The sequence below is a fragment of the Roseibium aggregatum genome, assembly GCF_014692675.1.
Lineage (GTDB): Bacteria > Pseudomonadota > Alphaproteobacteria > Rhizobiales > Stappiaceae > Roseibium > Roseibium aggregatum_C.
This window is the reverse complement of sequence record NZ_JABFCZ010000023.1, coordinates 1-57,671: the sequence shown is the minus strand read 5'-3', so window position 1 is coordinate 57,671 and position 57,671 is coordinate 1. Positions and strand designations below refer to the sequence as shown.

49 protein-coding genes and 4 pseudogenes (1 of these 53 running past the window's edge) are annotated in these 57,671 nt (G+C 61.4%); 21 read left to right on the top strand and 32 right to left on the bottom strand.

Translation table 11 applies throughout. The annotated features are described in order from the left end of the window. On the bottom strand, positions 1-402 hold the 5' end (the start) of the coding sequence (locus HK439_RS19640; protein WP_190293178.1) for an ABC transporter permease. 510 nt of this gene lie to the left of the window's left edge; only the first 402 of its 912 coding nucleotides appear in the window; its start codon is at positions 400-402; its stop codon lies off the left edge, out of view. After that, positions 402-1,508 (bottom strand): ABC transporter ATP-binding protein, encoded by a 1,107-nt coding sequence (locus tag HK439_RS19635; RefSeq protein WP_235988031.1) that lies wholly within the window; start codon positions 1,506-1,508, stop codon positions 402-404. The genes HK439_RS19640 and HK439_RS19635 overlap by 1 nt, the downstream gene beginning before the upstream one ends. A 223-nt stretch (positions 1,509-1,731) precedes the next feature. Here HK439_RS19635 and HK439_RS19630 point away from each other — a divergent pair, with 223 nt between their 5' ends. Beyond that, a complete protein-coding gene (locus HK439_RS19630; protein WP_190293176.1) occupies positions 1,732-2,754 on the top strand; it encodes a GntR family transcriptional regulator in 1,023 nt (340 codons plus the stop codon). A gap of 36 nt (positions 2,755-2,790) precedes the next feature. Here the strand turns inward: HK439_RS19630 and HK439_RS19625 are convergent, their stop codons facing one another. Genes HK439_RS19625 through HK439_RS19600 form a run of 6 tightly spaced genes read right to left on the bottom strand, consistent with a single transcriptional unit; the run spans position 2,791 to position 8,304 of the window. Continuing rightward, on the bottom strand, positions 2,791-4,011 hold the full coding sequence (locus HK439_RS19625; protein ID WP_190293175.1) for an ABC transporter substrate-binding protein: 1,221 nt from the start codon (positions 4,009-4,011) through the stop codon (positions 2,791-2,793). Then, a complete protein-coding gene (locus HK439_RS19620) occupies positions 4,008-4,988 on the bottom strand; it encodes a biotin-dependent carboxyltransferase family protein (RefSeq protein WP_190293174.1) in 981 nt (326 codons plus the stop codon). The genes HK439_RS19625 and HK439_RS19620 overlap by 4 nt, the downstream gene beginning before the upstream one ends. After that, positions 4,978-5,853, bottom strand: coding sequence for a 5-oxoprolinase subunit B family protein (locus HK439_RS19615; RefSeq protein WP_190293173.1), 876 nt, complete (start codon positions 5,851-5,853; stop codon positions 4,978-4,980). The genes HK439_RS19620 and HK439_RS19615 overlap by 11 nt, the downstream gene beginning before the upstream one ends. A 46-nt stretch (positions 5,854-5,899) precedes the next feature. Further along, entirely contained in the window at positions 5,900-7,264 is a 1,365-nt protein-coding gene (locus HK439_RS19610; protein ID WP_190293172.1) for an acetyl-CoA carboxylase biotin carboxylase subunit, read from the bottom strand. A 3-nt stretch (positions 7,265-7,267) separates the two neighbouring features. Further along, the gene (locus HK439_RS19605) at positions 7,268-7,504 is read right to left on the bottom strand and encodes an acetyl-CoA carboxylase (protein ID WP_190293171.1); all 237 of its coding nucleotides are present in this window, start codon (positions 7,502-7,504) and stop codon (positions 7,268-7,270) included. Between the two features lie 32 nt (positions 7,505-7,536). Then, a complete protein-coding gene (locus tag HK439_RS19600; protein ID WP_190293170.1) occupies positions 7,537-8,304 on the bottom strand; it encodes a 5-oxoprolinase subunit PxpA in 768 nt (255 codons plus the stop codon). A gap of 324 nt (positions 8,305-8,628) precedes the next feature. Here HK439_RS19600 and HK439_RS19595 point away from each other — a divergent pair, with 324 nt between their 5' ends. Continuing rightward, on the top strand, positions 8,629-9,546 hold the full coding sequence (locus HK439_RS19595) for a LysR family transcriptional regulator (RefSeq protein WP_190293169.1): 918 nt from the start codon (positions 8,629-8,631) through the stop codon (positions 9,544-9,546). Positions 9,547-9,759: 213 nt separating this feature from the next. On the opposite strand, the gene HK439_RS19590 is transcribed toward HK439_RS19595, so the two are convergent. Continuing rightward, entirely contained in the window at positions 9,760-10,071 is a 312-nt protein-coding gene (locus HK439_RS19590) for an NIPSNAP family protein (protein WP_190293168.1), read from the bottom strand. A 185-nt stretch (positions 10,072-10,256) separates the two neighbouring features. Between HK439_RS19590 and HK439_RS19585 the strand changes: the two genes are divergently transcribed. The 11 genes from HK439_RS19585 to HK439_RS19535 all read left to right on the top strand — a co-directional run bounded on the left by HK439_RS19585 (position 10,257) and on the right by HK439_RS19535 (position 22,129). Continuing rightward, positions 10,257-10,943: a TetR/AcrR family transcriptional regulator gene (locus tag HK439_RS19585; RefSeq protein ID WP_190293167.1), complete on the top strand. Its 687-nt coding sequence runs from the start codon at positions 10,257-10,259 to the stop codon at positions 10,941-10,943. Positions 10,944-11,105: 162 nt separating this feature from the next. Continuing rightward, positions 11,106-12,434, top strand: a complete 1,329-nt coding sequence (locus HK439_RS19580) for an extracellular solute-binding protein (protein ID WP_190293166.1) — start codon at positions 11,106-11,108, stop codon at positions 12,432-12,434. A 244-nt stretch (positions 12,435-12,678) separates the two neighbouring features. Further along, on the top strand, positions 12,679-13,572 hold the full coding sequence (locus tag HK439_RS19575; protein ID WP_209011948.1) for a carbohydrate ABC transporter permease: 894 nt from the start codon (positions 12,679-12,681) through the stop codon (positions 13,570-13,572). A gap of 1 nt (position 13,573) precedes the next feature. After that, a complete protein-coding gene (locus tag HK439_RS19570) occupies positions 13,574-14,554 on the top strand; it encodes a carbohydrate ABC transporter permease (protein WP_190293164.1) in 981 nt (326 codons plus the stop codon). Positions 14,555-14,569: 15 nt separating this feature from the next. Continuing rightward, the gene (locus tag HK439_RS19565) at positions 14,570-15,667 is read left to right on the top strand and encodes an ABC transporter ATP-binding protein (protein ID WP_190293163.1); all 1,098 of its coding nucleotides are present in this window, start codon (positions 14,570-14,572) and stop codon (positions 15,665-15,667) included. A 4-nt stretch (positions 15,668-15,671) separates the two neighbouring features. Continuing rightward, a complete protein-coding gene (locus HK439_RS19560; protein WP_190293162.1) occupies positions 15,672-16,550 on the top strand; it encodes an FAD binding domain-containing protein in 879 nt (292 codons plus the stop codon). Then, on the top strand, positions 16,547-17,032 hold the full coding sequence (locus HK439_RS19555) for a (2Fe-2S)-binding protein (protein WP_190293161.1): 486 nt from the start codon (positions 16,547-16,549) through the stop codon (positions 17,030-17,032). The genes HK439_RS19560 and HK439_RS19555 overlap by 4 nt, the downstream gene beginning before the upstream one ends. Continuing rightward, positions 17,025-19,409: a xanthine dehydrogenase family protein molybdopterin-binding subunit gene (locus HK439_RS19550; protein ID WP_190293160.1), complete on the top strand. Its 2,385-nt coding sequence runs from the start codon at positions 17,025-17,027 to the stop codon at positions 19,407-19,409. The genes HK439_RS19555 and HK439_RS19550 overlap by 8 nt, the downstream gene beginning before the upstream one ends. Before the next feature lies 1 nt (position 19,410). Beyond that, on the top strand, positions 19,411-20,292 hold the full coding sequence (locus HK439_RS19545; RefSeq protein ID WP_190293159.1) for an NAD(P)-dependent oxidoreductase: 882 nt from the start codon (positions 19,411-19,413) through the stop codon (positions 20,290-20,292). Positions 20,293-20,315: 23 nt separating this feature from the next. Further along, on the top strand, positions 20,316-20,924 hold the full coding sequence (locus tag HK439_RS19540; protein WP_190293158.1) for a CoxG family protein: 609 nt from the start codon (positions 20,316-20,318) through the stop codon (positions 20,922-20,924). After that, complete coding sequence (locus tag HK439_RS19535; RefSeq protein WP_190293157.1) at positions 20,924-22,129, top strand: M20 aminoacylase family protein; 1,206 nt, start codon at positions 20,924-20,926, stop codon at positions 22,127-22,129. Before HK439_RS19540 ends, HK439_RS19535 begins: the two co-directional genes overlap by 1 nt. On the opposite strand, the gene tnpC is transcribed toward HK439_RS19535, so the two are convergent. The 7 genes and pseudogenes from tnpC to HK439_RS19500 form a co-directional block, all read right to left on the bottom strand. Next, complete coding sequence (tnpC, locus tag HK439_RS19530) at positions 22,113-23,663, bottom strand: IS66 family transposase (protein WP_190293156.1); 1,551 nt, start codon at positions 23,661-23,663, stop codon at positions 22,113-22,115. The two genes, HK439_RS19535 and tnpC, sit on opposite strands and share 17 nt — an antisense overlap. 54 nt (positions 23,664-23,717) lie before the next feature. Further along, complete coding sequence (gene tnpB / locus HK439_RS19525; protein WP_190293155.1) at positions 23,718-24,071, bottom strand: IS66 family insertion sequence element accessory protein TnpB; 354 nt, start codon at positions 24,069-24,071, stop codon at positions 23,718-23,720. After that, a pseudogene (locus HK439_RS19520) lies at positions 24,068-24,358 on the bottom strand (transposase); the annotation flags it as partial. The pseudogene HK439_RS19520 and the gene tnpB, both read right to left, overlap by 4 nt. 659 nt (positions 24,359-25,017) lie before the next feature. Continuing rightward, positions 25,018-26,469 (bottom strand): NAD-dependent succinate-semialdehyde dehydrogenase, encoded by a 1,452-nt coding sequence (locus HK439_RS19515; protein WP_190293153.1) that lies wholly within the window; start codon positions 26,467-26,469, stop codon positions 25,018-25,020. Positions 26,470-26,493: 24 nt separating this feature from the next. Further along, positions 26,494-27,651, bottom strand: a complete 1,158-nt coding sequence (locus HK439_RS19510) for an iron-containing alcohol dehydrogenase (RefSeq protein ID WP_190293152.1) — start codon at positions 27,649-27,651, stop codon at positions 26,494-26,496. Positions 27,652-27,677: 26 nt separating this feature from the next. After that, complete coding sequence (locus HK439_RS19505; protein WP_190293151.1) at positions 27,678-29,615, bottom strand: hypothetical protein; 1,938 nt, start codon at positions 29,613-29,615, stop codon at positions 27,678-27,680. An 82-nt stretch (positions 29,616-29,697) separates the two neighbouring features. Further along, positions 29,698-30,930, bottom strand: coding sequence for an urea ABC transporter substrate-binding protein (locus HK439_RS19500; RefSeq protein WP_190293150.1), 1,233 nt, complete (start codon positions 30,928-30,930; stop codon positions 29,698-29,700). Between the two features lie 314 nt (positions 30,931-31,244). On the opposite strand from HK439_RS19500, the gene HK439_RS19495 reads away from it, so the two are divergent. Then, a complete protein-coding gene (locus HK439_RS19495; protein ID WP_190293149.1) occupies positions 31,245-32,408 on the top strand; it encodes an ROK family transcriptional regulator in 1,164 nt (387 codons plus the stop codon). A 134-nt stretch (positions 32,409-32,542) separates the two neighbouring features. On the opposite strand, the pseudogene HK439_RS19490 reads toward HK439_RS19495, so the two are convergent. The 14 genes and pseudogenes from HK439_RS19490 to HK439_RS27265 form a co-directional block, all read right to left on the bottom strand. Further along, positions 32,543-32,806, bottom strand: a pseudogene (locus tag HK439_RS19490) (integrase core domain-containing protein); the annotation flags it as partial. Between the two features lie 257 nt (positions 32,807-33,063). Further along, positions 33,064-34,497, bottom strand: coding sequence for an NAD(P)(+) transhydrogenase (Re/Si-specific) subunit beta (locus tag HK439_RS19485; protein ID WP_190293148.1), 1,434 nt, complete (start codon positions 34,495-34,497; stop codon positions 33,064-33,066). A gap of 12 nt (positions 34,498-34,509) precedes the next feature. Continuing rightward, a complete protein-coding gene (locus tag HK439_RS19480) occupies positions 34,510-36,084 on the bottom strand; it encodes a Re/Si-specific NAD(P)(+) transhydrogenase subunit alpha (protein ID WP_190293147.1) in 1,575 nt (524 codons plus the stop codon). Further along, entirely contained in the window at positions 36,081-37,808 is a 1,728-nt protein-coding gene (locus HK439_RS19475; protein ID WP_190293146.1) for a dihydroxy-acid dehydratase, read from the bottom strand. Before HK439_RS19475 ends, HK439_RS19480 begins: the two co-directional genes overlap by 4 nt. 12 nt (positions 37,809-37,820) lie before the next feature. Next, a complete protein-coding gene (locus HK439_RS19470; protein ID WP_190293145.1) occupies positions 37,821-39,269 on the bottom strand; it encodes an NAD-dependent succinate-semialdehyde dehydrogenase in 1,449 nt (482 codons plus the stop codon). Between the two features lie 11 nt (positions 39,270-39,280). Next, positions 39,281-41,155, bottom strand: a complete 1,875-nt coding sequence (locus HK439_RS19465; protein WP_190293144.1) for a thiamine pyrophosphate-binding protein — start codon at positions 41,153-41,155, stop codon at positions 39,281-39,283. Next, positions 41,148-42,656 (bottom strand): tripartite tricarboxylate transporter permease, encoded by a 1,509-nt coding sequence (locus tag HK439_RS19460; protein WP_190293143.1) that lies wholly within the window; start codon positions 42,654-42,656, stop codon positions 41,148-41,150. The genes HK439_RS19465 and HK439_RS19460 overlap by 8 nt, the downstream gene beginning before the upstream one ends. A 3-nt stretch (positions 42,657-42,659) precedes the next feature. Continuing rightward, entirely contained in the window at positions 42,660-43,181 is a 522-nt protein-coding gene (locus HK439_RS19455; RefSeq protein WP_190293142.1) for a tripartite tricarboxylate transporter TctB family protein, read from the bottom strand. A gap of 57 nt (positions 43,182-43,238) precedes the next feature. Next, the gene (locus HK439_RS19450; RefSeq protein ID WP_235988020.1) at positions 43,239-44,207 is read right to left on the bottom strand and encodes a tripartite tricarboxylate transporter substrate binding protein; all 969 of its coding nucleotides are present in this window, start codon (positions 44,205-44,207) and stop codon (positions 43,239-43,241) included. Positions 44,208-44,298: 91 nt separating this feature from the next. Continuing rightward, complete coding sequence (locus tag HK439_RS27150; protein WP_190293141.1) at positions 44,299-45,297, bottom strand: xanthine dehydrogenase family protein molybdopterin-binding subunit; 999 nt, start codon at positions 45,295-45,297, stop codon at positions 44,299-44,301. 10 nt (positions 45,298-45,307) lie between these two features. Next, positions 45,308-47,209, bottom strand: a complete 1,902-nt coding sequence (locus HK439_RS19440; RefSeq protein WP_190293140.1) for a molybdopterin-dependent oxidoreductase — start codon at positions 47,207-47,209, stop codon at positions 45,308-45,310. Then, a complete protein-coding gene (locus HK439_RS19435; RefSeq protein WP_190293139.1) occupies positions 47,202-48,119 on the bottom strand; it encodes an FAD binding domain-containing protein in 918 nt (305 codons plus the stop codon). Before HK439_RS19435 ends, HK439_RS19440 begins: the two co-directional genes overlap by 8 nt. Before the next feature lie 60 nt (positions 48,120-48,179). Then, on the bottom strand, positions 48,180-49,337 hold the full coding sequence (locus tag HK439_RS19430) for a zinc-dependent alcohol dehydrogenase (protein ID WP_190293138.1): 1,158 nt from the start codon (positions 49,335-49,337) through the stop codon (positions 48,180-48,182). A gap of 38 nt (positions 49,338-49,375) precedes the next feature. Beyond that, the gene (locus HK439_RS27265; RefSeq protein ID WP_190293137.1) at positions 49,376-50,227 is read right to left on the bottom strand and encodes an IclR family transcriptional regulator; all 852 of its coding nucleotides are present in this window, start codon (positions 50,225-50,227) and stop codon (positions 49,376-49,378) included. 161 nt (positions 50,228-50,388) lie between these two features. Here HK439_RS27265 and HK439_RS19420 point away from each other — a divergent pair, with 161 nt between their 5' ends. Next, positions 50,389-50,841 (top strand): BLUF domain-containing protein, encoded by a 453-nt coding sequence (locus HK439_RS19420; protein ID WP_190293136.1) that lies wholly within the window; start codon positions 50,389-50,391, stop codon positions 50,839-50,841. Between the two features lie 81 nt (positions 50,842-50,922). Here HK439_RS19420 and HK439_RS19415 read toward each other — a convergent pair whose 3' ends face one another. Beyond that, entirely contained in the window at positions 50,923-51,156 is a 234-nt protein-coding gene (locus tag HK439_RS19415) for a hypothetical protein (RefSeq protein WP_190293135.1), read from the bottom strand. 504 nt (positions 51,157-51,660) lie between these two features. Between HK439_RS19415 and HK439_RS19410 the strand changes: the two are divergent. The 4 genes and pseudogenes from HK439_RS19410 to HK439_RS19395 all read left to right on the top strand — a co-directional run bounded on the left by HK439_RS19410 (position 51,661) and on the right by HK439_RS19395 (position 55,281). Continuing rightward, positions 51,661-52,821, top strand: a pseudogene (locus HK439_RS19410) (IS3 family transposase). A 320-nt stretch (positions 52,822-53,141) separates the two neighbouring features. Beyond that, positions 53,142-53,951: a hypothetical protein gene (locus tag HK439_RS19405; protein ID WP_190293134.1), complete on the top strand. Its 810-nt coding sequence runs from the start codon at positions 53,142-53,144 to the stop codon at positions 53,949-53,951. A 218-nt stretch (positions 53,952-54,169) separates the two neighbouring features. Further along, positions 54,170-54,391, top strand: a complete 222-nt coding sequence (locus tag HK439_RS19400; protein WP_190293133.1) for a helix-turn-helix domain-containing protein — start codon at positions 54,170-54,172, stop codon at positions 54,389-54,391. 116 nt (positions 54,392-54,507) lie between these two features. Then, positions 54,508-55,281 carry a hypothetical protein gene (locus HK439_RS19395; protein WP_190293237.1) on the top strand — a complete coding sequence of 258 codons (774 nt, stop codon included), beginning with the start codon at positions 54,508-54,510 and terminating at the stop codon, positions 55,279-55,281. Here the strand turns inward: HK439_RS19395 and HK439_RS19390 are convergent. Further along, positions 55,204-55,485, bottom strand: a pseudogene (locus HK439_RS19390) (transposase); the annotation flags it as partial. The gene HK439_RS19395 and the pseudogene HK439_RS19390 sit on opposite strands and share 78 nt — an antisense overlap. Before the next feature lie 358 nt (positions 55,486-55,843). Here HK439_RS19390 and HK439_RS19385 point away from each other — a divergent pair. Further along, positions 55,844-56,182 carry a helix-turn-helix domain-containing protein gene (locus HK439_RS19385; RefSeq protein ID WP_190293132.1) on the top strand — a complete coding sequence of 113 codons (339 nt, stop codon included), beginning with the start codon at positions 55,844-55,846 and terminating at the stop codon, positions 56,180-56,182. Beyond that, entirely contained in the window at positions 56,172-57,434 is a 1,263-nt protein-coding gene (locus HK439_RS19380; protein ID WP_190293131.1) for a type II toxin-antitoxin system HipA family toxin, read from the top strand. The genes HK439_RS19385 and HK439_RS19380 overlap by 11 nt, the downstream gene beginning before the upstream one ends. Positions 57,435-57,671 lie beyond the last annotated feature (237 nt).

Genomic DNA, 57,671 nt, shown 5'->3' with positions numbered 1-57,671 from the left:
CGACGTCCAGAACGGAATGACACACGCAACCAGCAGGATCGTCTGGACGGTCTTGTTCCTCACGAACTGGCCGATATAGAGCGCGGTCGGGTAGCCGAAAAGAAAGGTCAGCAGGAGAACGGTCAACCAGATCCGCAAGGTTCTGAGCAGAGCCCCGAAATAGGTTTCGGATGCGAAGAATGTCGCCCAGGACTTGAGCGTCAGATCCGGCTTGATCGCGAAGGTCGTCTGCGTCCAGAAGCTGACATAGACCATCATGGCCAGCGGAACGATCAGGAACAGAACCATCCAGATCACCCCCGGCGCCAGCAGCAGCAGATGTCCGTGGCGCCGGAAAAAGCCGGACCCGTCCCTGGACGGGGCAGCGGAAGCAAGACGCGTATCGACGGCAGCCCCGTCCATTATGCGGCTCCTTTGAAGACAGTGGTTTCAAGAGCGGCGCCGGACGGGTCGAAGACCAGCGCATCGGAAAGGTTCCAGGAAAGCGAGCAGGCCTCGCCCCCCTTGTAGGTGACCGGATCGGAGTGGCTCAGATGCCGTTCCACCTCGAAGACGCCGCCATTCGGCATCCGGAAGATGTAAGCAAAGCGGCTGCCCAGGAATTCGCTCGCAATATAGGTCGCCTGAAGACCCGTGCGTCCGGGCCCCGGAACCGTGCCTGCGGCATTGATCTCGACGGCATCCTGGCGGATTGCGTAGAAGCCCGCTTCGCTGCCGCGGGCATATTCCGGCAGGGTCATGGCCTGACCGGCCGACTGGAATTCGCCGTCCCGGACCGCTCCTTCCAGAACGTTATAGGTGTTGACGAACCGCGCAACCCGGACGTCCGAAGGCATCGAGAAGATGACGTCCGGCCGGTCGGCCTGAACGATGCTTCCCTTGTCCAGAACAACCATCCGGTCGCCCATCGCCAGGGCTTCCGTTTCGTTTCCGGTCACGTGGAGGAATGTCACGCCGAGCGTTTCGCGGATCTTGCGCAGCTCCACGGTCATCCGTTCGCGCAGGTTTGCATCCAGCGCGCCGAGCGGTTCGTCGAGAAGACAGATCTTTGGGCGGGTCACGAGGGTTCGCGCAAGCGACACGCGCTGCTTCTGCCCACCGGATATCTGGCCGACCATGCGCGCTTCGAATCCGGTCAAACCGACCAGTTCCAGGGTTTCCGCGACCCGTCGTTTTACTTCCCCCTCATCTGTGACAGGATCGATCAGCCGGTACCGCAACCCGAAGGCAACGTTGTCCTCGACACTCATGTGCGGGAACAGGGCATAGTTCTGCTGAACAATTCCAAGCCCGCGCAAATGGGGAGGCCGATAGGTGACATCTTCACCGTTCAGATGTATCTGCCCGGCATCCGGCTTCTCCAGTCCACTGAGAAGGCGAAGCAAAGTTGTCTTTCCTGAGCCGGAGGGGCCCAGGAGCGTTAGGTACTCGTCTTCCCGGACGATCAGGAAAACGTCCCGGACTGCGGGAACGCCCTTATACGCTTTGGTGAGGCGGATTAGTTCCATCATGGAAGTGCGGGTCTCGATGTCTTGTTCATACGAAGGAACGTAACTATGAAATGTACTTTGTACCCAAAAGTCAAAGTGAAAACCGTATCAATCGGAAAAAAAGCCAATTAAGCTGCATATTTGAGCACAAAAGCCTTATTTTGCAGCAATTTTTTGCACTTCTGATTACAAAATACATTTATTCTTAAAGGGACAAAGCGCGGTGACACAAGGCAAGCGAATGGACAAGACCGAGAATGAAAACGCTGTCGTCTACGATAACGGCCGCCCTGAGCCGCGCTATCTGAAAATCAAGAATGCTCTTCAGAACGCCATTGAACAGGGCCTCCTCACCGACGGAACCGTGCTGACCGAAGATCCGGTCGCGCGCCTGTTCGGCACCAGCCGCACGCCTGTCCGAACGGCCTTGAACGAACTACAGCAGCAAGGCCTCCTGTCGCGCTTCGAGGGGCGCGGCTTTCTCGTGGGGCCGGACTCTGCCGCCGAGCCGCAACGAATCGCCCTGACACATGAAACGCTCGGTCTTTCGGCGGATCAGCCGATCAAACCCCGCCCCGGCACGGCGGAACGGATCGCGAAGGATTTCGAGAGCAACATTTCCCTTGCTCTCCCGTTCGGCCTGTTCCTCATCAACGAACAGGCGGTCGCCGACCACTACGACGTCAGCCGTACGGTCGTTCGCGAGTTGCTATCCCGGTTTCAGGACCGGGGCCTTGTCCGCAAGGATTTGAGGTCACACTGGATCGTCGGTCCGCTCACAGCACGGGACATCGCAAACTACTTCGCCGTGCGCAGCAAGCTCGAACCACTGGCGTTGCTTGACAGCGCACCGGTGACGAAGCCGCGCATTATCGAGGCGATGTGGACACGAACCAGCGAAGCCCTCAAGTCCGGGCAGCGTCTGAACAGCGCGACGATCGAGGAACTGGAAACCGACATCCATATTCGTCTCCTTGAGAAATCACCGAACACACATCTGCTCCGCATGATCCGGCAAAGCCAGATCGCGCTGGTAGTCAACAGCGTGTTCGCGCATGTGATCGGTTCCCGGCCTTTCGTCGTCGGGCTCCAGGAGCATGCAATTGTTCTGGAATTCATCAAGCGCGGCTCCTATGCGGCCGCGGCCGATGCTCTGGAGCAGCATCTGAGGCTTTCTGCGGAACGCACCCGCCAGCGCCTCATGGCCATGTCGGTGTTTCCGGAACCGGACTTGCCTGCCTATCTGAAGCCGCTGAAACACTGAAATAAGGGAAAACCTCCCGCAACCGGGTCGGAAAATTCAGCCTTGTCCATCCAGAGAATGGTCCCAGCGGCGAACGAGATAATTGTGCTCGTTCATAACGGCATCCCAGACCGCCACACGTGACATTCTCTGCTGGTAGGATCCGCCCTCGCGTCTCGAGCCGCGGCTGAAGATCACGGACCCGTCCTGACCGCGGATGTCCTCGGCCGCAGGTTTTCCCTCGTACCAGAAATCCCATTCCGCGTCGTCGAGATAGGGGCGAACCGCATCCGGATTTGCCATGTAGGCTCCGCACCTTGCCATGATTGCGCCGGGGCGCCCCTCAAGCCACCAGTTCAGATAGTCGTAGGCCGCGTCCTTGAGCCACTTGTCGACATGGACCGACAGGGCAAGACCGCCGAACCAGCCGCGATACCCTTCCTGGGGCGTGACCATGGAGACTTCCTTGCCCATGGACCGCAACCTCGTGACACCCGACCACCATAGTGACCCGATGATAGGTCCCTCTTCCATCATTGCTTCGATGGCTTCGTCCTCATCGCTCCAGAACCGCTTGAAATGTCCCTTCTCGCGGTAGGCCCTGAGTTTTGCGATCAGGGAATCGATCTCCTCAAGGGTCAGATCGCCGAGGTCCCGTGTCTGCAGTTCTCCCCGCGCTTCCAGGGCGAGAAGCATATCGAGACTGCCGATCGCCGCGTCTGCTTGCAGGACAACCCGGCCCGACCAGGCGGGATCCAGTAGCGCAGCCCAGCTCGTCACGGATTCCGCCTCCGCACCGATTACCGCGAAACTGTCCGCATTATGCACCGTCGGAACCATCGAGATACGCTCGGACGCCATGTCTCCCAGCGATCCGTCCAACTGAACGAACAGACGTTTGGCCGGATCGCCGCCGCGCGCGCGGCTGAACTCCGGTTTCAGTCTACCCGTCTTTGGAAGGGCGTTGATCTCGTCCCACCTGTGAATGCGGTTGATGTCGATATACTGGATCGACCCGGTCGGCCAGATCAGGTCGATGTCGTGGAACCACTGGTCGTAGACATCGAAACTTTCGGGATGGAGGGCGCCGCGACGCTGCGCTTCCGTGCCGTCCAAGGTGATGAGTTCGAGTTCCAGCCCGAGATCTTCCTCGGCCGCCGCCTTGATCGCAGGAAGCTGCGTGACGGACGTACCGAGCACCCGGAGCGCCGGACGGCGGCGCTTCACCGCCGGCGCCGAAACCGGCTTGTCGCTCAGGGCTGGACCCAATTCATTCATCCACCGGCAAGCTCCGTACGTATTCTGCCCATTGCAGCTTTGCGGTCGGCGCGGGCCGCAAGTGCGGCCTCCATGTCAACAGGAACAAACTTGACTGGCATATGAGGTTGCAGTTGCCCGATCAAGTCCATATCGGCAGAAATGACGGTGCCGATCATGAAGTAACCGCCACCGGAAACGGCATCCCTGTGCAGAACGATCGGCTCGGTCCCTCCCGGAACCTGGATCGACCCGTAAGGATAACAGCTGTCCACGATATTGGACGGATCGGATCCGGCGCCAAAGGGCTGCTCGCGTTCGACGAATTCCAGCGGCCGCCCTCCCTTGAAACGATAGCCCATCCGGTCGGCTTCCGGCGCAACCATCCATTCGTCCTCGAAAAACCCCTTCTGCGCGGCCTCCGTAATGCGGTGCCAGTACAGGCCCGGCAGCACGCGCAACTCCGTCGGCGTGCCGGTCTTCCGGCGCAGGGACTCGGGCACCGATGTGCCCGCCTGGACCGTGTTCTTGGGCGTTCCGACCGGCAGTTCATCACCCGCAGCCACTGCCCGACCGTCAACACCGCCGAGCGCGCCGATGGCATATGTGGACCGGGAGCCCAGATAAGGCTGTGTCACGATGCCGCCGGAAACTGCGATATAGATCCGTGCCCCTGAAGTCAGGAAGCCGAAGGAAAGTTTCTGACCGGCCTTGACAGCAAGGGCCGTCCAACAGGGCTTTTCTTCGCCGTCGATCCTGACCGGAATTTCACCGCCGGTCACGGCGATCGTGGCGTCGGCGGTAAACTCCAGTTCCGGCCCGACGAACACCGCTTCGAGCGCCGCGGCGTCCTCTTCGTTTCCGACCAGAAGATTGGCCGACCTCAAAGCCATGCGATCCATCGCACCGCCCATCGGAATGCCGAGATGGAAGTAGCCCGGCCGGCCCAGATCCTGAATGGTGGTCAAAAGCCCCGACTTTAGAACCTTAAGCGCCATAGAGAGCCTCCATCAGCTTGCGGTTGGTGCCATCGATGTCCGCGTTGAAGGTTTCCAGGTCGAATTCGACCTCCGCCATGCGCGGTGTGAAGGTTCCTGCCTCCACCTCCGCACAGATCCGGTCATATTCGTCCCTGTCGATCGGGTTCCACTTGACGATGTCGCCGGGCTTGAAGAACACCATGAAGTCCTTGAGGTAATTGACTTCCTGTGTCGGGTCGTAGATCGGCATGGGCGTGATGCCGAACATCTGGTACCCGCCGGCGCCGCGCACCGAATAGATGCAGGAGAAGCATCCGCCGTATCCGACGGTCAGTTTCGGCGTGTCGGTCCTTGGGCGCAGGTATTTCGGCACCTGCAATTGCCGCTCCCGCTCGACCAGCTGATAGAGGAACGGCAGGCCGGACACGAACCCCACCATCGAAACGAACCAGGGGCTCGAATGGTGCGCGACGATGAAGTCTTCCGCCGTCTCGTATCCGTTGACGCGCGCCGCATAGTCCAGATCGGTCCCGGAGGGATCCTGGTGCCGGTCGCGGAAGCGCATGAGTGTCTCATGGGTCCAGGGATCGTTGTAATAGACCGGGATTTCGACAATCCGGGTGCTGATCCGCTTCTCTGCGGTCTCCGCGGCACTTTCCAGCGACTTCAGCCTGGCCAGCAGGTCCTCCGGCGCAATCACGTCCGGGTCGTACTTGATCTGAAACGACGCGTTCGCCGGACAGATTTCGGTGACGCCTTCAATGGCGCTGTCGCGCACCGCGTTGGTAATCGAAAGGCTTTTGAAGAAGGCGTCCAGGGACATTTCCTCATCGACTTCGACGAAGATATGTTCGTCTCCGCCGTATGAATAGCGTGTCTTCATCGCGTGTCACTCCTTGCCCCGGGGGCGGCGGTTGGGCACGCCGCGCTCAGGCGGCCTTGATGGCATTCGTTTCCAGCCATGCCTCGAGAAACTTGGTGGTTGTGTTGTCGGCCTGAACATCGGGGTCGTCGGCCAGCGCCCGGTAAAGAGGCAGCGTGGTCTTCAGACCCTCGATCTCCATTTCCGCCAGGGCCTCGCGCAATTTCTGCAGAGCCTCCTCGCGGCTGGAGCCGTGAACGATCAGCTTGCCGATCAGGGAATCGTAGAAGGGCGGTATCGCATAGCCCTCGTAGAGCATCGTGTCGAAACGAACATTCTCCGGAACCCGCATCTTCTGCGCCACTCCGGGGAAGGGCATGAAATTGCTTGCCGGATCCTCCGCATTGACCCGGACCTCGATGGCATGACCGGACAGTGCGATCCCGGATTGCTCGAACCGCAGCGGTTCGCCAAAGGCGATGCGGATCATTTCGGCAACCAGATCGGCCCCGGTCACCATTTCCGTCACCGGATGCTCTACCTGGATCCGGGTGTTCATTTCCATGAAGTAGAACGCGTCCCGTTCCGGGTCGTAAAGATATTCAAGGGTCCCGGCGCCGCGGTACCCGACGGCTTCCGCCAACCTGACCGAGACGGCGCAGATCCTCTCCCGCGTTGCCTGCGGCAGACAAGCGGCGGGCGCTTCTTCCCAGACCTTCTGACGCCGCCGTTGAAGCGAACACTCGCGCTCGAAAAGGTGCACCGCCGACTGTCCGTCGCCGAGGATCTGGACCTCTACATGCCGGGCATGGGCAATCATGCGCTCCAGATAGAGGCCTCCATCCCCAAAGGCCGCCTCGGCTTCGGATCGCGCCTGGGGCACGAGACGTTTGAGATCATCGTCGTTATCGGCAACACGGATGCCGCGCCCGCCACCGCCTGCAGCCGCCTTGATCATCAACGGATAACCGATTCCCTTGGCAGCCTCGATTGCGTCCTCTACCGTCTCGACCCGTCCGTCGCTGCCGGGCGCTATCGGGACGCCGGCGGCTTCTGCCGCCTCGCGCGCCTTGGCCTTGTCCCCCATCCGGGCGATCGTCTCGGCGGATGGCCCCACGAAGATCATGCCGGCAGCTTCAACCGCCGCCGCAAATTCGGCGTTTTCGCTCAAAAAACCGTAGCCGGGATGTACCGCATCCGCCCCGGCGGATTTTGCGGCTTCGACGACACGGACGATATCCAGGTAGGACTTGGTTGCATGCGGCGGACCGATCTCTACTGCCTGGTCGGCAAGGCGCACGGCCAGCATGTCGCCGTCGGCTTCGGAATATCCCTGGGCAACGGTCATGCCGAGCGATTTCGCAGCGCGGTTGATACGCACGGCGATTTCACCCCGGTTGGCAATGAACAGCTTGCGACCCGAGAGATCCATCGATCAGTCCATTTCCGCCAGGACGACACCTACGGTGATCGGCTGTTCGTTTTCCGCCACGAAACGCACATTGGTTCCGGCTTCTTCGGCCACGACTTCGTGAAACGATTTCATCACCTCGACAAGCCCGACAACGGTCCCGGCCTCGACCGACCCGCCGTCCTCGACGAAAGGCGGCTGGTCCGGCGCCGGACGGCGATAAAAAATGCCAGGCAAGGGGGAGCGGATCTGTTTTGCCATAGTTCGGATTACCTCTGTCCGGTCTTTGAATGTCAGCGGCCTGGAGCCGCAATTTTCACGCCGTTTGAAATCAGCGCTTCGCGCACGGCGGTCCCGATTGCCAAAGCTCCCGGCGTATCGGAATGGAAGCAGATCGACTCGAACTCGATCTCGATGTCGTCGCCGTCAACCGTCTTCACTTTGCCCTCCAGGCAGGCGCGAACGCATTTTTCCGCAACCTGTTCCGGATCGAGCCGGCGCATCTTGCGCGCAAAGACGATAGAGCCGCTCCGGTCATAATCCCGGTCCGCGTAAAACTCGCGCACAACCGGCTGCCCGGCCTCACGGGCGATCCGGTAGGTTTCGGAAATGTCCATGCAATAAAGGTAGAGTTCCGGGCCCGTACGCTGGAGAGCCTCAACAAGAATACGGGAGAGCTCCGCATCCGCCGCAGCCGTCATGTAGAGCGCGCCATGAGGTTTCACATGCTGGAGCGGAATACCGTATCGCCGTCCGAATTCGCGCAAAGCTCCGGTCTGATACAGGATATCGTTGACGAGTTCATCCGGGTTTGCCGCAATCGCCCGCCGGCCAAACCCCTGAAGGTCGTTATATGCGGGATGCGCGCCCAGCCCGACGCCGAATTCACCGACCATGCGCACGACGGAGTCCATGAGATTCGGATCGCCTGCGTGAAACCCGGTCGCCACATTGGCCGAGCTGATGATTGGCATAAGCATTTCGTCAGGCGCGTCGCCATAGGACCAGTGGCCGAAGCCTTCGCCCATATCGCAGTTTAGATCGACCGATTTGAGCGGCATCCTGATGCATCTCCATCTGGCCCGAAGGCACTCCGGTATCGGAAAACCCCGTGTCTTCCGTTTCTGGGTGGCGTCAGGTCCGTCAGATGGACACACGCAAGACGCCCGGCAGGGAAATTGCCGCATATTTTTTGGAGATTAAAAAGTTCATTTTTTTGGAGGCCGACAATCTATTTTTCCGATATTGGCTCGTGCGATTTCATTCTATTTAACTGGTTTTTCTACCTTTTCTAATTATGCCACTTGAATATGCATGTACGATATTTTTGCATTATCTGTTTTTCTGATATTAATGAACCAAGAATTCAAAAACATCGAGTGGTTATGTCCTTCAATCTTCGCCATCTGAAATATTTCATTGCAACGGCCGAGCTCGGGCAGGTAAGCCGCGCTGCGATCGAGTTGTCGATCTCACAATCGGCGGTTACCACAGCGATCAAGGAACTGGAAAAGACGCTGGGTGCAGACCTGTTCGTACGCTCCACCAGCGGTGTCGAACTGACCGATATCGGTCGCCGATTCCTGAGTTCCAGCTATGAAATCCTGTCAAAAGTCGAAGAAGCGCTCCTCATACCGGCTTCACCGAGGATTGCCGGAGCGCTTTCAGTCGCCGCATCCTATACCGTGATCGGCTACTTCCTGCCCGCCCATATGGAGAGGCTGTCCCGCACCTTACCCGGCCTAGAGCTTCGCATCCATGAAATGACCCGTGAAACGATCGAGGAGGGATTGATCGCCGGCCGGTTCGATATTGGGGTCGCTCTGACCTCCAACATCACAAATCCGGAAATCGCATCGGAAACGCTCATCAGCTCCACAAGGCGCCTATGGACCCCTTCCCACCACAAGCTCACCGAGCGGGAAAAGGTCACTTTCGACGACGTCGCCAACGAGCCTTACGTCATGTTGACGGTTGACGAAGCGGCCCATACCACCATGCGTTACTGGTCCAAGACGCCTTTCCAGCCACGGGTCAGGCTGAGGACATCTTCGATCGAAGCCGTGCGCAGCCTGGTGGCCAACGGCCACGGCATCACCATTCTTTCGGATATGGTGTACCGACCATGGTCCCTGGAAGGCAGACGGTTGGAAACCGTCGATCTGGACGTGCGAATTCCGCCGATGGAGGTCGGACTCGTCTGGCGGAAGGATGTCGAGTTCACGCCGGCAATGGCCGCTTTCCGGGATTATTTCCGCACGCAGGTCCGAATATCGCAGACAACCAGCCACCGTGTCGCCTGACGGTACACCTGCAGCAGTCTTCACCTTGGGGGCGCACTTTGTTGGACCTAACTCTTCTTTTTTAGGACGGTGCGGTCACGCACACTTACGCGACCGACCTGCCCCGCCCGAATGCCCCTCATCCGAGCGACATCCTGCGAAATCGACAGCAGCCTCCCCGAGAGACGCAGGCACCCGGGAAGTCAAACAATCCGACCGTTGAACGATCCTTGCCTAATTCGCAGGCGAAAACGCAGTTGGAAGCAGGAAGCGGCTCTCCTGGTGGACCAGGAACGGAAGGATTTTCGGCACGAAAGCCTGCCAACCCGGATCGGCGCCAAGCTTTACGCGCTGTGCAGTGCGGTGACCGAAATCCTCATAGGCCCAGATGAAGACAACCGAATTCAACGTGCCGGACTCCGTTGTCCAGCAGCCGATCAGCTTCGCATACCGGGTGATGATGCCGAGCCCTTCGGCCTCATAGATTTTCAGGAACTCGCCGGCGCGTCCTGCGGTGATCTGATACACGCGCTGCTCATAGATCATGTCGAAACCTGCCAGTCTCTCGTGGTTATGTGTTGGGGAGAGTCCGTATCCCATTTGCGACAATGACTCGTGTTCATAAATTCGTCAATTGACGACTTATTGCACTATTTTTGTGCGCTTCGCCGGTTTCATGGTATTCAGGCACAAGGAATCGGAACGAAAAGACGTCCGGGAAAGAGGATAGTGTGAAGGCAAAATCCACCAGCCTGCGGGGAAGCCAGCGCGGAAACGAACAGGCGGGCACGGCCAAGAAGAAATCCAAGCGCCTGCCTTACGCCGAACGCCGGGCCCAGATCCTGGAAAAGGCAACGGAACTCTTCGCCGAGTACGGACTGACCGCTCAAACGCGTGCGCTGGCCGCGGAATGCGGGATTTCGCAACGCCTGCTCTACAGGTTTTTCCCCACTAAGGAAGACCTGCTCAAGGAAGTCTACGACACCCGGATCATCGGCCCGTTCCAAGCCGTCTGGTTCGCTGAACTCAGCGACCGCAGCCGGCCGATGAGTGAGCGGCTGAACAAGTTTTACAAGGACTATCTGGACACGGTTCTTGGCCGACGCTGGCTTCGGCTGTTTCTCTATTCGTCGCTCGCCGAAGCCGACATGGCGCCGAATTACATCTCCTCGATCATTACCAAGCTGACCGAGACCATCGTCCAGGAAACAGCGCATGAGAAGGGGATTGCGCTGAATATGGACCCCGAGGCGATCCACGAAATCGGCTGGACCATTCATGGGTCCATTTCCCACTACGCCATCCGCCGGCACATTTATCACGCAAGCCAGGTCGTTTCGCAGGACATGGTCGTGGCTACCCATGTCAGCGTCTTCCTTAACGGCTTCGACGCAATGGTTTCACAACTCGACAGCTGAGCCTCCCCGACGGCACTCCCCGCCGATGGCGACCGCCATGCGCAAAGTCGTCAATTGACGACTTATGAATTCGCTGCTAGCGTTTCAGAATGAGACCGGAAAGGTCTCTCTTGCTCGTGAGCCGAAAACGCGCCGCGACGGCCATGCAAAGGGGAACATGAAATGAAGAACCGTTTCGAAGGCGTCATCGGAAGACGCGACTTCTTGAAGACCACGGCCATGGCCGGGGCAGCAGCCTTGACGATGCCGGGCATGAAGGCGTTTGCCGCCGGCAACGCCATCAATTTCCAGACCTGGTCGGCAGCGGTCGACCTGGTGAAAAGCCATGTGGCCGCGTTCGAAAAGACCTCCGGTCTTTCCGTCGAATATGCCAACTCGCCCTGGGCGCAGTACCGGGACGCCATGGTGACCAAATTCGTCGGCACCGCACCGATGGACGTCATGTGGGTGTCCGATGCCTGGCTGCCGGAATGGGCCGAAGCCGGCTGGATCTCGCCGGTCGACGAATTCGACAGCCTGATGGCCTATAACGCCGATGCGGAAACCTTCTGCACCGACTCCATGACCTACAAGGGCCGGCAGTATGGCCTGACCTACTACACCGACTTCATGGGTTTCATCTATGACGCCGACAAGGTCGCCGCTGCCGGCTTCTCCGCTCCTCCGAAGAGCTGGGACGAAGTCGTCGAGCAATCCCTCGTCATGAAGGAAAAGGGTATTTCCGACTTCCCGATGATGCTGGCGATGGCCAAGGAAAGCTGGCTGATCGAGTTCATGTCCGCGATGGTCTTCTCCCACGGCGGTCGCTTCACCAACGATGAAGGCGGTTCGATCATGCAGGACGAAAAGAACGGCGCCCTGTCGGCTCTGCAATGGGTGGTCGATGCGGTCAACAAGCACAAGGTCGTCTCGCCGGGCTGCGTCGAAACCGGTGAACTGTCCGGTCTGAAGGCGTTTGCCTCCGGCAACCATGCCTTCGCGCTTCTGCCCAAGTACCGCCTGGCCATGCTCAACGATCCTGCCCAGTCCCAGATCGCCGGCCGCGCGAAACAGGCCCTGATGCCCATGGGCGCAAACGGATCGCATGCGACGGTCGGCTGGATGCGCTTCCACGGCATGGCGACCCAGGCCGCGGCCGACAAGGCACGGGCGGACAACGCCGCAAAGCTCATCGAATGGTTCGGCGGCAAGTCCGACGGCGCCTATACCTTCCAGAAGCTGCTCTTCCTCGACATCGGCGCCGGCTTCGGCGTGAAGCCCCTGTTCGAAGACGCGGACATCCGGGCCAAATACAACACATACGCCGACGTGGCGATCATCCAGGAACAGCAGGCTCTCGCCCGGAAGAAGGATGTCGTGACGCCGTGGTTCGGGGACTGGAACGAAGTCAATGGCGCTTCGTGGCAATCCGCAATCCTCGGCAATGTCTCGCCTGCGGACGCTCTCAAGAAGTCCGGCGAAGAGTGGGACGACCTCAAGTCCCAGGCCTAAAAATAAAAAGGTGTCGGGGCAGAACTGTGCATGTCCCGACTTCCCCTGGAGCGCGATCCGCAAAACTGCAGCCGGTTTTGAGCCCGGATCGCGCTCCTTCCTTTTCAAATAAACGCCATCGACACAGCTTCATCGCGAACGCAATCCGCTCGCCGGACGGCAACAGAACAGCGCATTCCCGGATGAAGCCAATGAGGGGCCGGACGTTATGACATCGAAACAGGCGGGGAAAACAGCAGGCGGTTTGGCATTGAGACTCCGGCGGCATTTCAACTACGAAGAACGCACCGCGTTGCTGTTCATTGCCCCGGTCATGACCGTGCTTGGTGTCGTTGCCGTTTTCCCGATCGCCTACTCGTTTTACCTGAGCTTCTTCCGCATCAAGCTCACCCGGCCCAACCGGACGCCGTTCGTCTGGTTCGACAACTATCTCCACCTGTTCAAGGACGAGATGTTCTGGACAGCGGTGCTGCGCACCACGACCTTCACGGTGATATCGGTTGCCGCGATCACGCTGCTCGCCCTGTTCGTGGCGCTGCTTCTGAACCAGGACTTCCGCGGACGCCGGCTGGTCAGCACCGTTCTTCTGATCCCGTGGGCCATTCCTTACGTGGCCGATGCACTGATGTGGAAATGGATCTACGATTCCGGCTACGGCGCCCTGAACGGCCTTTTGTACCAGTTGGACTTCATCGACAAATACATGATCTGGCTCGGGGACCAGGACAAGACCCTCGCCCTGATCGCCAACGCCTTCGTCTGGAAGGAAGTGCCGCTGGCAACGATCCTTTTGCTGGTGTCGCTGAAGTCCATCCCGAGCGATCTCTACCAGGCCGCGCGCGTCGATGGCGCACCGCTCCTGCAGCGCTTCTTCCATGTCACGCTGCCGTCCATGCGGACCGGTTTCATGCTCGTGATCATCTACGAGACCATGATCGCAATCCGGCACTTCGACCTGTTCTTCATTCTGACGGAAGGCGGCCCGGGAACGGCCTCGCACGTTCTCTCCTGGGAAATCTACGTCGAGACCTTCCGGAACCTTTCCTTCGGTTCGGGTGCTGCGATGTCCTATCTGCTCGCGCTGATCACGTTCGCCCTGGCCTATTTCATCATCCGAACCCTGGGGAGGAGCGTCTGAGATGCAGACCGATCGTCATCTCCAATCCGCCGGCCGGGCGCCGGGCCGCAGCATCAATTACAGGCGCCGGGCCGAGATTTTCCGCTGGCTGCATCGCGCCGTTATCCTGGCGGGATCCCTGGCCGTCATGCTGGTCGTCCTGTCGCCCGTGGCCTGGCTGGTATCGTCCTCGTTCCAGAACGAAGCGGAAATCGTTTCCGTGCCGCCGCACTGGATCCCCGACCAGCCGACGCTGAAGAACTTCAAGGCGATCTTCGCGGCGACCGGCGACGAAACCGTCACCTACGAGACCCGCAACAAGCAGGACCCGGCCTCCGGCGATTACATCCCGTCGACCGCCGGAAACCTGCTGCCGGCCATGGCCAACAGCTTCATCGTGGCAACCCTGGTGGTCATCCTGAACCTGCTGGTCGGAATACCGGCGGCCTATGCCATGGCCAAGATCCGGTTCTACGGGCGCAACGGCTCCATCTATTTCATTCTCACGACCCGTGTCATTCCAGACATCGCCCTCGTCGTGCCGTTCTTCCTGGTCATCAAGAACCTGGGACTGCTCGACCACATCCTCTCGCTCGTCATCACCTATCTGGCGATCACGGTGCCGTTCACGGTGTTTATCCTGATCCAGTATTTCGAAGGGCTCCCCGACGAACTGGACAAGGCCGCACGGGTCGACGGATGTTCGCGGTTCCAGTCGCTGACCCGGGTCTTCCTGCCGCTCGCGATGCCGTCTCTGGTGGCGGTGATCCTGTTCGCCTTCCTGACGAGCTGGAACGAGTTCCTCCTGGCACTGATGTTCACGCAGACGGCGGCATCCCAGACTCTGCCGATCGTGCTCGCCTCCTTCACATCCGACTTCACCATCAGCTTCTCGTTCATCAACGCGGCCGGCCTTCTCGCCATCGTGCCCCCGGTGATCGTCGCTATCGTTTTTGAACGCTATATCGTTTCCGGTCTCACGGCCGGTGCGGTCAAAGGCTAACAGGGAGTTTCCGGCGTGGCCCGCATCCTTTTTGAAAACGCGACAAAGCGCTATCCGAACGGGTTCGTCGCACTCGAAAACCTCAACCTGGAGATCAAGGACAAGGAATTCGTCGTGCTGCTCGGTCCGTCCGGCTGTGGCAAGTCGACGACCCTGAACATGATCGCCGGCCTGGAAGAGATCTCCGACGGCAACCTGTTCTTCGACGACGAAAACGTGAATTTCACGCCCCCGCACCATCGCGACGTGGCCATGGTGTTCCAGAGCTACGCGCTCTATCCGCACAAGACGGTCTACGAAAACATCGCCTTCGGGCTGATGATGCGCAAACACCCCAAGGACGATATCGACCGGCGTGTGCGCGACGCCGCCGAGCGGCTCGAAATCACCCATCTGCTGGAAAGACGTCCGAGCCAGCTTTCCGGCGGCCAGCGGCAGCGCGTCGCGCTCGGCCGCGCCATGGTCCGCCAGCCGGCGGTCTTCCTGATGGACGAACCGCTGTCGAATCTGGATGCGGCCCTGCGCATTTCCATGCGCGCCGAAATCAAGGAACTGCACCGCTCGATGCAGACCACCTTCGTCTACGTGACCCACGACCAGGCCGAGGCGCTGACCCTCGCCGACCGGATCGTGGTCATGAAGGACGGCGTGGTCCAGCAGATCGGCACGCCGGACGAAATCTACGAGCACCCGGCCAACATGTTCGTCGCTTCGTTCCTCGGCAATCCGCCAATCAACTATCTCGAAGGCGTCCTGCAGGTCGAAGGCGACAAGGTGGAATTCCTGCGCGGCGACACGCGGCTTGCGTTTCCGGCCGACCGCGCAAAGGCGCTCCTGGACATGAACGGCCGAAAGGTAAAACTCGGTATCCGCGCAGAAGACGTGGACGAGCGGGCGGAAGCCGCAGACGGCGAAGTCGTCGCCGGAACCGTCACCTCCGTCATGCCGGTCGGGTCCGATCAGTTCCTCGGCCTGAAGGTCGAAGGCGAAGAGCTCTTTTTCCGCGTCAACAAGGACCTGCGCCACGACTACGGCGATCGGATCAGGCTGTCGGCCAATACGGCGCGGCTGCATGTCTTCGACGCGGAAACCGAAGCGAGCCTGATCGGATAGCGGAATGAAACCGGCCTCATTCGACTATCACAGACCGCAAACGATCGAGGCGGCGCTCGACCTGCTGGCCCGGTACGGCGAGGCGGCCAAACCGATTGCCGGCGGCCAGAGCCTCGGGCCCATGCTGAACATGCGGCTGGCCCGTCCCGAACACCTGGTCGATCTCAACGACCTTGTGGAACTCGACTACGTCCGGGAAACGGACACGGAACTGGAAATTGGCGCGTTGACCCGCCATCACCGGGTCGCCAATGCGGTGGAAGTCGGCAGGTCCCACCCCCTGCTCGCTTCCGCCGCTTCAACGATCGGGCATTACCCCATCCGCCAGCGGGGCACGCTTGGCGGCAGCCTGGTGCACGCGGATCCTGCCGCGCAATTGCCGCTGATCGCCGTGCTGGGGAACGCGAAGATTATCGTTCGCGGACAATCCGGCACGCGCGAAATCGAAGCCGGTGATTTCTTCAAGTCCGTGATGACGGTCGACCTGCGCTACGGCGAAATGGTCATTGCCGTCCGGTTCCCGAAACTTCTCCCCGGCACCGGCTGGGCCTTTGACATGTTCAGCCGCAGACGCGGCGACTTCGCCATTGTTGCGGTCGCGGCAACGCTCCGCCTCGGCGATGAAGGCCACCAGCCAGTCATCGAGATGGCGCTCGGCGGTGTCGACGCCGTGCCGCTGCGTCTCGACCTCGGCGACTGGTTCGAAAACCGCGACATCACGGCGGCCGGTTGGACCCGTGAGGCTGCGGCCCATGTCGCAGCGACCATTTCACCTGAAGACAACAAGATGGTTCCGGCAGACTTCCGGCGGGAAATCGCGGACATGCTCTGCGAAAACGTCCTGACCGCCGCAATCGCGCGGGCACGAGGGGAAACACCATGAGCGAAGCACGGCTTATATCGCTGACGGTGAACGGCGAAACCCGGGAAACCCTGGTGGAACCGCGCCGACTCCTGTCCGATGTCCTTCGCGAAGACTTCGCCCTGACCGGCACCCATGTCGGCTGCGAACACGGCGTTTGTGGCGCCTGCACTGTGCTGATCGACGAGAAGCCGGCGCGCGCCTGCCTTACCTATGCCATCCAGATGGAAGGGCATGAGATCACGACCATCGAAGCCGTCAGCGACGCCGGACTCAGTCCGCTGCAACGGGCGCTTCACGAAGAACACGGATTGCAATGCGGTTTCTGCACGCCCGGCATCGTCATGACTTTTGAGGCCTTCCTGCGCGACACGCCCGACCCGGGCGAGGAGGAGGTCCGCGATGTGCTTTCGGGAAACCTGTGCCGTTGTACGGGTTACCAGAATATCGTCTCCGCGGTGATGAAGGCCGCGGCAGAAATGCGGGAGGCCGCAGGTGACTGAGACCTCCAAATTCCACTACATCGGCAAGCCGCTTCCGCGGAAGGAAGACCGGCGTCTCGTGACCGGACACGGCCGCTATCTCGATGACATCATCGTGCCGGGCGCCCTGCACGCGTGTTTCGTGCGCTCGCCGCATGCCCATGCGCGCATTCTCGGAATTTCCGCCGAGGTCGCGCGGGAAATGACCGGTGTCGTCGGTGTCTTTACCGGCACGGACCTGGCCCGGTGGACGAACAAGCTGCGGCTGGCGCCGCCGATCGAGGGCCTGCATCCGACCGAAATCGAGACCATGCCGACGGACAAGGTGCGCTTTCACGGCGACCCCGTCGCCATTGTTGTCGCACGCGACCGCTATATCGCCGAGGACGCGGCCGAATGCGTGGCGGTCGACTATGACGTGCTGCCCCCGGTCACGTCGATCGACACCGCGTTCGCGCCGGACGCCGCACTGGTCGATGACAGCCTGCCCTCCAATCTCGTCTCCCACCAGACGTTTTCGGCCGGCGATGTCGATGCGCGGCGGAAAGAGGCCCACGCCGTTGTGGAGGCCTCTTTCTACCAGCACCGCCAGACCCATGTTCCGATGGAAACCCGCGGATGCGCGGTCCTCTGGGATCCGGGCCGCGAACACCTGACGATCCATATCGGCAATCAGGTCCCGCACCCGCTGCGCAGCCAGCTCGCCGGACGGCTGAACCTCAGCGAAAGCCAGGTGACGGTGATGTCTCCGGATGTGGGTGGCGGTTTCGGCCAGAAGATCGCCCTCTACCGCGAGGAACTCGCCATCGCAGCCCTCGCCCGTCATTTAAAGCGGCCGGTGCGCTGGCGCGAAGACCGTGCGGAAAACCTGATGTCGGCGAGCCACGCGCGCGAAAACCTGTGCCGTACGCGCGCCTCGGTCACGGAAAACGGACGCATTCTCGGGCTCGAGCTGGAGCTGGCGGAGGATTTCGGCGCCTATTGCTTCTATCCGGCAAATTACATGTCGCGCGTGGTGGCGATGATTGTCACCGGTCCCTACCGGATCCAGGACTATGCCTTCGAGATGAAGGTCGCCCTGACCAACAAGTGCGGCAACGGCCCGATGCGCGCGCCAATGGCCATCACGAGCTGGGTGATGGACGGAACCATCGATGCCATCGCCCGCCAACTGGATCTCGATCCCCTGGAGGTTCGGCGCATCAACATGCTGCGCCCGGCCGATCTGCCCTATCGCATGGCAACGGGCGAAGTTCTCGAAGACATCACCCCGTCGGAAACGCTTGAGAGCGCCGTCAACGCGATCGACTATGAGGCGTTCCGGAAGCGCCAACGCGCCCTTCGGGACCAGGGCCGGTATGTCGGCCTGGGGCTCTGCACCGTGGTCGAATCCACGACCTACGGCTCTGCTTTCTACAAATCCGCAGGCATCCCCGGTTCGGGGCACGAGGCCGCATGGGTCAGGATCGAACCGAGCGGCACGGTCAACGCCTCGGTGGGCCTAGGCGGAACCGGTCAGGGCTATGAGACCGCTTTGTCCCAGACAGTTGCCGAAGGGCTCGGGGTCGATCCGTCCGAGGTGAAAATCCTTACCGGCAACACCGATGTAGCACCCTATGGCATGGGCAGCCGGGGCGCGCGCGGCGGCACGGCGGGCGGCGGAGCGCTCTTTCTTTGCGCCCGCAAGGCGCGCGGCCAGGTGCTACAGATTGCTGCCAACAAGCTCGGACTGAACACCTCAGACGACATGCGACTGCTCGACGGCCAGGTGGAACGGCTGATTAACGGCGAATGGACTGCGACCGGGCTCACCCTCGCGGATGTCGCCAGAAACGCCTATCTCGATCCGACCAGCCTGCCGGAGGGCATAACCCCGGGTCTCGACTTCTCGCTGACCTACGATCCGCCGCCGATGACCTACTCCAATTCCACCCATGCCTGTGAAGTGGAAGTGGACGTGCGCACCGGCGCCCTCACGATCCTGCGTTACCTCGTCTCGGAGGACTGCGGCACCGTGATCAATCCGGTCGTCGTCCGCGGCCAGCAGCAGGGCGCCATCGCCATGGGCCTGAGCGGAGCCCTGCTGGAAGAGGTGATTTACGACGAAACCGGCCAGAACCTTACCGCGACCTTCGCCGACTACATGGTCGCGACGGCCTGCGAATTGCCGAATTTCGAGATCCTCCACCACCATACGCCCAACAGCCGCACCCCGGCCGGCATCAAGGGAATGGCCGAGGGCGGCGTCATGGGCGCGATCGGAGCCGTGACCAACGCGGTCAACGACGCTCTTGCACCCTTCGGCACGGTGGCCGATCGCCAGCCATTGTCCCCCCAATATCTCAGGTCGCTGCTGCGGGATCGTGGCGCGGCGGCACGACAGAACGAGCAGGAATGAAATGAACGTTGCGAGTGGAAACACAAAAGTTGGATTTATCGGTCTGGGGATCATGGGCCAGGCCATGGCCGGCCACATTCTGGATGCCGGCTACGAGCTGCATGTTTACAACCGGACCAGATCCAAGGCCCAGGACCTGATCGACGGTGGCGCGATCTGGCACGACACGGCGGGCGATGTCGCCGCGGCTTCGGACGTGATCATCACCATTGTCGGTTATCCGAAAGACGTCGAGGATACCTATCTTGCCGCCGGCGGGATCCTGGATCGGGCGAAGTCCGGATCGGTCTTCATCGACATGACCACGTCCAGCCCGACACTGGCGGCAGAGATCGCGGAAAAGGCCGCTCGGAAAGGCATTGCTTCGCTGGATGCTCCCGTCTCGGGCGGAGATGTCGGCGCAAAGGCCGGCAAGCTTTCGATCATGGTCGGCGGCAGCGAGGACGCCTTCAAGGCCGTCCGGCCGCTGCTGGAACTGATGGGCGAGAATATCGTCTATCACGGCGGCGCCGGCGCCGGACAGCACACCAAGATGTGCAACCAGATCGCCATCGCCGCCACCATGCTGGCGATGAGCGAAAGCCTTGCCTATGCAAAGGCTTCCGGTCTCGACACCAGGCGTGTCCTGTCCTCCATCGGCACCGGTGCGGCATCGAGCTTCCTCCTCAATGTTCTCGGTCCCAGGATCCTCGACGGCGACTACGCGCCGGGGTTCTACATCCACCACTTCATCAAGGACATGTCGATCGCGATCGCGGAGGCCGAACGCATGAAGCTCGACCTGCCGGCGCTGGCCCTTGCCAAGAAGCTTTACGACAAGGTCGCCGCCGACGGTTATGGCGAAGAGGGCACCCAGGCGATCTTCAGGGCCTACGACAACTGAGCGGCTGAACAGGGAAGACGGCGATGGAATTTGTTGGCGAACACGTGATCCCCGCGCCGATCGACGTGGTGTGGTCCGGCCTGAACGATCCGGAAACCCTGCGCCGGAGCATCCCCGGATGCACGGAAATGCTCAGGACCGGAGACAATGAATTTACTGCCTCGGTCGTGGCGCGCGTAGGCCCCGTATCGGCCACCTTCAAGGGCAAGGTGGAGCTCGGCGATCTCGATCCTCCGCATGGCTACACGCTGTCGGGACGCGGCCAGGGTGGTCCTGCCGGTTTTGCCAAGGGGTCTGCGAAAATCCGTCTGGCTCCTGAAGGTGAGGGCACCCGGCTCTCCTACGTTGCCGATGTCGACATCGGCGGCAAGCTCGCCAGCGTCGGCGGACGGCTGATCCAGGGGGTTGCCCGCAAGAACGCCGACGATTTCTTTTCTGCCTTTTCGCGCGTTGTCACCGGTGAACCGGAAGAAGCCGCCGCAGGCAGGTCGGGTGCAACCGCACCTTCCGACGCCGCCATGGGCATTGTCCCCGGCCCTTCCGGTCATATACCCTTGATCGACCGGGTCGCGTGGCTGCTTGTGGGCGTCGCCGCCGGCGTCGCCGGAACGTTGTTGTTTGGAGCTCTGTGATGAAGATTGCCGCCGAAATCGAAGCAATGAAACCCCGCCTTGTCGAATGGCGGCATGACCTTCACGCCCATCCGGAAACGGCGTTCGAGGAACATCGCACGGCAGCGTTTCTGGCCCGGGAACTGCGGGCGGCCGGACTGGAGGTCCATGAAGGCATCGGCCGGACCGGCGTCGTCGCGGTCCTCCGCAACGGCGACGGACCGTCCGTCGGCCTGCGCGCCGACATCGATGCGCTCGATATCACGGAAGCGACCGGGCTGCCCTACGCCTCGGGAACCACCGGCAAAATGCACGCCTGCGGCCACGACGGCCATACCACCATGCTCCTGGGCGCAGCCCTTCACATGGCGGCCAATCCGCCGCGCGGAACCGTCGTCTTCATCTTTCAGCCGGCCGAGGAAAACGAGGGCGGAGCCCGCGTCATGCTCGAGGACGGACTGTTCGAGCGGTTCCCCGTCGATACGGTTTTCGGCATGCACAACTGGCCGGGCGTGCCGGTCGGCGAATTCGCCATCCACAGCGGTCCGATGATGGCCGCTTTCGACACGTTCGAACTCAAGATCACCGGCAAGGGCGCCCACGCCGCGATGCCCCATCAGGGGGTCGATCCGATCCTGGTCGCCGGCCAGATACAAACCGCCTGGCAGGCCATCGTCAGCCGGACCGTCAATCCCAATGATGCCGCCGTCATCAGCATTACCCAAATCAAGGCGGGCGACACCTGGAACATCATCCCGGACACGGTGCTGATCAGGGGTACCGCCCGTTCGCTTACGCCCGATGTGCGGGACCTGCTGGAACGCGAAATGACCCACCGGGCGGACCTCGTCGCCCAAACCTTCGGCGCCCGGGCGGAGCTTGACTATCAGCGTCGTTATCCGGCGACGATCAATACATCCCAGGAGACCGACATCGCCCGCGCCGCAGCCGAAACAATCGCCAGCGAAAACACCGTTCGCCAGGACATGACGGCAAGCATGGGAGCGGAGGATTTTGCCTTCATGCTGGAGAAAAGGCCCGGCGCCTATATCTGGATCGGCAACGGCAGCGTCGAAGGCGGGAAAAACCTGCACAGTCCCAACTACGACTTCAACGACGATGCGCTCACCCTCGGCGTCCAGTACTGGGTCGAGGTCGCCAACCGGGCTCTTACCCGAAACGTAAGCGGCGTCTGCTGCCCACCGGTTTTCAGCTTGACGGCGTAAAGTTCCACGGCAGGAGTTCGTCGATCCGGCTATTCGGGTGGCCGGCGGCGATGGCTTCGAGTGTGGCTTTGAGATAGGCGAAGGGCTCGACGTTGTTGATTTTCGCGGTCTCGATGAGGGACGCGATGCGGCCCCAGGTGCGGCCGCCCTCGTCATGCCCGGCAAACAAGGCGTTCTTCCTGTTCAGGGCAATTGGCCGGATCAAATTCTCGACACTGTTGCTATCGATCTCGACACGGCCGTCGTGAAGGAAGGTCTGCAAGCCGTCCCAGTGACGATGGATATAGGCGAGCTTCTCGCCGAGACGGGACTTGGCGGAGACCCGGAGGCGTTGGTCTTGCAGCCATTGTCCGAACGCGGTGACGAGAGGCGCGGTGCGGGCCTGCCTGGCCGAGAGCCGCTGCCCGGGCGCCGTGCCTCGGATATCAGCCTCGACCCGGTAGAACTCAGCGATCCGGCGCAAGCCTTCGGCGGCGATCTCGGAGCCATCGCGGTCGAACACTTCCTTCAGTTTCCGCCGTGCGTGCGCCCAGCAATGGGCCACGCGGATAGGCTCGCCGCCCTTGCGGGACGGGCGCGTCAGGCAGTTGTAGCCTTGGTAGCCGTCGAGTTGCAGAACCCCGTCGAAGCCACGCAGGATTTTCTCCGCGTTCTCGCCGCGGCGGTCGGGTGCATAGAAGAAGACCACGCCGGGTGGATCGTCCCCGCCCCAGGCCCGGTCGTCACGGGCCAATGCCCAGAGATATCCGGTCTTCGTCTTGCCCCGACCCGGATCCAGCACCGGCACCGTGGTCTCGTCCATGAACAGTTTGGTCGACGCCTTCAGATGTTCGGCCAGTCGGTCGACCACCGGAGCGAGGTGGAACGCGGCAGTGCCGACCCAATCCGCCAGCGTGCTCCGATGGATACCGATGCCCGACCGGGCAAGGATCTGGCTCTGCCGGTGCAGGGGCAAATGGTCCGCGTACTTGCTGACCAGAACATGCGCAATGGCACCTTCAGTCGGCAGACCACCCTCGATGAGGTGAGCCGGTGCCGGCATCTGGGTGACGCCGTCGGTACAGGCGCGGCAGGCGTATTTGGGGCGAACGGTAACGATCACGCGCAGCTGCGCGGGCACGATGTCGAGCCGCTCCGTGCGATCCTCGCCGATTTTGTGCATCTCACCACAGCCGCAGGGACATTGCAGGTTGTCGGGTTCGATCACACGCTCGATGCGCGGAAGGTCCTTTGGCAGGTTGCCCCGATTGCGACGGGCCGGACGGCGAGTTTTCCCCTCGGAAGGGATCAGCGTATCCTGGCCTTCCTCGACTTCGGCGATGACGGTCTCGAGGTCTTCGAAGGCCAGTTGCCGTTCGTCTTCGCTAAGCTTCTCCGACCTTTTACCGTGAACCGCGTGGTTCAACTCCGCGACCAGGTGCTCCAGGCGCTTGTTGATCTCCTTGAGCGCATCCCTTTCGCGCAGGAGCGCGGCGACAGCATCACGCTGGTCGGCGGGGATCGCAGAAAGGTCGATGGCGACAGTGGAAGGCATGAGCCGAGAATAGCCCGGGACCGCTCTGGATGCCCGCCATTTCCGGCACCTGATTCATTCTGCCGCAGCCGGAGAACGAGCCTCCAATGCCTTCACCTTGCGCCAGTCCAGCCCCGAGAACAGCGCCTCGAACTGGGCATGATTCAGCGACATCGCGCCATCCCGGATGGCGGGCCAGGTGAAGCTCGTATCTTCCAGGCGCTTGTAAGCCATGACCAGGCCGGTGCCGTCAAAATACAGGAGTTTCAAACGGTCGGCTCGCCGGGACCGGAACACAAAAACCGTGCCGGTGAACGGGTCCTTGCGCAAAACAGACTGGACCAGGGCGCTCAGCCCATCATGTCCTTTTCTGAAGTCGACTGGCTTCGTCGCCACCAGGATCCGCACCCGGTTCGAGGGGAAAATCATGATCCACGCCCAAGGGCGCGCACGATCCCGGCAATCCTGTCCGGGCTTGCAGAAGCTTCCAGCCGGATTGTGGTTCCGCCGTGAATGATCTCCACAGCGGCCAGCGGCTTCGCATCCTCTTCAACGGACGCCGGGGCCGGTTCCAGAACGGCCAGTGCAAACTCGGCTCCCGGAAGATCCGGCACCACAAGTTTGCCCTCCCGTGCCAAACGTCGCCACGACGAAAGATGGTTGGGCTTCAGGCCGACACGCCGGGCGACCTCGTTCACAGTCACTCCGGGCACATAGGTCTCCGCAACAAGTTAGCCCTTCACTTCATCCGGCCAGCGCCGCTTTCCCGCGGGCCCGACCAAAATCTCATATCCGCATATGGACTCCATATGGAGCGCTCTATGGACTCCCAACACTTCCTCCATTCCCAAATCGACAATGGGTATGGATGCCAGCATCAAGACGGAAGCGAATAGGTGGGGTCCAGCCGCCGCTTACCCCGAAACAGTTCTAGTTCTGCCGAACCACTTTCGTAAAACTGTCTGTGGCCGCCGCCTTTCCGTTTCGGGTCCTCACTTCTGTCGTTTAAAACGCAAAAAGCCCGGCTTTGAGCCTGGTTGTTTGTGTTTTGGTTGCGGGGGCCTGATCACACAGAGACTTGCAGCTAATCCAAGCGCAAACTTTGGATCTCGAACGAAGGGAGTTTGCCAATGAACAGGCTCGTTGTTCGAATAACCCAGTATGGGTCGATACGCGACTGCGATGCTCAACCCATCGGATCACGTATCCGCTGTTCAATCCAGGTAACCTAAAAATCGCGCAGCCCCTCCCGGGAAATCAGCAGCCGCCGCCCCGGGCAGTCCCGTCGAAGACGTCCTTAGCCACGGCACTCACTGCCTCTTCCGCGCTTCTCCAGTCAGACCGCTTCACTCGCGAAATCTGAACGGTTTGAACGTCACACGCTCATGCAGAGGTATTTGATCTCCAGAAATTCATCCATCCCGTACTTGGAGCCTTCCCGTCCCAGACCGGACGATTTGATGCCGCCGAAGGGCGCTTCGGCCGTCGATATGAGCCCCGTATTGATCCCCACCATGCCGCTCTCGATCTCCTCGGCGACCTTCCAGACGGTCGAGAGATCACGCGCGTAGAAATAGGCGGCCAGACCGAATTCGGTATCGTTGGCAAGCGCGATGCCTTCGTCGATGGTGTCGAAGCTGATGATCGGGGCAACCGGTCCGAAGGTTTCCTCGCTCAGCACTTTCATGCCCTTGCCCACGCCCATCAGAACCGTGGGCTGGTAGAAGGTCCCTCCGAGATCGGAACGTTTTCCGCCGGTGATCACTTTGGCCCCCTTGCCGACGGCGTCGGACACGTGATCCTCGACCTTTTTAAGCGCCGCTTCGTCGATCAGCGGACCGATCGCAGTCCCCTCCTCCATGCCGTTGCCGACCCGCAGATTGCGCGTCGCTTCTGCAAGTTTTCCTGCAAACTCTTCCGCAACACCGCTTTGAGCATAGATGCGGTTCGCGCAGACACAGGTCTGGCCGGAGTTCCGGTATTTGGCGATCATCGCCCCATCGACGGCCGCATCGAGATCGGCGTCGTCGAAAACAAGGAAAGGCGCGTTGCCGCCCAGTTCCAGCGACAGTTTCTTGATGTCGTGGGCGCACTGCTTCATGAGAATCCGGCCGACCTCGGTCGAGCCGGTGAAGGTGAGCTTGCGTACCTTCGCATTGGTGCACAGTTCGAGCCCGACGCCGCGGGAATCCGAACTGGTGATGATCGACAGGACGCCCTTCGGGATCCCTGCGCGTTCCCCGAGAACGGCCATGGCGAGTGCCGAAAGTGGCGTCTTTTCCGCAGGCCGGCCGACAAAGCTGCAACCCGACGCCAGCGCCGGTCCGACCTTGCGCGCGATCATCGCATTCGGGAAGTTCCAGGGTGTGATGGAGCCGACGACGCCGATCGGCTGCTTGATGACCACGATGCGCTTGTCGGGCTGGTGCCCGGGAATGACGTCGCCGTAGACCCGTCGCGCTTCTTCCGCGAACCACTGGATAAAGGAGGCGCCGTAGGCGATCTCCCCGCGCGCCTCTGCGAGCGGTTTGCCCATCTCGGCGGTCAGGATCTTCGCCAGATCCTCCTGGTTCTCCAGCATCAGGTCGTTCCATTTCAGGAGGATGAGGCAACGTTCCTTTGCCGTCTTCGCCCGCCATTCCTTTTGCGCCTGAGAGGCAATCTCGATGGCTTTCCTCGTATCCTCCGGCGTCAGGTCCGTGACCTCGGCGATGGTCTCGCCGGTCGCCGGATTGGTTACCGGGAAGGTTTTTCCGGTCGTCACCCATTCGCCGCCCAGGAACGCACGGGTTTCCAGCAGGCTCGGATCTTTGAGAGCGAGTGCCATAGTATGTCCTTTCGTTTGAGCCTGTCAGTAAGCGGCGCGATAGATCGTCAGAGCATCGGCTTCCGTGACCGGGCGGGGGTTGTTGACCAGGAGACGGGTCTGGTTCATCGCGTCGGAGGCGAGCTTCGGTAGTATGTCCTCAGGAATGTCCATGGCCTTCAGGTTGGGCTGAAGACCGCACGCCCCGGAGAGTTCCGCGAGGCTGTCACAAAAGGCAGCCGCCCGCTCCTGTCCCTCGAACCTCGCAAGATCAGGAAACACGTAAGGCGCCAGCTCCGCATATGGTTGCGGAGAGGTCACCACATTGAAGCGCAGCACATGCGGCAGCACCAGCGCGTTCGACAGGCCGTGCGGGATGTGGAAATGTCCACCGAGCGGATAGGCCAGGGCATGCACTGCGGCGACCGGCGAATTGGCGAAGGCCTGTCCGGCCAGCATTGAGCCGAGCAGCATGTCCGATCGCGCCTCGGTGTCGGTGCCCTCATGAACCGCCTTCAGGATCGAGCGGCCCATGAGCGTGAGCGCCTGGGTGGCCAGCATGCGCGAAACCGGGTTGTTGTTCGGGCTCGCAGACGCATAGGCCTCGATCGCGTGGACCATGGCATCGATCCCGGTCGCAGCGGTGATATTTGGCGGCAGACCGTAGGTGAGCTGCGGGTCGAGCAAGGCGATATCCGGCAGGATGACCGGAGAGACCACGCCCATCTTCTCGTTGGCACCGGTGGTTACGATCGAAATCGGCGTCACCTCGGAGCCCGTGCCGGCGGTCGTCGGCACGAGGATCAGAGGCAGGCGCGGTCCCTTGGCGTTGCCTACGCCATAGACGTCCTTGAGGGCTTCCTGGCCAGGCGCCAGAAGAGCCACAAGCTTGGCGACATCGAGCGCGGAGCCTCCGCCAAGACCGATCACGCCCTCCACGCCGGCATCCCGGGCCTGGGCGGTCGCCTGCAGGACGATCTCCTCAGGTGGATCGGCCGCGACATAATTGAACAGCTCGACCGAGACACCCGAAGCTTTCAAGGTATCGAGCGCCTGGTCGACGATACCCGTCGTCATCATGCCGGGATCCGTAACCAGCATCACCTTGCTGCCGATCTGATCCTTGACCAACTCGCCGATGCGGCCCAGTGCGCCGACACCGAACTGAATCGACTTCGAGGTGTTGAACGTGAATGGATTCATCATCTTCTCCACAATTGGCGATCGGATCAGCCGCCGAAACTGAATGCGACAAGCACCGCGAGCACGAAGCCGACAGCGCCGATGATAATAAGGGTCCGCAAGCGTTCCCTTTCGATTTGCGACGTGTCCACCGGCAACCGGCGCGGCGGCACATAGGCCGGAATGGCAACATGAACCGGGCTTGCCATTTCCATCTTGTAGGCAAGAAACCACACCAGCCCGACTCCGCTCATCCAACCGGCCAATGACCAGGCCCAGATCGAAGGCATGCCCAGGAGCCAGGTCGTGGTCTCCCCGTCCACGCTCACGAAGGCGGAATTCCCGAAGATCAGCCCGGGTCCGGTCGCCAGGAAAAACCAGGCAAGCACCACCGACCAGGCCGTGGCCCGCAGGGACCGGGCCTTCGGACCGGGCGCGAGTGCCCCTGTAAAGAGCTTGCGGATCTCGCTTGCCTCGACCCCCAGCGCCTTGCGGTTGGTGATGGCGGAAATGATAAGAACGGCCGCAAGGTTCGCCGCCATTCCCCAGGCGGCGGAATGAATGGTCCAGGGCCACCGCCCCCAGGGCAGTTCGAGGCCGAAGAAGGACAGGATCTCGTACCCGAGCGGCTCGGTCAGGATGACCCCTGCAAGGCCGAAGCCGACACCGGTGACCGCCGCCGGACGTGTGATCCAGCCGATCCAGGTGACACCTAGCAAAGGGGTCCACAACTGAAAGGCCATCGGCAGCGTGACCGCAGCAAGGGCGGAAAGCGTAACCGGGGTAAGATTCTGCATGATCATCACGACGACCGCCAGAATGGCAACTGCGACCCGGGTCAGCGTCACGGCGTCTTTCTTGGACAGGCGCGAGTTGAAATAGGGCCGGTAGACATGCCGCACGATCCCTTCGGCGGCGGCAAACAGCGCAAGCCCTGCCAGCAGTTGCACGCCGGCGATGACGCCGATGAAGATCCAGGCCGCAAACCAGGGCGACTGGAGTTGCAGCCGGGTCAGTATGGCGTCGACGGAAAGGGTCGTGTCGACAAGCCCTGCAACCCCGACCAGCGCGATGGCAAAAGCGATCAGGGCCCCGAAGAACCCGGCAAGCAGTCCTGGAGCCACGATCTTAAGCGCTTCCTGGACGAGGAACGTCACATATGCGCCGATCATGATGAGTTCACCCTGCGCCAGGTTGATCACCCCCATCAGACCGAAGATCACTGCAAGGCCCAACGCCGCCATAAAGAGAATGCTGGCATAACTGAGACCGCTATAGACCGTGGCTGAAACCCGACCGACGTTCAGCCAAAACTTTATTTCATCGTTCCCCGAAGCGAGAGCCTTCTGGACAGCCGCGTCGCCTTTGCCCCCCAAGCTGGTGCTCATATTGAGCAGCAAGGTCAGATTTCGAGCGGATGGGGCCTCGGCGAGACGCTTGATAGCGGAGACCTGACGCGCCGGATCGGGATCCTGCAGCCCGGCGATGGCAAGGATGTCTTTGAGGCCGTCCGCAACGGACGCATTGCCTGCCATCGCAGCCGCACGCTCAATTAGCCCCGTTGGCGCGATTTTCGCCCGCTTGCGCAACTCTTCAAGGTCATCCGCAGAGTTCGGCCCACCCGGCGCGGTCAATAACCGCAAGACCGCCACACCCATGTCCAGCTGCGCCCGCAAGCGAAGGTTGACGAAGGCACCTTTTTTCTTGGCGGGCTTTACAGTAGTAGGTTCCAGCGTCTCTGCGAGACGGACCGTGTCTCCATCCCTGATCAAGGCCGCTTCACCACCGCATATCAGAGCGCGGTCACCTACAGCCTGAAGGATTTTTATCCCCCAGGAGGGATCGATTTTGTCGGCTTCTACACCAGCAAGAAGGTCTGACACACCATGGATTTGTTTACTTGCGCCCTTCCCGCAAAGTTCTGCAAGTACCTCCTTCGAGCCAGCAGGTTGAGCTCGGAGAGGAACATTGGTCAACAACACCAATACGAGCAGCGCCCCAAGGCCCCGCCAAACCATGGCGGGACCAATCGGTCGCACAAGCGACCGCAGGGCTGTTGAAAGTCGATCAAGCATAGGGGCTGAACGGCACCGGTTTGGGTGTGTCCTCGGATTGCCAGAGGATGTCGAACGCCTGTTGATCATTGACGGAGCCAATGAAGACGCCACGCGAGACATAGTTGTTTTCGCCCGACATCTTGATTGAATAACCCGAAGGACAGTCAAAAGTGAGTCCGTCAAAGGCTGCACGCACAGCGTCAGGATCAGCCATACCCGCCTTTTCGACAGCCTTCGCCCAAAGGTGTACCCCGTCATAGGTGGAAACCATGGGATCGATGACGGTGTTCGGCGAATAGGGCAAGTTCCCCTTTTCGACAAAGCTCTTCCAATCCGCCTTGAATGCGGTGTTCGCCTTCGATTCGACGTTCTGCAGATAGGCCCAGCAGTTCAAGTGACCCACCATGGGGGCGGTGTCGAGGCCTTCCAGATCCGCTTCCAGCACGTCGAGACCCAACACCGGAATATCGGTGGCGGTGATGCCTTGGTTGATGATTTCCTTGAAGAAATCAGGAATCGAGGAGCCGACGACGGTCAGAACGACAATCGGCTGGCCGCCCGGCTCGCTTGCGAATTGGCGGATTTCGTTGACCAGAGTCTGGAAGTTCGAGAAGCCGAAAGGCACGTAATGTTCGCGCCAGGCGCTCTTGTCGAAACCCTTCGATTTCCAGTAGCCCTTACAGATCTTGTTAATGGTACGCGGCCAGACATAGTCAGAACCAAGCATGAAGAAACGCTTAGCCTCGCCGCCATCCGGGCTCATCAGGTACTCCAAAGCGGGCAGCACAGAACTTGCCGGAGGAGAGTTCAGATAGACGACGTTTTTCGAGTTTTCTTCACCCTCGAAGTGAAGCGGATAATAAAGCAGGCCGTTGTTCTGCTCGACAACCGGCAGCACTGACTTGCGCGAAACCGAGGTCCAGCAGCCGAACAGTGCCGAACATTGGTCCTGCAGCAGAAGCTGGCGACCCAGCTGGGCGTAAAGCGGCCAGTCGGAAGCAGGATCAGTGACTTCCACTTCAACTTGCTTACCAAGGACACCGCCCTTCGCATTCAGTTCAGCCGCAGCCATCTTCACGACCGAATTCAACCGCCCTTCGATGTTGGCCATCGTTCCGGACGACGAAAACAGGCAACCCAGCTTGAGGGTGTCTGCCGCACGGGTACGACTGGAAATGAAGGACGGGGCCGCAAGCGCCACACCTGCGGCTGCGGAATTCTTGAGGAAACTTCGACGATCCATGAATGTGCTCCAATGCTGAGGCGGCATTGCCGCGTGACGCAATCTATGGAGAGCAAGCGTTGTGCCAATTTATTTTCATTTTGCAAATAAATATAAATTACTGTTTTTATTTATATATTTTCCATTGTCATGTTTCAGCGTCAAATGGCCACTTGTCCGCAAATTAAGCTTGCTCAATAAAAGTGCAGCAATTGATGAAATTCTGAACCCGCCCATCTCATTCTCATATCGAGGCATGCCGTGCACTGCGTATTGATCTTCTCGTCGCCATACCGCACAAGGTCCCACACGCTTTTGTACAAGACAGCTTGATAATGTTTGTCACTTCTTCGCGTCTAAAAATTTTCAACAAGTCTCGCGTGCTATCGGAGGTCCGTCGCTCTCCAGGCATTTCCAGACGCGAGTTATCCCGCCTGTTGAACAGCACGGATTCAAAACTGTCTCGGATCACACGCGACTTGATCGCCGAAGGATTCCTCGTAGAGCAGGCAACAGCTCGGTCTGCAATGCGCGGACGCCCGAATGTCGGTCTTTACCTCAATCCCGCCGGACTGCACGTGCTTTGCATCGTCCTATCCCGTTACGAGCAAAAGATTTCGATTGTTGATCTTACCGGCCAAAGGGTCGCAGAAGGCGACATCGAACAGGGCGACAAGAGATCCAGTGCCTCAATACTCGATTACGCGAATCAGTTGATAACGCGGGTTTCAGCGCGTCCTGAAACGCACTTCGGGCACTTGGCAGGAATTAGCATGATCGTTTCTCCCGATATCGTGTCGAGTGAGAGGCAAGATCAAGAATCCTGGCTCGACATCCTGGAAAACGACCTTCATGCGGCATTCGATGCGCCCGTTGCCCGTTCGAGCATCGCAGAGGCCCTTCATATTGCGGAAACACGTCAGACACTTGAGAGCCCAACCCTCCCAAGTGTCATGATTCACGCTGGCTTCGCTTTGGATGCCAGCATGATCGTATCCAGTGACACCACAGCGACGACGTTGCTCGAAGGCAATCTCAACAACGTTCCGAGAAACTTCAATTCAGATACAAACACTTGGGCAACTCTCAACGACATCGCATCGGCCGAAGCGATTTTGCACCGGCTCGGCCACACGGGTCAGGCAGAAGCCTCGGGGCAAACCGGCTTGCGCCTTGGCGTTCCACATGCCATCCGTCAAGCGAACTCCGGCGACCGGCGTGCGACCACTGCGTTTCGCGAAGCTGGCGAAGCAGTAGGCGTCGCTATTGCAGCCTTGGTCTCAATCCTCATTCCAGCCCAGGTAATCCTGGCAGGACCACTTGCATCCGCCACACCTTTCCTGGAGGGTTTTCGCGCCAGCCTTCAGCATATCCCGACGGGTGAGAGCAATAAAACTGCGGTCATGCGCTCAACGCTCAGCGACCTTGGCGCTGCCGAAGCAGCCGGCCTTGAATGGTTCGCCTTCTCGGAAATGACCTTGGACCCGGGCGAAGCATAAATACTCGATTGCTCACTACAATTGGTAGGGCTTCGTCAGTTAAAACCGTCTTGAGGGACTGGGGATCGATAAGAGCCAGTAACGTGCTCCCCGTCTTTGGATCGCCCCGGGCCGGAAATTCGGAGGGTGTCGGCTCAGAGGGCGGAAGCCGCCGATGAGCCTTTCATGAGCGATATCGGCGGTTTGTTGCCGATGGCGCTATGGGGACGGACGGTGTTGTAGTCCTTACGCCATTCCTCCATTTTCGAACGGGCGTCGTCAAGTGTCAGAAACCAGTGAGCGTTGAGACACTCTGTTCTGAACTTGCCGTTGAACGACTCGATGAAGGCATTGTCCGTTGGCTTTCCAGGGCAGGAAAAGTCCAGCTCAACGCCACGCTGATAGGCCCACAGGTCAAGGTCTTCCTCAAGACCATCAAGTCAGAACTGATTTGGTCGATCGGATAGCAGACCCAGCAACAAGCAGAAAATGCCATCGCCACATTCATCGACGGGTTTATAATTCTGTCAGGAGACATTCATGGCTCGGCTTCAAAAGTCCCATCGCCTTCGAGCGAAATGACCAAGAAGTGAGCTAACAGCTCTCCACCAAACCCGGGCAAGTCCACCCAGCCTTTTCACAGGTAAAATGGGCGCACGTTGAGCGTCGTTACGGTTCAGTTGATCAACCCCAGAAGCTTGTCGACCGAAGCCTTGGCATCGCCGTAGAACATACGTGTGTTCTCTTTGTAGAATAGCGGGTTCTCAATGCCCGAATAGCCGGTGCCCTGGCCGCGCTTCGAGACGAAGACCTGCTTCGCCTTCCACACTTCCAAAACCGGCATACCGGCGATCGGAGAATTCGGATCCTCCTGCGCCGCCGGGTTCACGATGTCGTTCGAGCCGATGACGATGACCACGTCGGTTTCCGGGAAGTCTTCATTGATCTCGTCCATCTCCAGCACGATGTCGTAGGGTACCTTGGCCTCGGCCAGAAGCACGTTCATATGGCCGGGGAGACGGCCCGCGACCGGGTGGATCGCGAAACGCACTTCCTTGCCCTGCGCGCGTAGCTTACGGGTCAGTTCCGACACCGCCTGCTGGGCCTGCGCCACCGCCATGCCGTAACCCGGCACGATAATCACGCTGTCGGCGACCTTCAGCGCCTGGGCGACGCCGTCGGCTTCGATCGCGATCTGCTCGCCCTCTATCTCCTGCGCCGGGCCGGAGGTGTTGCCGAAGCCACCGAGGATCACGCTGATGAACGAGCGGTTCATCGCCTGGCACATGATGTAGCTCAGGATCGCACCCGACGAACCCACCAGCGCGCCGGTGACGATCAAGAGGTCATTGCCGAGCGAGAAGCCGATCGCGGCCGCGGCCCAGCCCGAGTAGCTGTTCAGCATCGACACCACGACCGGCATATCGGCGCCGCCGATCCCCATGATCAGGTGACAGCCGATGAAGAAGGCGGCCAGCGTCATCAGGATCAGCGCCCAGGAGCCGGCGCCGTTCACGAAGGCCAGCAGCAGCAGGATCGACAGCCCCGCCGCGGCGGCGTTCAGCATGTGGCCGCCCGGCAGTTTCGTGGCCTTCGAGGTCACCTTGCCCGCCAGCTTGCCGAAGGCGATGATCGAGCCGGTGAAGGTCACCGCGCCGATGAACACGCCGAGGAACAGCTCGACCCGCAGGATCGACAGCTCGACCGGGGTCTTGTGCGCGACAATCGCGGCGAAGCCGGTCAGCGAGTGAAGCTCGTCCGGGCTCATCGCGACGACGTTGGCGGCCTCGATGTAGGCGTTGTAGCCGACGAAGACGGCGGCAAGGCCGACCAGCGAGTGCATCGCGGCGACGAGCTGCGGCATCTCTGTCATCTGAACCTTGCCCGCGACATAGGCGCCGATGGCGCCGCCGCCCGCGATCAGCACGAGCGACAGGAACCAAAGCCCCGAGCCCGGCCCGATCAGCGTGGCGATGACTGCCAGCGCCATGCCTGACATGCCGTACCAGACCGCGCGCTTGGCGCTTTCCTGGCCCGACAACCCGCCCAGCGACAGGATGAAGAGGACGGCCGCAACGACATATGCGGCAGTGGAGAATCCGTAATCCATGCCCTCTCTCCGTTACGATTTCTGGAACATGGCGAGCATGCGCCGGGTGACGAGGAAGCCGCCGAAAATATTGATCCCGGCCATGAAGACCGACAGGCCCCCAAGTAGGATCACCAGCCAGCTAAGGGACCCAATCTGCAGAAGCGCGCCGAGGATGATGATCGACGAAATGGCATTGGTGACGGCCATCAGCGGAGTGTGCAGGCTGTGACTGACGCTCCAGATCACCTGGAAGCCGATGAAGCAGCTCAGCACGAAGACGATGAAGTGCTGCATGAAGCTGGCGGGCGCGACGAGGCCGACAAGAAGCAGCGCCACCGCACCGATGGTCAGCAGCGTGACCTGGTTCTTGGTCTGCTGCTTGAAGGCGGCGAACTCCTGCGCCTTGCGCTCTTCCGGCGTCAGCTCCTTTTCCTTGGGCTTCGGCTTCTGCGCCGCGATCGCCTTCACCTTTGGCGGCGGCGGCGGGAAGGTAATCTCGCCCTCATAGGTCACGGTCGCGCCGCGGATCACGTCGTCTTCCATGTTATGGTCGACCGTGCCGTCTTTCTCGGGCGTCAGGTCGGTCATCATGTGACGGATATTGTTGGCATAAAGCGTCGAGGCCTGAGTTGCCATGCGGCTCGGGAAGTCGGTGTAGCCGATGACGATCACACCATTGTCGCTGACCACACGCTCATCCATCACGGTCAGGTCGCAGTTGCCGCTCTTCTCGGCGGCAAGGTCGACCACGACCGAACCAGGCTTCATCATCTCAACCATGTCCCTGAGCCACAGCTTGGGCGCGTCCCGGCCCGGGATCAGGGCGGTGGTGATGACGATGTCCATCTGGGGCGCCAGCTCGCGGAACTTCTCGAGCTGCTTCTCGCGGAACTCAGGGCTCGAAGGCGCGGCGTAGCCGCCGGTCGCGGCGCCGTCCTGGGCTTGCTCCTCGAAATCCAGGAAGACAAACCCGGCGCCCATCGATTCGATCTGCTCGGCCACTTCGGGGCGAACGTCGAAGGCGTAGGTGATCGCGCCGAGGCTGGTCGAGGTGCCGATAGCGGCAAGCCCCGCGACGCCGGCGCCGACGATCAGCACCTTCGCCGGCGGCACCTTGCCCGCCGCCGTCACCTGGCCGGTGAAGAAGCGGCCGAAGTTGCTAGCGGCCTCGACCACGGCACGGTATCCGGCTATGTTCGCCATCGAGCTGAGCGCGTCCATCTTCTGGGCGCGGCTGATGCGAGGCACCATGTCCATCGCAATGACGTTGGCACCCTTGGCCTTGCACTCTTCCAGAAGCGCCTCGTTCTGGGCCGGCCAGAAGAAAGAAATCAGGGTCTGGCCCTTCTTCAGCTGCTTGACCTCGACCGGTTCGGGCCCGCGGACCTTGACCACGATGTCTGCGTCTTGCCACAGCGCGGCGGCGGTCTTTACGACCCCCACCCCCGCCGCCTCATAAGCCGCGTCGTCGAACCCGGCTGCCGCGCCCGCGCCCGCCTCGATCAGGCAGTCGTAGCCCAGCTTCTGCAATTGCAGCGCCGAGTCGGGCGTCATCGCCACCCGGGCCTCGCCGGCAACGATCTCCTTGGGTGCCCCGATTTTCACGAATTGTCTCCCACGGTCCCTACCGGTTTCAGGAAGGCGAAGTCGCAGCCCTCGTCGGCCTGAAGCACCTCCGCCGCGTAAAGTCGGTCGTAGCCTCGGCGCTGCTCGGGCGGGACGATGTCCGAAGTCCATTCCGCCCGGCGCCGGTCGAGTTCGGCCTCATCAACCAGGAGCTCGATCCGCTTCTTTGCGACGGACAGGCGGATGCGATCGCCGGTGCGCACGAGACCCAGCAGTCCGCCGATCGAGGCCTCGGGCGCCACGTGCAGAATGATAGTACCAAAGGCCGTGCCCGACATGCGGGCGTCGGAGATGCGAATCATGTCCTTCACCCCCTGCGACGACAGTTTCTTCGGGATCGGCAGGTAGCCTGCCTCCGGCATGCCCGAGGCCGATCGGGGGCCCGCGTTCTGCAGGACCATGATGTCGTCGGCCGCGATGTTGAGTTCGGGATCGTCGACCCGGGCAGCAAGATCTTCCAGCGACGTAAAGACCACCGCGCGGCCTTCCTTCTCGAACAGGATCTTATCGGCGGCCGAGCGCTTAAGAATCGCGCCGCGCGGTGCGAGGTTGCCGAAGAGCGCGACCAACCCCCCCTCAAGTTCCAGCGGCGCCTCGGCGCTGGCGATCACCCGGCGGTCGACATAGCCAGGGTCCTGCTCCAGCCGGTCGCCCAGCCGTTCTCCAGTCACCGAGAGCGTGTCGAGATGCAGAAGCGGTTTCAACTCGCGCATGACGGCGCCCACACCTCCGCCGAAGAAGAAATCCTCCATGTAGTTTTGGCCCACGGGTTTCAGGTTCACCAGAACCGGCGTGGTATCGGATAGCGCATTCAGCCGGTCGAGCGAGATACGAATGCCCAGCCGCCCCGCCACCGCGGTGAGGTGGATGATCGCGTTGGTCGATCCGCCGATCGCCAGGAGCACCCGGAGCGCATTCTCGACCGACTTCTCGGTGATCACTTGGCTCGGCCTGATCGGGTTCAGGATCATCCGCGCAGCGGCCAGCCCCGTGGCCTCAGCCGCGCGCAGCCGGTCGGCATGGACTGCGGGGATCGCCGCCGTTCCCGGCAGCGCCATGCCCAGCGTCTCGCTGATGCAGGCCATGGTCGAGGCCGTGCCCATCACCGCGCAGGTGCCCGTGGTCGTTGCAAGGCGTCCTTCGACCATGTCGATCTCGGCCTTGTCGATCTCGGTCGCGCGGTACTTGCCCCAGAAACGGCGGCAATCAGTGCAGGCGCCGAGCCGTTCCTCGCCATGGCGCGAAGTCATCATCGGGCCGCCGATCAGTTGCACCGTCGGCAAGTCGGCCGAGGCCGCGCCCATCAGTTGAGCAGGCACCGTCTTGTCGCAGCCGCCCATCAGCACCACCGCGTCCATCGGCTGTGCGCGGATCATCTCTTCGGTGTCCATTGCCATCAGGTTGCGGAACTTCAGCGACGTGGGCGACAGGAACACCTCGCCGAGCGAGATCGTTGGAAACTCGATCGGCAGGCCGCCACCAAGGAGGATGCCGCGCTTCACGTGTTCGACCATCTCGGGGAAGTGCCGATGGCAGTTGTTGAACCCCGAATAGGTATTGGCAATGCCGACGATCGGCTTCTTAAGCATTTCCTGCGAATAGCCCATCGACGATGCGAAGGAGCGCCGCAGGTAGACCGAGAAGTCGTGATCGCCGTAATTGGTCAGGCCGCGGGAAAGTCCGCGCGTTTCATCATCATTCATCGGGCGCCTGTCCTACACGGTGGGGGCAAGTTTCATCTTGACGTATTTTGGCTCGAGGTAATCTCCGATTCCGAAAGAACCGCCCTCGCGCCCCATGCCGCTTTCCTTGATGCCGCCGAAAGGCGCCTCGGCGGTGGCGAGGAGCATCTCATTCACACCGACCATGCCGACCTCGAGGTCCTCCCACGCCCGCGTCGCGCGGCCAAGGTCGTTCGAGAAGACATAGCCCGCAAGGCCGAAGGGCAGCGCGTTAGCGCGGGCGATGACCTCGTCGTAATCGCGAAAAGTGGTGATTGGCGCGATCGGGCCGAAGGGTTCTTCGGTCATTACCAGCGCCTCGTCGGGAACGTGGCCCAGCACCGTCGGCTCGAAGAAGTAGCCCGCGTTCAAGTCGCGCGGGCGGGCGCCGCCGGCCAGCACCTCGGCCCCTTTTTCGACCGCGTCGGCGACCATACGCTCGATCACATCGATGCCGCGGCGGTTGGCCATCGGACCCACCTGCACGCCCTCTTCCAGGCCGTTGCCCAGCTTCAGCCCCTTCGCGACCTCGGCGAAGCGGACCGCAAAGGCATCGTAGCGACTTTCGTGGACGTAGAACCGGGTGGGCGATATGCAGACTTGCCCGCAGTTGCGGAACTTGGTGGTGGCGCAGGTTTCAGCCGCCTGCACCGGGTCCACGTCGTCGAAGACGATGACCGGGCCGTGGCCGCCAAGCTCCATCGACACTTTCTTCACGCCGTCGGCGGCGAGGTGCAGGATCTCCTTACCGACTGGAACCGATCCGGTGAGAGAGACCTTGCGCACGATCGGAGAGCCGATCAAGTGGCGCGCTATCAGCGACGAGTTGCCCGTCACCATATTCACCGCGCCCTCGGGCAGGCCAGCGGCCTCGCAGGCCGCGACCAGCGCCGCGCAGGAAGCAGGCGTCTCGCCCGCGGGCTTGACGATCACCGCGCAGCCCGCACCAAGCGCCGCCGCAATTTTGCGGGCCGGCAGCAGCGCCGGGAAGTTCCAGGCCGAGAAGGCGGCAACCACGCCGACCGGCTGCAGTATCACCTGCATGCGGCTGTCGGTGGCGCGAGATTCGATGGTCTGGCCGTAGATACGCTTGGTTTCTTCGGCATACCATTCGAACTGATCCGCCGCGGCGCCGACCTCGCCGCGCGATTCCGCCAACGGCTTGCCGGTCTCAAGCGTCATCAGCCGCGCGATGTTGTCCGCGCCCTCGCGGATGATCTCGGCCACGCGACGCAGCTTGGCGCCGCGCTCCCACGGATTGGTGCGGCGCCAGACCGCGAAACCGCGCTCGGCCGCCGCCAGCGCCGCGTCAAGGTCCTCGACCGTCGCGACCGGGATCGTGCCCAGCGCAGCCTCGGTTGCGGGGTCCGTCACCTGCCGCGTCGCTCCATCCGAGGCGCCGCGCCATTCGTTGGCGATGAAAAGATTAATGTCCCGATACATCTCGCGTTTCCTCAGATTTTCTGGCGCACGTAGTTCGCCTGGACGGCCTCGACCCAGTTGCCGACGTTCCAGCTTCCGTAGGCGCCCATCCCGGCGAAATCGTCGTGACTGCCGTAGACGGGGATATGCACGAGGCTAAGCCCGTCATGGGCGTGCGCGGCTTCCAGCGCCGCGTCGAGCGTCTCGGCGTCGGTGCCGCCGAACACTGCCTTCACCCCGGTGACCGCATCGGCAAGCTGAGCATAATCCACCGCGACGTGGTCGTTGGTACGGAACTCGCGCCCGTATTGCGCAAGCTGCAGCCCGGTGATCGCAGCCATCCGACGGTTGTCGAAAAGCGCGATCATACCCTTCACGCCATGCTCGACCGCGTCGATAAGGACCTGCGGATTCATCATGAAGGAGCCGTCGCCAGTGAATGCGATGCCGTAGCGCGGTCTCGCGACGCCCGCCGCCCCGAGCAGCGCCGAGGTCGCGAAACCCATGTAGGAGGCGCCGGTTTCGGTCACGCTCTCGTTCGGGGCGTCGTCGCGTACAACCTGAAAGCCGTTCGCCTGCACGTCGCCCGCGTCGAAGAATTTCACCGCGCCGACACGCTTGGCGAACTCCGCGACCCGGTGAATCGCGGCGGGCTGGGTCAGCACCGGACGGCCCCAGACCGCGTCCTCGACTGGCGGGTGGCCGACGCGGGCGCGCCAGTGGTCCTGCCAGCGGCTCTTGGCTGCGGCGCAGTCGCGCTGCCAGTCGCCCGCCCGGCGCCGTGGGGTCACGGCTATCAGCCGGTCGATCACCGCACCGATGTCGCCGGCGAGCGCGGCGGTGCGAGCATAATGGCTGACGTCGTCGATGTCGCCGTTGATGTTGATCACCGCACGCGCCGCGGGCCAGCCGGTGCCAGAGCAATCCGCCTGGCAGACAGCGCGGCTGCCGATGAAGATCGCGAGATCTGCGTGCTCCATCGCGTAATTGCCACTGATCGACCCTTTAGAGCCACCGACATGCATGTTGAACGGATGGTCGTCGGGCAACACGCCGGTCGAGCCCGGCGACAGAACCACCGGCGCCTGAAGGTGTTCGGCTAACCGCCGCACGGCATCTGCATGGGCGCGGGTACCACCGCCCGCCTTGATCGCGATACGCCCCGCCTCGGCGACATGCTGCGCTGCCTCGGTGAAGACCGTGCTATCCGCAGGGGCGAGCGCGGGTATCGCCAGCCGCCCCGGCAAGGTGCCGAGCGCAAGCCGCATGCGCTGCGGCTGGGTGTTGATCGGGGCAAGGATGTAAAACGGCCCCGCCTTGTAGGGATGGTGGACGCAGCTCGTCCCCCGGCGCAGGCATTCGCGCAGCGCCTCGGGCGTGTGCAAGACGTAGCTCTGCCCCATCAGCGCGGTGATCTGCCCGAAGAGCCCCTGCTGGGGTTTCGGGATCTGCTGCATATTGTAGCCCTCGCCGCGCGTCGTCTCGTCACCGTAGATGTGGTAGACGCCGACCCCGTTCGACGCCGCAGCCAGCGATCCTGCCATGGCCTGAAGCGCGCCAGGCCCGATCGAGGTGATGACGGCAGGCGTCTCGCCGTAGACCCAGGCGTGCGCGGTCGCTGCATGGGCCATCTCGACCTCGTTGCGGCAGTTGACGACTTTCAGGGCACCCGCCGCGTCGTAGATCCGAAGCGCCTCGCCAAGATCGGTCGAGCCGTGGCCGAAGATCGCGAACCAGGTCCGCACCCCCTGCGCCAGAAGGCCGAGGACCAGCCCTTCGCTCAGCGTAACCGACAGCGCGCCGCCGCCAAGTTCCGCGACACCGCCGCGGGCGACCAGTGCCGCGCGGGCCTCGATTTCCTTATCTGTGTCTTCGCTGCCTGTCCCGGCGGTGGAGCGTTCAAGCATTCTTGCTCTCCAGTCGTTTTGATGCCCGCTCGCGCAGCGCGGTGGTCGCCTGCATCAGCACGACAAGCGCCGAGAGCCCCAGGAAGAGCAGCGCGACGGGCGATTTGTAGAAAATGTCGAGATGGCCGCCGGACAATTGCATCGCGGTCCGGTATTCGCCTTCCAGCGTCGGCCCCAGCACCATCCCCAGGATCACCGGCGTGATCGGGATGCCGGCGCGGATGAGACCCCAGGCGAGCACACCGATGACGCCCATCGAGTAGACGTCGAAGGCCGAGTTGCGCACCGTGTAGGCGCCGATCACGCAGAGCACGAGGATGATCACCGCCAGGAGCTGCTGCGGAATCCTTAGCACGTAGACGAAGAGCCGGATGCCGAGCAGCTGGAAGACCAGAATGAAGATGTAGGCGACGACCACCGCGATGTAGATCGCGTAGACCGTCGTCTCCGAGGTCATAAACAGGGCGGGGCCCGGGGTGATGCCATGTATCATCAGCCCCGCCAGCACGATCGCGGTAGCCGGATCGCCCGGCACCCCCAGCGACAGGAGCGGGATCAGCGTGCCCCCAGTCACCGCGTTGTTCGCGGTCTCCGGCGCGATCACGCCCTCGATCGCGCCGCGGCCGAAGCGCTCGGGCGTTTTCGAGAAGCGGCGCGCGTGTGAATAGGCAAGGAAGGCAGCGATCGCGCCGCCGGTGCCGGGGATCGCCCCGATACCGGTGCCGATCGCCGCGCAACGCGCCATCAGCCAGGAATTGCGCCACATCAGGCCAAACGACGGTAGATTGGCCTTGAGGCTGCCGGTCGCGGGGGCCTCGAGACCGCCGTGGCGGTGCTGCACGAAGGTGTCGATGATGAACGGAACCGCGAACAGCCCGATCATCGCGACCAAGAGGTTCACGCCTTGAAGCAGGTTCACCGAGCCAAATGTCATGCGGTTGTCGCCGTCGATCTTGTCAATGCCGACCGTCATGATCAGCAGGCCCAGCACGCCCGCGATCAGCCCCTTCATCAGCGATCCAGACGACAGGCCGCAGATCGTAGACATGCCGAAGAGGACGAGGGCGAAGATCTCGGCCGGGCCGAAGTCGATCGCGATCTTGCTGACGAGATTGACCGAGACGATCATCACCACCAGCGAGAACAGGCCGCCGACCGTCGACACGATCACCGCTGTGCCGAGGGCGATCGACGCGCGCCCCTGCTTGGTCATTGGATAGCCGTCAAGCACGGTGGCTGCGGCCGAGGGCGTGCCGGGAATGCCCAACAGGATCGCCGAGACCGAGCCGCCGGTCATGCCGCCTATATAGGTGCCCAGAAGCAGGGCGATTGCCGGGACGGCGTCCATCCCGAAGGTGACGGGCAACGCCAGCGCCAGCGCCACGGTGAAGGTGAGCCCTGGGATCGAGCCGAAGATCAAGCCGATTATCGTGCCTAGACCCACCGCGCCGATTGCGTAGGGCGTCAGCGCCATCTGCAAGGCTGTGAGGAAATGGTCCATTGTTCAGCCCAAATTGATCCAACTTCCGACGGCCAGCGGGATACCGAGAAGCACCTCGAAGACCAGCCAAGTCGCGAAGGTTATGCCGAAGGCCATGCCGCCGATCACCAGAAAGCGCCGTTCGCGCAGGATCACCAGCGTGGAAAACAGGACGACCGCGAAGGTCGCCAGCAGGAAACCCACCCGAGTCATCATCCAGCCGTAGAGCAGGACGATGAACAGTGTCAGGGCCAGCGCGACGATCCGCGCCTTGGGCGTGTCGGTTGCGGTGCCTTCCTCAGCCTCGACATCAGAGGGTGGCGCCGACCGGGGCGGCTCTTCCGAGGCCATTAACCGCGACAGACCCCAGCCCGCCGAGAGCATGATTAGCAACACGCCGTAGAGCAGGGGGAAAGCCCGCGGCCCAACGTCGCCACCGCCGGCGCCGGCTGGGATGGAGCGGAAGACTTCGACGGTCCAGGCGATGCCGATCAACGTCAATACGCTGCTCACCGCCATGTCTGCCTTGCGCGAATGTCCTGTCATCTTGAACTCCGTCGGGATGGGCCGGCCCTACGGGGGCCGGCCGTCGGGTAGATGAGGTTATTGCTTCTTCAGTTCCAGCTGGCCCAGAAGCTTGGCGTAGAACGCGTCGTCCTTGGCGATGTCCTGTCCGAAGGCCGCGCTGTCCTCGTAGGTGATGTCGAAGCCGAGGTTCTTCGCAGCTTTAAGGAACGCCGGAGATTCGACCGCGGTCTTCGCGGCGTCCTGCAACGCCTTGACCACCTCGGGAGGCGTACCCTTCGGCGCCGCCAGCCCACGCCACATGGTGATGTCGACATCATAGCCCTGCTCGGTGGCGGTCTTCGCGTCCGGCAGCAGCGCGACCCGCTTCTTACCGGTCACCGCCAGCACGTCGAGCTGACCTGAATCGACGTAGGACTTGTATTGGCCCGGCCATTGCACGGCGGCGTCGATGCGCCCCGCCATCAGTTCCACCGGTGCCTTGCCGTTGCCGTAGGAGATGTACGAGATCTTGTCGCCGATCCCCATCGCATCGAAGAGCGCGGCGGACACGAGCTGGGTGAACGACCCCTTGCCCGAGATCCCCACCTTCAGCTTGCCGTCCATCTTCATGGCGGCGGCCTTGAGTTCGTCGAGCGACTTCCAGCCCCGCCCGGACTTGACGGCCAGCGCAGGCACCTCTGTCGATACCATAGCGATCGGGGTGAACTTCTGGTAGTCGAAGGGGATCTTCCCCGTGTGGTAGGCGGTGTTGATCGAGTTCGAGTTCCAGACGATATTGTAGCCGTCTGGCCGGGTATCGGCGACGTAGGAATAGCCAACAGCCCCGCCACCGCCTGGGCGGCTGACCGGCACAACCGGTTTGCCCAGGGCGTTGCCCAACTCGGTCGCCAGAACCTGCGCGATAGAATTGGCGGTGCCCCCGAACAGTACGGTCATTTCGACCGGCTTGTCGGGAAACTGCGCCAGCGCGGGCGTCGCGAGAGCGGGTGCCAGTAGCAGCCCACCCGCGGCGACAATGGCTCGGATCATCGTTTTCGGTGTCATTATATCCTCCCTGTATGCTTGCCCCGCTTACCCGGGGTCTGGTCATGTCTGGCGTCGGCCGGGGTTCCTCCATCCCGGCCGGGCCCTCTCGTCAAGCGGCTGCGCCCTCCTTCGCGGCAAGCGCGGCCAGTACCTTCTCGGGCGTCGCCGGAAGGCTTTTCATCCTCACCCCGATCGCGTCGTAGATCGCGTTCATGATCGCCGGGGCTGTCGGCACCAGCGCGGGTTCTCCGATCCCCTTGGCGCCGAGCGGGCTCTTGGGATCGCGGTCCTCGACCAGTATCGAGGTTATCTCGGGAATGTCGAGCGAGGTGGGCAGGATGTACTTGGCGAAGCCGTGGGTCACTGGGTGACCTTTGTCGGTCTGCCATTCCTCCATCAGCGCCTGGCCGAGGCCCTGCGCCACGCCGCCTTCGATCTGGCCCTCGACCCCACGCGGGTTGATGACGCGGCCAACGTCGTGGGCGGCCCAGATGCCGAGCACCTGCACCTCGCCAGTCACGGTATCGACCTCGACCTCGGCCACCTGGGTGCCGAAAACATAAGCCTGCCACGGGCTGCCCGAGCCGTCGACCGGATCGAGCCCGGTACCATGGGCAGTAAAGCTGGCGGCCCCCACAGGCACGACGCCGCGCGCCTTGCAGCGCGCAACGGCCTCTCCCATCGTCATCCGCTTGTTGGTGTCCTCAACCCAGATCTCTCCGTTGAAGGCCCGGAGCTGCTCGGCCGACACCTCCCAATGGTCGGCGATCTCGGCGAAGAGCTTCCCCCGTGCCTCGCGCGCGGCCAGCGCCACCGAGTTGCCTATCATGTAAGTCTGGCGCGTCGCCCCAGCATGGGCCGCCTCGGGCGAACGGGCAGTGTCGTTGTCGCCAATCGTCACGTCCTCGGGGCGAATGCCCAGCTCCTCGGCCGCGACCTGTGCGAGTACGGTCAGGATACCCTCGCCGATCTCGGTCACGCCGGTCACGATCTTGGCCGTGCCGCCGTCGTCAAGTTCGGCCCAGGCCCCGGCGCGGTCGATCGTCGCCGTCCGCGCGATGCCGTACCACGAAGCAGCGACACCACGTCCTCTCAGCTTGCGTTTCATGATGCCTCCTTCACGGTCGGAACCTGTCTGTTGCAGTCTCGCGGACCCGGGCGCCCAACGTACAGGGCCTGCGCGTGCCGGGGCCGTCAAGGTCGCCGCGGCTTTCGCCGCGCACGCTCGGCGCGCCCTTCTCCCAGCCGCTCGCGCCCTCGGCAGCGTCAAGCACCCGGTCGATCGCGGCCGAGGCCAGCTTCTGCTGGGTGTGGGTAAGCGACCCCGCTCGCATCATGTTCACGCGGCGGATCTCGAACGGGTCCATCCCCAGCCGCTCCGCCGCCATGTCCATCATGCTTTCAGTCGCGAACTGGGCTTGCATTCCCCCGAAGGTCCGGAAGGCGCCTGAAGGGGTATTGTTGGTATAGACCACCTTGGTGTCGACCTTGAGGTTCTCGATCTCGTAGGGTCCGCACGACAGGATTGCCGCCTTGCGCATCACCCCTTCCGAGGACATACCGTAGGCGCCTCCATCCGAGAGCATCTCGAACTCAACCGCTGTGATGCGTCCCGCCTTGGTCAGCCCCATTCGGCACCTGGTGCGCGACGGGTGCCGCTTGGCCGAGGCCACGAAGCTTTCCTCGCGCGTGAAGACCAGCTTCACCGGGCGACGCGTCTTCATCGCGGCCAGTGCCAGCATGCCCTGGTATATCATGTCCTCCTTGCCGCCGAAGCCGCCACCCACCGGTGACATGATGAACCGCACCTTGTTGATGGGCTTGGCGATGATGTGCGACAGCATGTGGCGGTGGTGGGTGATGTTCTGGCTGGGCGAGACCACTGTGACCACGCCATCGTGGTCGACATAGGCGAGGCCCGCCTCCGGCTCCAGGTAGGCGTGCTCCACCTGCTGGGTGGAGAAGCTCTCCTCAAGGATGACATCCGCTGCGGAAAAGCCTGCAGCGATGTCGCCTTTGCGAACGGGGATGTGTTTGACTACATTGTCGGCTGCATAGTCGTGGATCACGGGCGCGCCGGACTTCAAGGCGTCCTCGGGGTCGAAGAGGCCCGGAAGTTCGTCGTATTCTACTCGGATCAGCGCCATCGCCTCGCGCGCGGTCCGCACGCTGTCGGCGGCGACCGCAGCGACCGCCTCGCCGACGTGGCGCACCTTGTCGCGCGCCATGACCGGCTGATCCTCGACGAAGACACCGAAACCGTCCTCGCCCGGAACGTCGTCGCAGGTGAGCACGCAATGGACGCCGGGGTAGGCTTCGGCCTCGGTGGTGTCGATCGAGACGATCTTCGCGTGGGCATGGGGCGAGCGCAGCACCTGCATGTGCAGCATCCCCGGCATCACCATGTCGCCCGCATACCGCAGCCGCCCCGTTACCTTCGATGGCGCGTCGAGACGGCGCGTGTTGTGGCCGATGAAGCTGTTGCCCACCGCCTCGGGGTCGAGCGCCGTATGCGGCAGGCGCCCGGCGATCACGTCGCGGGCGATCTCGACCGCCTCAAATATCTTCGAATAGCCGGTGCAGCGGCAGATGTTGCCCCCCATCCGCTCCTTGATCTCCTCGATATCCGCATCGGGGTTGTCGCGCAGCGTGGCGGTCGCGGCCATCACCATGCCAGGGATGCAATAGCCGCACTGGCTGGCCCCGGTCTTGTGGAACGCCTTCTGTACCGCGGTGAGGTCGCCCGTTCTGGCCAACCCCTCAACAGTCTCGACCTCGGCGCCCTGCGCCTTGGCGGCGGGCATCAGGCAGGACTTGATGAGCTTGCCATCGACGAAAACGGAACAGGTGCCGCATTCGCCCGCGCCGCAGCCTTCCTTCGCGCCGGTCAGCATCAGCCCGTCGCGCAGCACGTCGAGAAGGCGTGCCCCCGGGTCTGCCTGAACGCGCTGGCGCCGACCGTTGATGGTGAGATCGAGCGTGACCGCTGTGACGGTCGGGTGTGTCAGGGTGTCAGGCATCGACGGCCTCCTTTGCGGTCGAATGGGTTCCGCACACACACAGGGCGGCGAGTGCATCCTCAATCGCGGAGCCCACGAAGCCCTGCACGACGGCGCGGCGGTATTCTACGCGGCTGCGCGAGGCGACGTGCCGGGCCGGAAGCAGGCTCACCTTAGCGATCAGGTCGCGGGTCAACTCCTTTCCGCGCAGCATCTCCTCTATGTCGCGCAGCCGGATCGGACGGGGGCCGACGCCTCCGAGTGCGAGGCGCGCGTCCTCGACCAACCGGCCCTTGGCATCAGTCTTGACGAGCGCGGCGCAGCAGACCGCCGAGATGACGAGCGAGCGGCGCAGCCCCACCTTCTGGAACGAGCCGCCATAGCCTTCCACCGCATCGCAGGTCACCGCGGTCGCGATCTCGCCGGGCTGCAGCAGGGTCCGTCCTGGGCCGGTCACGAAAGCCTCTACCGGGACGGAACGGGTCTGCACCCGGTCGCCGTCAAGCCGTGCGACCTCGATCGTGGCGTTCAGCGTCAGCATCGGCGGAAGGCCATCGCCCGCGGGCGAGGCGTTGACGATGTTGCCGATCAGCGTGGCCTGACGCCGGATCTGATCGTCGGCGAACCATGCCGCGCATTGGGGCATGTTGGGCAGAAGGCGCACGAGGTCGGGGTCTTCCAGGAACTCCTGATAGACGGTGCCCGCGTTCAGCCGGACCCGCTCGCCCTCTAGCCGCCAACCCGAGAATCCATCGACCCGGGTGATGTCGATCAGGTGCGGAACCTGGACGTCGCCGCCGCGGCCATCGCGCGCCCAAGGCAGCAAGTCGGTCGCGCCGGCGACGACCCGGCTACCCTCGGGCGCTACGCGAAGAAGCTCCAGTGCCTCACGCAGGGTCGCAGGCTGCAGGTAGGTATCGCAGTAGAGCATGATTGCGCATCTCCTGGTCTCGCGGCGCCGAAAGCCTCGGCGCCGCGCATTCGCGATGGCCTATTCGGCCGCCGCGCGCTGTTGCTGGGCATGCTTGTTGCGCACCACGACTTTGATCGCGTCCTCGACCCGGTCGCGGGCGTAGCGTAGCGCCTCGGGCAGGTCCTCCATGTCGAAGGTATGGGTGTGGATTAGGGAAGCGTCAAACCGCTTCTGGCGCATGAAGGCCTCGGCCCGGTGGGTGGCAGTCTTGCCCTCGCCGCGGATGCCGTAGAGGTAGATATTGTTGCGTACCAGATAGGCCACGTCGACCTCGGGCGAGCTGGAGGGGAAAGCGGCAAGGCAGATCTTGCCACCGCGGTTCACCATCAGCGCGGCCTCGTTCAGCGCGTTCGGTGCGCCCGAGCATTCGACGACGTAATCCGCGCCCTTGCCACCGGTGTATTCGCGGACCTTTTCCAACACATCCTCGTTGCGGACGTTGATAACGTGGTCGGCGCCAAGCTGCTTGCCGATCTCCAGCCGGTTGTCGCGGGTGCCGGTCAGGATGACGGGCTGCGCGCCCAGCGCCTTGGCCACCGCCGCGCCGAGCAGGCCGATCGGGCCCGGGCCGGTTACCACCACGCTTTCGCCCGCGACGAGGCCACCCAGCTCGGTCAGCCCGTACATCGCGGTCCCGGCGGTGACGACCAGCGTTGCCTCCTCGTCGGACATCGTGTCCGCGACATGGACCAGCGTGTTGATGTTGTTAACCTGGTATTCGCAGAAGCCGCCGTCGGTGGTGAAGCCGTTGGCGCGGTGGCCCTTGTCGACATCGCCGTAGTTTTTTCCGTAATTGTGGCAGGCCGTATACATGCCCTCGCGGCAACGCTTGCACTGGCCGCAGCCAGCGTGGATCTCGACGGTCACGCGGTCGCCGATCTCATATTCATCGACCCCGGGCCCGAGTGCCACGACGGTGCCCATGTATTCATGGCCCGGCGTGAAGTTCTTGTTGAACGGCGTGCCGCCTTGGATGATCGCCGGCAGACCGTGGTTGATGATCTCCAGATCAGTCGCGCAGATCGCCACCGCGTCGATGCGCACCAGCACCTCGGCCTTCTTGGGCTGCGGCACCGGCTTGTCGACAAGGGTCAGCTCGCCGGGATCGCCCAGAACCCACGCCTTCATCGTTTCCGGAACAGGAAAGTCCGGATGCGTCTTCACGCCAGCAGTCATGTTTGCCTCCTCGTTTGTCCCGGCCTCCCCCGGGGTGTTCAATAGCGGTTGGCCTTCAGTTGATCCGAAAGCCGCCGGGCCGTTTCGGTCACGCCGGTGATGACGTGGGTCCGATAGGCATCGGAATTCTTGTGAGCTGCGTAGGTGGCCGAAATTGAGGCGATCACCGCCCCTTTCTCGTCGCGGATCGCAGCGCCGACGCAGACCACGCCGTCGCGCAGTTCCTCGTCGTCGATCGCGAAGCCGTGGCGACGGACATGGCGCAGCTCCTCGATAAGCCCGTGCAGCATGGTGATTGTCTTGGACGTGTAGCGATCCAGCCCATTCTCGGAAATCACCCGCATGATCTCGGCGTCCGGCAGCCAGGCGAGAATCGCCTTGCCGGTCGCGGTGGCGTGCAGCGCGGTCATCTTGCGGATCTCGTCGACTTCGACCACCGCGCTCGACCGGCCGACGCGAAGCTGGGTGACTAGCTTGGTGCCGTGCAGGGTGGCCAGTTGCACCGCCTCACCTAGCTGCTCGGCGAGCGCCTCGATCTCAGGCTTGACGATGTCAGCAAGGTCGGCCTCACCCGCCTGCAGCTCGACCAGCTCATTGAGACGCGAAGACAGCATGTAGCCGCGGTTGCGCCCGACCTGGAGGACGTAGCCCCTGCCCACCAGTGTCTGTACGAGATGGTGGCAGGTCGAGGCGTTAAGCCCGGCCCGCGCCGCCAGTTCGTTGAGGCCGAGCGCCTCCTTCGAGCCAGCGAGGATCTCGAGCATCGTGAGCGCCCGGTCGACCGCTTGGATCGACTTGCCGGTCCGCGGCCCGCCGGTCGCGAAGCGCGCCCCCTCCGCCACTTTGGCGGAGAGACTGGCCGTGCCACCGATGGCCCCTTGATCCGTCACGTCATGTCCTCCCGATTGGCGGCCATGATGTGGCGACTAGCGATTACCGTCAATTTATTTTTCCAATATTGTATGGATTTTCATATGGTGAAATTATGGGCGTTGACGGTGCGATTTTTCGAAAGTTAGATGGAATATGAAGCCAATGGGAGAACGCCTGTATGACCGTCCATCACCTCGTCTATGTAAGTCAGGCCGCGCCGGGCATGTCAGACGCAACCATCGCCGAGATCGTGGAAGCTAGCCGCGCCTATAACGCGGCGCATGGAATCACCGGGGTCCTGCTTTTCGTGCCGGGGCGCGACGGGCACGTCGGCAGCTTCATGCAGTTGCTCGAGGGCGAGTCGGGTGAGGTCAAAAGCCTGACCGAAATGATCCTCGCCGACCCGAGGCACCACACCAAGGTTGTGTTGACGCAGGGCCAGCGGGAAAGGCGCTGTTTTCCCGACTGGTCGATGGCGCTGAAGACCGCCGCGCCGGAAGAGATCGCCGATCATCCGATCCTGGCTAATCTCGCGAACAAGGAATTCATGGACAAAGTCGCCTGCGGCCCCGAGGCGAACACCGTTCTGCCGCTTCTAATGGACTTCTGGGATGCAGAGCCGCTCGACTAATCCCTACGATCTCGCCGCCGGCAGCCAATGACAAAGTGGCTACCGCCGATCCTAGCACATGCGGCGCGCGTAAATCGGCTCCTAAAGGGTGATCAGCCTTTCCGACACATAGCGCGGAATGTCCTCGCGCTGCAGTCCAAGTGCGCCCAATTGGGCATCGGACTTCGCGTTCAGATGCTCGATTTCGAGGCTGAACGCCCGGGCCGCCGCGAATTCGTCGAAACCGCGAGCGACCGCCGAAACGATCGACTGCGTGCAGGACATGAACAGGCCGCCAAAGGACTGGACGTTCATTGCTTCATAAGCCTTGTTCATCTCTATACTTCCCGCAATGCACCGCAATCGGCATTTCACCTGCTTTCTTTATGCCCTCGCTGCACTGCAGCAACAACTGCTCGTGATGGGACCCTACTATGCCGAGACTGCATAGGTCACCTTTGGAGTTGCTCCGTTTTGGTAGAGAACGACTAGTTCACGTCCTCAACCGCGTCCCTTACGAACTAGGGTTAAGGCAATGCTCGTCTATACCCCCGCCCAAGCCCCCAGCACCGTCCGGGGCTTGGCTTGTTCAAAGGTTCTGGCAGAACAGTATCGTTCATAGCTTGTGTCGATCCCGCGCACTACGGAAGAACCTCGACATTGCGCAGTGAAAGAGGAAATCGGACGAACATCCTCACGGTCAGGCGGATGATTTCGGAGCTGGTTTTGAAGTATCGGAAGGGAGAGGTCTTCATCATGCCTACTGAGCTACCTCCCGAAATTCGGACACTGACGTAAGCTACGAATTGTTGTCTGCTGGTCTTCGAGAAAAGGAGATCAGTGATGTCGAAACGCAAGCAGCACTCGCCGGAATTCAAGGCGAAAGTCGCCCTTGAAGCCTTGAAGGGCGAGGAGACAGTATCTGAACTGGCGAGCCGCTTCGGTGTTCATCCGACCATGATCCATCAATGGAAGCGAGCTCTTCTGGAAGGCGCTTCGGACGTGTTCGCACGTGGCGGCAACCGAAAGCCGGAGGCTAACGAGGACCAGGTGAAAGAGCTCCACGCCAAGATCGGGGAGCTGGCGGTCGCCAACGATTTTTTGTCCAGAAAGCTCAAGCCTTGGGGCGTGAAGTGAGGCGCGGCATGATCGAGCCGGGTCATCCTGAATTGTCGATCGGCAAGCAGTGTTCTGTGCTGTCGATCTCGCGCTCGTCTTTCTATTACACGCCGAAGGGTGAGAGCGAGATGAACCTCACCCTGATGCGCCAGATCGATGAACAGTTCCTGGAGACGCCGTTCTTCGGTGTCCGACAGATGACCTGGCACTTGAAAAACGAAGGTCATCCGGTGAACGAGAAGCGGATCCGGCGACTGATGCGGCTCATGGGCCTGATGCCGGTCTACCAGAAGCCCAATACAAGCAGGCCGGCCAAGGGACACAAGATCTGGCCATATCTGTTGAAGGGATTGCGGGTGGAACGGCCAAACCAGGTCTGGGCGTCTGACTGACATCACGTATTTGCCGATGCGCCGTGGGTTCCTCTACCTTGTCGCGATTATGGACTGGTTCACCCGCAAGGTGCTGGCCTGGCGCATCTCCAATACCTTGGAAGCCGATTTCTGCGTCGAGGCGTTGAATGAAGCGATCCACAAATTCGGTGCGCCGGAAATCATGAATACAGACCAGGGATCGCAGTTCACCTCGTTTGCATGGACGGACCGGTTGCGGCGGATGGGCGTGCGCATCCCGATGGACGGCAAGGGGCGTTTCCTCGACAATATCTTCGTCGAGTGGCTGTGGCGCACGCTCAAATACGAGTGCGTCTACCTGCACGCCTGGGAAACCGGCTCGCAAGCCAGGGCCGGTGTCCGGAAATGGATGGACTTTTATAACCGGAAACGCCCCCACTCAGCCCTTGGCGGCAAACCTCCTGCCGTGGTCTATTGGCAGCGCATTGAACAACACCAACCCGATCAGCAGGTGCACAGAGTAGCTTAATTTACGCCGAAACTTGTCCAATGAATCCGGAGTAGCTCACCATAGGTGGGACCCGAACCCCTGACACGCGGATTATGATTCTGCTGCTCACGAAGCGCTGAACTGCTCCATTTTGCGCCCGCCTCGTCCCAAAGCTGCGGTTGATTGAACAACTGACCCAGGTGTGCTTGCGTCCGGCTAGCATGTGTCGCCATGTCCGGGCGGATGTTAATGACCCCACATCGTGTGGAGCATTGGTGGAGGCAGGATGGTCCACCGTTGCATCCTTGAGGAGAGACGGCCCAATATCATGCGTATCGTGGGGACTGCGAGCAGCACTGATGGATTCAGTCGACATCTGTTATTCTGACGAGGATCTTGGAGCGCTCGCGCGGGCTCTTCGTGTGGAGCCGTCCAAGGTCTTTTCGCGCAAGCAGCGGTTTGATGCTGCCCTTTTCTGGAGCGGTCTGGGACGTACCCGGTCCCAACTCGTTCCGGACGAGGACACGATCAAGCGGTTGAAGAAGCTCAAGAGCACCCTTGAGCGCTTTCTGCGCCATGCCCATTCGCTTGCCCATCGAGACGGCGAAGACCTTCCCGAAGACTTTCAACGCATCAAACTCCCCGCACCGTCTCCAGCCCGCTATCGCGCCGGTGCCGGTTCAGTCTTCCAGTGTCTTGGCGTTGATCCGATTGATGCGATCGATGGCATTGAAGACCGGGCTCTGGCCAACGCCCTGTCTGAGGTGTCCGACAGGGACGAACAGAACCTGACTGCCCTTGTCGTTTCCCTGGCCGGGTTTGACCGGGACAGATCCGGGGCAATCCACGCCGCCCGGGACCTGCGCCGGCGCTGTACTCAGTCAATTGACGACCTGACCCAAATTCGCGGCGTCACGGTGAAGCCCGGCCACCACGGCAATGAACAGGTCAACAACTGGCTGGACAACATGCTTTGCCTGTACGAAGAGATCATCGGCAAGCCGGTCGGCATGTCGGTGGCAGCACCAGGCAGCGACCATGCCGGTGAAGTCTCTGGTCGGCTCATCGATTTCCTGAAGGTTGCCGGCAAGCCGGTCGGCCTCTGCTATTCGCCGGAGGCCTGGCGCAGCCGGGTACGAACGGCCCGGGAATGCGCCAAACAAAAATAAAGTTGATTTGGCCATTTAGCGTCCGCTCCCATGCCCCTCTAGCTTTCGTGGATGGCGAGGCAGGAACCAGACAAGTTTCAGGAGAAAAAGGCGGCCCTTATGGCGTTCGCCCGCTTGTTGGCTGTTGCCGAAGCACGCCTACAATTTAGGTCTTCACTGTCAGACGACCCCCTCGACAAAACCGTCCGTCCGCCCAGCCGGCCAGGGGACGGCAAGTAATGCCTGTTCGAACCCATTGCAGCGCGAGCGAGATAGCAGCGGCAACCGGCAAGAACGAGCGCACGGTGCGCCGCTGGATTTCTGACGGCTCCCTTCCCTCGGTGAAGATTGGCGGCTCGCGGCTGGTTCCGGCCGCCGAACTCAACAGGCTCCTGGGGATCGAAGACTGGACACTTTCCGATGAAGAACAGAGGTGCCGTCAAATTCAAAAACGCGAGTGACACCAGAGCTTTAGAGAGAATTCGGGAACCAGTCATCCAAGTAATCGTTCCATCTTCTCTGGTATAGTCTTCCCGAATGTCACTCCTTGTCATCAATCTTCATGAACGAGGCCAACATGGAAAATATCGACAAACAAAAACTCAATACGGGGCAGGAGATCAACCTGGCCAAGGTGTTGGAGATCCTCGCAGAAAAGGCCGGCAAAGAGACTGTCAGCGCGACGGTTATGCGGGATTTGCACTCGGCCGTGAAGCGGATTTCAGAACTCGCCGACTTCCCGCTTCACAAACCCATTGCTGGTTTGGAAGACCTGAGAGCCGCCTTCCGGGCGATCCGCCCGCGGGCAAACGGGATGACACCCAAAACGCTTTCCAATCTGCGTAGCCTGTTTCGCGCAGCCCTTGAAGAAGCGGGCGTCCTCGATCCGGAACATCGGGGGCTCGCCCGAGGCACTCCGGACTGGGGCCGCCTCTTCCACCAGATTTCGGACGACAGGCGACTGGCAGAAGGCCTTGCAAGCTTTTCCAACTGGTGCGCCGCAAACGGCATTGCACCTGCCGATGTTTGCGATGACACGGTCCAACGCTTTTATATTTGGATGACGACACGAACCTTGAAGGGCAAGCCCAGGGACCTGGCAAGGTGGATTCCAAACTGCTGGAACGCGGCAAGAGATCAGGTCGATGACTGGCCTCGGATCGACCTTTCGCCGATCTCGTTCAGGCCACCGCGTGAGCACCTGCCGCTTGAGGCTTTTCCGGCGTCTTTCCAGCAGGATGTCAACGCCTACCTGGAGGCACGGCGTGCTCCGGTCGATCGCAGTGCTCCTGCTCACCGCACCCGATGTCGCCAGGGCTTCCAGCAGGTCCACCCAGAAGCGCCTACGTGACCAGCGATTGAAGCGGTTGTAGATTGTCGTCGAAGGGCCATAGTCCTGCGGGCAATCGCACCAACGGCATCCCGTCTTCAGCACGTGGATGATGCCGGAGATCACCCGGCGATCATCAACACGGCGAGCACCCGGTTGGTTCTTGGGCAGGTAGGGCTCTATCGTCGCCCATTGGGTGTCCGAAAGCCAAAACAGACGGGCCATCCACGCCTCCAATCTCATGATTGGACGCTGTGAATCTGATTTGCGGCAACAGATCAATAGGCTGATTGGGTTTCGACCCTAGTGATTTATATACTTTCCATGGGACAAATTTGGGACACTGAGAATATTTTGGTCCCAATGGGACACTGCCAACCGAACGCTCATCAAAGTCTGGCATTCTGAGAGCATCCAACCCTTTTCACAACGCCCTATAATGCTCCATAAACAGAGCGCGAAGCTTCCTTACGATCCATTTATAGAACAATTATTAGCCACCCCCACTTGAATTGTGCTATGATGTTCCACAAATAGAGCATAAGAGAGCAATACGCCCTATTAATGGAACATGGAAGTTCAGATGGCAAAGCCTATGACCCGCACATACTCACGTTATGGCCAGGAAGCCGCCGAACTGCTCGGGCTTACGATTCACAACGCCCGTATTGAGCGCGGATTGACCATTGCTGAACTAGCGGAACGCGCGGGCATTTCGCGCGGCCTCGCACACCGGATTGAAAACGGCGACATGGGCTGCTCCATTGGCGCCGTCTTTGAAGTCGCGGCGATCCTCGGCGTTCGGCTGTTCGACGCCGACCCGACAACGCTCACTCGGCATCTGGCAACGGCGCGCGATAAGCTCACCCTGCTCCCTAAAGCCGTTCGTACAAGCACAAAGGCTGTAAAAGATGAATTCTAAAGCCCGCTACGATGAAGCCTATGTGTGGATTTGGCTGCCCGGCGCTACAGAACCTGTAGTGGCCGGTTTGCTGTCTCGCGACGGCGACCGTCTTATCTTCAACTATGGCCGCAGCTATCTCGATCGGAAGGGCGCTATCCCGATCTACGAACCCGAACTCCCATTAAAACAGGGCGCCATTCTTCCTCTGAACGGCCTGAATATGGCCAGTTGCCTGCGCGATGGTGCGCCTGATGCCTGGGGACGGCGCGTTATTCTCAACCGCAAATTCGGGCTCAAGGGTAAGGATGTCGATATTGGGGCGCTCGATGAGCTGACTTACCTTTTAGAGTCTGGGTCAGACCGAATTGGCGCGCTGGACTTTCAAGCATCGCCGACCGAGTACGTTCCGCGCGCGAAAGAGACAGCAACTCTAACGGAATTGCTCACAGCCGCCGAGAAAGTCGAAGCCGGTGTTCCACTCACGCCGGATCTTGATCAAGCCCTCTTCCACGGTAGCTCCCTCGGGGGCGCCCGCCCCAAGGCAATGATTGAAGACGGCGACCGCAAGCTCATTGCCAAGTTTTCGTCCTCTACCGACACCTACAACGTCGTGAAGGCGGAATATATCGCCATGCGCCTCGCTGCGACCGCTGGCCTTAACGTGGCTCCCGTGCGTTTGGAAAGGGTTGCGGGAAAAGACGTGCTCTTGGTCGAGCGTTTTGACCGCAAAAAATCCGCATCGGGCTGGGAACGCAAAGCGATGGTGTCTGCGCTCACGCTATTCGGCCTCGATGAAATGATGGCTCGCTATGCGAGCTATTGGGATCTGGCCGAAATCATCCGGCACCGCTTCACGTCGCCAAAGGATACCCTGCGGGAACTGTTCAGTCGCTTGGTATTCAATATCCTTTGCGGCAATACGGATGACCACGCTCGAAACCACGCGGCGTTCTGGGACGGCAATAACCTGACGCTCACCCCGGCTTACGACATATGCCCGCAAAACCGCGCGGGCAATGAAGCCAGCCAGGCGATGTTGATAACGCAGGACAACCGCCGGAGTACCCTGGCGACTTGCCTGGAAGCCGCACCGCAATTTCTACTGAACGAGAAAGACGCGGCGGGCATCATCAAACACCAATTGGAAACGCTGCGCCTCCATTGGGAGCCCACCTGCGACGAAGCGGCATTGAGCCAAGTTGACCGCAATCAGTTTTGGAACCGGATTTTCCTCAATCCCTTCATTTTCGAAGGCGCAGAAGAACTTTAGTCTGGCAACATTCGTTACTGTTCGCAGAGATTCTTCCCTGGAAATGAAAGCCTAACTCTATATTGCCACCCCAATAATGTGGTGATTTTCCGCCATTTTCTCAAGGTACCTGCGGATTTCAGAAATACCGGACAGCGATTACGCTAAATCCCGGACAACCGTTTCAGTAATTCCCGGACAGTTCGGGCACGGCTGACCATCTGCCTGCGATCATGTTTCAGTTTGCATCGTTTCGGT

Bases quoted from the DNA above. Each gene is read 5' to 3' on its own strand.
- HK439_RS19465 (WP_190293144.1), bottom strand. From the start codon at position 41,155: ATGCTTGAACGCTCCACCGCCGGGACAGGCAGCGAAGACACAGATAAG.
- HK439_RS19635 (WP_235988031.1), bottom strand. From the start codon at position 1,508: ATGGAACTAATCCGCCTCACCAAAGCGTATAAGGGCGTTCCCGCAGTC.
- HK439_RS19420 (WP_190293136.1), top strand. From the start codon at position 50,389: ATGACCGTCCATCACCTCGTCTATGTAAGTCAGGCCGCGCCGGGCATG.
- HK439_RS19540 (WP_190293158.1), top strand. From the start codon at position 20,316: ATGGAATTTGTTGGCGAACACGTGATCCCCGCGCCGATCGACGTGGTG.
- HK439_RS19405 (WP_190293134.1), top strand. From the start codon at position 53,142: ATGGATTCAGTCGACATCTGTTATTCTGACGAGGATCTTGGAGCGCTC.
- HK439_RS19605 (WP_190293171.1), bottom strand. From the start codon at position 7,504: ATGGCAAAACAGATCCGCTCCCCCTTGCCTGGCATTTTTTATCGCCGT.
- HK439_RS19515 (WP_190293153.1), bottom strand. From the start codon at position 26,469: ATGGCACTCGCTCTCAAAGATCCGAGCCTGCTGGAAACCCGTGCGTTC.
- HK439_RS19510 (WP_190293152.1), bottom strand. From the start codon at position 27,651: ATGAATCCATTCACGTTCAACACCTCGAAGTCGATTCAGTTCGGTGTC.
- HK439_RS19440 (WP_190293140.1), bottom strand. From the start codon at position 47,209: ATGCCTGACACCCTGACACACCCGACCGTCACAGCGGTCACGCTCGAT.
- HK439_RS19380 (WP_190293131.1), top strand. From the start codon at position 56,172: ATGAATTCTAAAGCCCGCTACGATGAAGCCTATGTGTGGATTTGGCTG.
- HK439_RS19535 (WP_190293157.1), top strand. From the start codon at position 20,924: ATGAAGATTGCCGCCGAAATCGAAGCAATGAAACCCCGCCTTGTCGAA.
- HK439_RS19395 (WP_190293237.1), top strand. From the start codon at position 54,508: ATGGAAAATATCGACAAACAAAAACTCAATACGGGGCAGGAGATCAAC.
- HK439_RS19610 (WP_190293172.1), bottom strand. From the start codon at position 7,264: ATGGATCTCTCGGGTCGCAAGCTGTTCATTGCCAACCGGGGTGAAATC.
- HK439_RS19435 (WP_190293139.1), bottom strand. From the start codon at position 48,119: ATGCTCTACTGCGATACCTACCTGCAGCCTGCGACCCTGCGTGAGGCA.
- HK439_RS27150 (WP_190293141.1), bottom strand. From the start codon at position 45,297: ATGAAACGCAAGCTGAGAGGACGTGGTGTCGCTGCTTCGTGGTACGGC.
- HK439_RS19495 (WP_190293149.1), top strand. From the start codon at position 31,245: ATGTTTGTCACTTCTTCGCGTCTAAAAATTTTCAACAAGTCTCGCGTG.
- tnpB (WP_190293155.1), bottom strand. From the start codon at position 24,071: ATGATTTTCCCCTCGAACCGGGTGCGGATCCTGGTGGCGACGAAGCCA.
- HK439_RS19590 (WP_190293168.1), bottom strand. From the start codon at position 10,071: ATGATCTATGAGCAGCGCGTGTATCAGATCACCGCAGGACGCGCCGGC.
- HK439_RS19485 (WP_190293148.1), bottom strand. From the start codon at position 34,497: ATGGATTACGGATTCTCCACTGCCGCATATGTCGTTGCGGCCGTCCTC.
- HK439_RS19570 (WP_190293164.1), top strand. From the start codon at position 13,574: ATGCAGACCGATCGTCATCTCCAATCCGCCGGCCGGGCGCCGGGCCGC.
- HK439_RS19620 (WP_190293174.1), bottom strand. From the start codon at position 4,988: ATGGCGCTTAAGGTTCTAAAGTCGGGGCTTTTGACCACCATTCAGGAT.
- HK439_RS19455 (WP_190293142.1), bottom strand. From the start codon at position 43,181: ATGACAGGACATTCGCGCAAGGCAGACATGGCGGTGAGCAGCGTATTG.
- HK439_RS19430 (WP_190293138.1), bottom strand. From the start codon at position 49,337: ATGACTGCTGGCGTGAAGACGCATCCGGACTTTCCTGTTCCGGAAACG.
- HK439_RS19560 (WP_190293162.1), top strand. From the start codon at position 15,672: ATGAAACCGGCCTCATTCGACTATCACAGACCGCAAACGATCGAGGCG.
- HK439_RS19600 (WP_190293170.1), bottom strand. From the start codon at position 8,304: ATGCCGCTCAAATCGGTCGATCTAAACTGCGATATGGGCGAAGGCTTC.
- HK439_RS19470 (WP_190293145.1), bottom strand. From the start codon at position 39,269: ATGTATCGGGACATTAATCTTTTCATCGCCAACGAATGGCGCGGCGCC.
- HK439_RS19630 (WP_190293176.1), top strand. From the start codon at position 1,732: ATGGACAAGACCGAGAATGAAAACGCTGTCGTCTACGATAACGGCCGC.
- tnpC (WP_190293156.1), bottom strand. From the start codon at position 23,663: ATGCCTTCCACTGTCGCCATCGACCTTTCTGCGATCCCCGCCGACCAG.
- HK439_RS19400 (WP_190293133.1), top strand. From the start codon at position 54,170: ATGCCTGTTCGAACCCATTGCAGCGCGAGCGAGATAGCAGCGGCAACC.
- HK439_RS19580 (WP_190293166.1), top strand. From the start codon at position 11,106: ATGAAGAACCGTTTCGAAGGCGTCATCGGAAGACGCGACTTCTTGAAG.
- HK439_RS19555 (WP_190293161.1), top strand. From the start codon at position 16,547: ATGAGCGAAGCACGGCTTATATCGCTGACGGTGAACGGCGAAACCCGG.
- HK439_RS19500 (WP_190293150.1), bottom strand. From the start codon at position 30,930: ATGGATCGTCGAAGTTTCCTCAAGAATTCCGCAGCCGCAGGTGTGGCG.
- HK439_RS19450 (WP_235988020.1), bottom strand. From the start codon at position 44,207: ATGACACCGAAAACGATGATCCGAGCCATTGTCGCCGCGGGTGGGCTG.
- HK439_RS19475 (WP_190293146.1), bottom strand. From the start codon at position 37,808: ATGAATGATGATGAAACGCGCGGACTTTCCCGCGGCCTGACCAATTAC.
- HK439_RS19545 (WP_190293159.1), top strand. From the start codon at position 19,411: ATGAACGTTGCGAGTGGAAACACAAAAGTTGGATTTATCGGTCTGGGG.
- HK439_RS19625 (WP_190293175.1), bottom strand. From the start codon at position 4,011: ATGAATGAATTGGGTCCAGCCCTGAGCGACAAGCCGGTTTCGGCGCCG.
- HK439_RS19385 (WP_190293132.1), top strand. From the start codon at position 55,844: ATGGCAAAGCCTATGACCCGCACATACTCACGTTATGGCCAGGAAGCC.
- HK439_RS19595 (WP_190293169.1), top strand. From the start codon at position 8,629: ATGTCCTTCAATCTTCGCCATCTGAAATATTTCATTGCAACGGCCGAG.
- HK439_RS19460 (WP_190293143.1), bottom strand. From the start codon at position 42,656: ATGGACCATTTCCTCACAGCCTTGCAGATGGCGCTGACGCCCTACGCA.
- HK439_RS19415 (WP_190293135.1), bottom strand. From the start codon at position 51,156: ATGAACAAGGCTTATGAAGCAATGAACGTCCAGTCCTTTGGCGGCCTG.
- HK439_RS19615 (WP_190293173.1), bottom strand. From the start codon at position 5,853: ATGAAGACACGCTATTCATACGGCGGAGACGAACATATCTTCGTCGAA.